Genomic DNA, 57,671 nt, shown 5'->3' on the forward strand with positions numbered 1-57,671 from the left:
GGCGTTCATCCATCCATAGGTCCATCTCCACTGTCAGGTCGTGCTCTTTGGCGATCGCTTGAATGATCTGTTCTGCTTCAGCAGTAAAGGCATCCAATAGCTGCCCATCAGTATGGCGACAATCCATCGTAAACAACACTTCACCAGGAACCACGTTGACCGTATTCGGCTTTGGCTCAACTTTACCGAATGTCACAACTAATGGATCCCCAAGATCTAAGCCACGGTCGATCACTGCGGCACACATTTTGGCAAAACCATACACAGCATCTTGACGATAGCCCATCGGTGTGGTGCCTGCATGATTGGCTTGTCCTTTTAAGACAAAGGTGTAGCGCTTTTGACCAGCGATACTATTGACGACACCGATCTGCAAGTTTTCTTTTTCTAAAACACTGCCTTGTTCGATATGGATTTCCACGAAGGCTTTGATGTCTGATCGAACCGGTTCTTGTGGGTCGCGAAAGTCAAAGCCTTGGCGTTGCATCTCTGCCACGAAGCTATTGCCTTCAAAATCTGCGATCGCTTCAACATCGGCTTTTTTGGCCTCTCCGACAAAGTTTTTACTTCCCCAAAAAACGGTTGGAAAACGACTGCCTTCTTCTTCTGCCATTGAGATGACTTCCAAGGAGCGTAAAGGTTGCCCATAGGTCTCTTTTAAATACTTGATCGCTAAAGCAGCAGCAACGACCCCGTATTGACCGTCTAATGTGCCCCCGTTGACGACGGTATCGATATGTGACCCTGAAAGAATCGTTTCTTCTGGATACTGGCTGCCTTCCATTCTGCCGAAGAGATTGCCGACTGCATCATAGGACGTCGTTAAGCCAGTTTTTTTTAATTGTTTTTCTACAAATGATTGCGCTTCTTTCCATGAATCGGTATAAAGCAGTCTAGTCATTCCTCCAGTTGGATCATTCCCAATCTGAGATAATGCATCGATCATTGCCGCTACTTCTTTTTTCAACTCCATTGTTCTGCCTCCTTTGATTTATACGGTTATTGTAAGCGTGTTACTGAAGGACATCATTGTTCACTTTCGACAAAACCGTTTCTATTTTTAGTCATAACGCTGTTTTCTAAACCGCTTCCTTCTCCTATACTCTTCCTTATACTATCGAAGAAGAGAAAGGAAGAAAACAATGGTTTATCCTAAAAATGCCTTTGCGCAAACAGAAAAAATCCAATTTGACACCTACGGCATTTTGCCGTTAGAAGTGACGATCCTAAAAGCAGCGCAGCCTCGGATCAGCCTTTTGTATTTTCATGGTGGTGGCTTCCTCTATGGTCAGCGGGAAGACCTTCCGCAGGATTATGTCCACCAATTGCTGGCTGCCGGTGTTAGCCTTTATCTCTTTGATTATCCACTGGCTCCCGAAGTAGCGCTGAACGACATTTACCTTCATACAAAAAAGGCAGTGGAATGGTTTTTGACAGAGGGCTGGCACTTCAGCGGCGTTGGTGCAAATGAGTACATTCTATTCGGTCGCTCCGCCGGCGGTTTTTTAGCGACCTTACTGACCGCACGCACAAAGCATCCGGAGCAAAAAGGCTTGATCCGATTTTACGGATACCAAGAGTTGTTTTATAAAGAATTTTTGCAGCCGGCACGCTTTTACACGCAATTTCCGAAAGTCCCGCCACTCGACGCCGAAGCTATGATCGAAAGCCAACCAATCACCCACGGCACGTTAGAAAAACGATTCCCTTTGTACCTTTCCGCCCGTCAATATGGCAACTGGCAGCGTTATTTAGGCAATCGGGAACAGCTGGCAGCCTTGGCGATTCCTGCTGCCGCTTACAAAGACTTTCCTCCTTGCTTTGTCGTTCATTGCAAAAAAGATCCAGACGTTCCCTTCAGCGCCTCCGAAGCTTTCGCAGCACAAGTCCCCCGTGCCAAAACACTTTGGCTCGATTTAGATCAGCATGACTTTGATCGGACACCAAATGCGATCGCTGATGAGTGCTATCGAGAGATGATTTCATGGCTCCTTTTAACAATAGAGAAAAATTAAGCGCAGATTTGGCCATGCTTCTTTAGTAAACAAAAACAGGCGATCTTCAAAGGAATGTTCCCTCTAAAGATCGCCTGTTTTTTGATTATAGTGAGTTGAAGGTATTCACGACATTCTCAACACTGAAGCCGAATTCCGCTAAGACTTTGTCGCCAGGTGCTGATGCACCGAAGTGATCGATCGCGATCACTTTTCCATGGAAACCGGTGTAACGTTCCCAACCAAATGGGGAAGCCGCTTCGATCGCTACCCGTTTCTTCACTGCTTTTGGCAAGACGCTTTCTTTGTATTCTGAACTTTGTGCTTCAAACAAATCAAAGCTTGGTAAGGAGACCACCGATACATCGATGCCTTCTTCTGCCAATTTAGCTTGTGCTTGGACCGCAAGATTCACTTCAGAACCTGTGGCGATCAAAATCCCCGCTGGTGTTTCACCAGCTTGTTTTGAAATCACGTAGCCACCTTTTGCGACATTTTCATCCGCACCGGTTTGCGTGCCTTCGATCACTGGTAGATTTTGTCGGCTTAAGACTAAGACCGTTGGTTTATCCGTTGTCGTCATGGCCAATTTCCAGGCAGCACGGGTTTCATTGCCGTCTGCTGGACGAATCACTTGGACATTTGGCATGCACCGGACGCTGGCTAATTGCTCGATTGGCTCATGCGTCGGTCCATCTTCTCCCACCGCCACGGAGTCATGCATCAAGACATAGATCACAGGTGCATGCTGGATCGCAGACAAGCGCACCGCTGGACGCAAGTAATCAACGAAGACGAAGAAGGTTCCGCCATAGATTCGCGTACCGCCATGCAATTGGATTCCGTTCATCGCTGCCGCCATCGCAAATTCTCGGACACCAAACCAAATGTTGCGGCCTTCGTATTGGCCAGGTTCAAAGTCTTTTTCTGCTGCCACCATCGTGTTGTTGGAACCAGAAAGGTCAGCCGATCCACCCCAGAGACTAGGGACGGCTTGGGATAAGGCTTGGATCATCTCTTTGCTGGAAACCCGACTAACTTGTGAGCTGCCAACTTCGTAGCTTGGTAATGTTGCATCCCAATCTGCTGGCAATTCACCCGCAAAGGCTTGTTTGAATTGCGCCGCAAGTTCTGGGTAGGCTGCTTCATAAGCATGGAAAGTTTCGTTCCAAGCTGCTTCAGCTTTTTGTCCTTCATCGACCATGGTTTCTTTGAAGCGCGCGGCAACTTCTTCAGGTACAGTAAATTCTGGGTATTCCCAACCATAAATCGCTTTAGCTGCAGAAATGCCTTCGGCACCGATCGGCGCACCATGAACGGCAGAGGTGCCTTGATTTGGCGCACCGTATCCGATCACAGTCTTGATTTCGATCAAGGTTGGTTTGTCGCTTTCAGCTTTTGCTTCGTCGATCGCTTTTGAGATCGCTTCTAAATCATTGCCGTCTTCAACGAGAATGTGTTGCCAGCCATACGCTTCAAAACGCGCACCGACATTTTCTGTAAAGGCTTTTGAAGTTGGGCCATCTAGGGAGATGTCATTTGAATCGTACAAGACGATCAGTTTGTCTAATTTCATGTGACCCGCCATGGATGCAGCTTCTTGCGAAACACCTTCCATCAAATCCCCATCGCCACATAAAGCGTAGGTATAGTGATCGATGACTTGATACTTGTCGCGATTGTAGGTTGCAGCCAAGTGGGCTTCGGCCATCGCCATACCGACTGCCATAGCGATCCCTTGTCCTAAAGGTCCAGTGGTTGCTTCCACGCCGTCTGTGTGATCGACTTCTGGATGTCCTGGCGTGCGGCTATCCCATTGACGGAAGTTTTTTAGATCCTCAATGGTCACATCGTAACCAGACACGTGCAACAAGCTGTACAATAGAGCCGAACCATGTCCAGCAGACAAAACAAAGCGGTCACGATCCACCCAGTTGCGAGAAGTCGTTGGATTGACTTTCAAGTGTTTGGTCCACAAGGCATAGGCCGTGGGTGCTGCCCCCATCGGTAATCCTGGATGTCCTGAATTGGCTTTTTGTACGGCTTCGATACTTAATGTACGAAGGGTGTTCACTCCTAATTGATCGATTTTATCAAATAATTTTTTCAATTAAATTGCCTCCTTCACTTTCTTCAGCCAGCATGTTTCTATTCACTGCCTTTTCACAATAGAAAAGAACCAGACACCCAAAGTTTACAGGCTAGGAGGCATCTAATGCTCCTCTTTTTAACAGTCCGCAACTTGAGTCGTCCGGTTATTTTGCTTTCGGCTTTGCTTAGCTACTCAAAACTTTTCCAGTCATTTCTTGATAATCTGCGACCATGATCGACCATGCTTTGGCAATGTCATCATCTAAACCAAACAATCCACTGCGTCCGACAATATAGATGTCTGGATTGGCTTCATCGATCCGTTTGAAGGATTTCCGATTGGAGGAACCATCCATTTCAATGACATAGTGATAGTCGTATTCTTCCCGTAATTCCCGCAGTTCAACAATTTTATCTAACGCCCCTTCAATAAAGCGTTGGCCAGCAAACCCTGGATCAACCGTCATGATCGTGACTTTATCCAAACGATCGATATAAGGCAAAATGACCGATACTGGCGTTTCAGGATTTAAGACGATCCCGGCTTTTAATCCGGCATCATGGATTTGATCGATCAGACGAAATGCTAACCCATCCAAAACTTCAGCGTGCATGCAAATCCATTCACAGTTGATATCGATCAGCTGCTGCACCCAAAAGGCAGGTTCAGTGACCATCAAATGAGCGGACAAAGGCAAAGTACTGATTTTGCGGACCTCTTGAATAAACCATGGGGATAGGGAAATATTGGGTACGTAATGACCATCCATAATATCAATATGATAGGAGTCCACTTGGTCATTCAAAAAAGTGATTTGCTCTTTAAATTTATCTAGATCCATCGTCATCAGTGACGGTGAAAATTCAACTTTGTTCATAGACTTATCCTTTCTCCTCGATCAGTCTTGTACTGAGAGGAACGATTCTTCTTTCAATTGAATCGCTTTTCTTAGAAAATTTGAATATCATCTAAATCGATTTCTTCTTCTTCCACTTCTGCTTGCGCGGCTACTTGTTCTTCAGTGACATTTTTCTTGATCAAAGCCAAGGTGATCCCAGTCACTACTATATTTACCAACAAAGCTACTGCCCCAGCCCATGGACGAGTCATAGTCGGCAGCATCAGCACACCACCAAACGGTACCGTTGCATCTGCCCCTAAGACCATTGAAACAGCACCTCCAGCAGCGCCACCGATAGCTGTTGCGATCAGCCCTCGGACGATATCGTTCATAACGATTGGGATCACCCCTTCAACGATATTGATCACACCCATTGGTACGGCAGATTTTAACGTTTCCACTTCTACAGGCGTATAGATGTTTTTGCCGAACAATTTTGCAATAAAGAATGCTAAACCAAAACCGATTGGTGTTGCAGTATTGACTAATTGCAACGCAGTGATCGGTCCATTGATCCCTTCTGCTTGCATCGTCAGAACAAAAGCAAAGACCGTTTTATTGATTGGTCCGCCATAATCAACGCCACTCAACAAGCCGATGACCGCACCAAAAACCAATAATGAAGAGGAGCCTAAGCTATTTAATGCGTTCGTTAGTAAGTTCGTAAAGGCAGTGATCGGTGTACCGATAATATAGACCATGATCAGACCACCGATCAAAGAGGTCAAAAAGGGAATGATCAATGTCGGCATCAAGCCTTTCGCCCAATTTGGTACTTTAATATATCGTAAAATAGCAATTACTAGATATCCAGCTAAGTAGCCGCCCAAGATTCCCCCAATAAAACCTGCACCAATGGCATTGGCTGTCAAACCAATAATAAACCCTGGCGCGATCCCCGGTTTTTCGGCAATCGCATAAGAAATTCCTGTCGCAATGACCACCGGAAGCAACCCGAGTCCTGCACCTCCCATCGTAGCTAAAGCATCCCAAATCGTAAATTCACCTGGCACCAGTTGTCCCTGACTGGTGCCGCCGAAAGCCATGCCAATGGCAATCAAGAATCCGGCACCGCAGACGATCGGAATCAAATAGGAGATGGCTGTCAATAAATGTCCTTTTAAATTCAATGCTTTGATTTTTTCCATAGTTTCCTTCCTCCTTCGGTTTGCTTAGACCGCCTGCTGTTGGACGACCTCTTTGGCTTTTTCCAACAATTTGCTTGGGGACTTGATGGCAACTTCGGTCGGCACTTGAATGATCCGTTTCCCTTCAAATCGTTCACGTCCTGCTACTTTGACGTCAACTGCTAAAATCACGACATCTGCAGCCGCAATCGCTTCAGGTGACAATTCATTTTCACGGCCGATCGTTCCTTGTGTTTCCACATGGATCTCGTAACCTGCCTTTTTAGCCGCATTTTCTAACTTTTCTTGCGCAATATAAGTGTGAGCGATCCCTACTGTACATGCACATACTCCGACAATTTTCATAATAATTCCTCCTTAAATTTTCTGTTATCCTTGAAATGCTTCAATCACTTGCTGCGGCTCTTTTGCTTTCAACAAGGCAGCCGTCACCTCGTCATTTCCTAATTTCCGAGCGAACAAAGAGAGTAGTTTCAAATGCTTTTGCGCCCCTTCCGTGTCATCACCGACGGCAAATAAGATAATTCCTTTCACTCCCTTGCCATCCAACGTTTCCCAAGGGATCTCTTCTTTTAAAACCCCGATTGCTACGCCGATCTCCTTCACATGAGCACTTTTTCCATGGGGAATGGCAATGTAATTGCCAATCCCTGTTTGACCGACTGCTTCCCGCTCATAGACATCTTTTAAAAATGCTGCCTGATCCGTCAAGTACTCATTGGTATATAAAAGCTGACTCAATTGCTGCAGGGCTTCTTCTTTAGAAGCTGCCTCCATGTTGGTTTTGATTATTTTTGGATCAATCACTGTTGAAATATCCATTCGTTTTCCTCCTCTAGTTGATTACCTTTTACCTTACTGAATTGACCATTCATTCCTATCAGCCACGTTGGTTGAGAAGGAAGGCTTCGATTTCTTCTTTTGATTTTTCTGCAATGAAGTGCAGATTTTCTTCATAGGCGAAACATTTCATTAAACGGATGACTGCTTGTTTCACCGCGGTTGTTTCGTTAGTCTTCATCAGGATCGCAAAAATCGTTTTTGCTTGCAGCGTTCCCTGCCAAAGGACTTCTTCACCTCTGACGAGGACGATTCCGCTTTTTTTCACCACAGCACTTTCAATGTGCGGTAGCGCAAAATCTTCAGCAATCATCGTATTGCCGCTCGCTTCTCGGGCTTGCAGAGCTTCAAATAGCAAGGTTTTGCTCTCCGTCAGCCCGATTGTTTGGCTAACTGCTGCAATCTTCCTTAAAACATCGACTTTCGTCTCTCCAGCTTCTGTTGAAACTAAAGTAAGGGACAAAGGGAATTTAGTCATTTCTCACCCTCCCAATCATCGCTTCAAGGCGTTTTTGGTCTTCCATCGTCAGCATGGCACTCACGATCACGACCGGAATCGGACTATCGATCGTTAATTGAACGGTTGAGATGATCATCTCCGTATCCGGGTGCTGCTTTAAAGCCGATTCCACATCACGAGAAGGTAGGACAGCCGTGATTGCCAACTCACGAAACTTCTTATGCACTTTTACTTTTAATAATTCGGAGGTCCCGATTCCCGTAGTACAGACGATCATGACCTTGAGTTGTTGGGGATGTTCTTCGATCGCTTGAGCAAAGTAAAGGGTGACAAAGCCGATTTCATCTTCTGTGAGCACTGGCAAATCATACACTTGACAGATTTCTCTTGCAGTCTCTTCGGTAGCAAAAAACAAATCTGTGTATTCTAATTTGATTTGCTCCAAAAGATTGTTTTTGACTTCGATCCCATGTCGCAACCGATTGATCATTGGTTTGATATGGCGAGCCAATTTACCGAATAACTCCTCGTCTTCAAATGACCGCTGCAGCTGAGTGCTCATTTTTTCTATAAATGCATTAGAAATTAGTTTTACTTGTTCTGACAGATCCTCTAATTCATCCGTGGCCTTTTGCATCCGTGAGGAGACGAGGTATTGATACATATAATAGCTTTCGTTTTCCGGTAATTTCGTATGCAAGTACTGTTCGCTATTGCCAATGATCTCTTTGGCGATGGTGGCTAATTCTGGGTTTTCTTGCATTTGCTGTTTCTCTTTCTCATCTAAAATATCCTCGTTAAACGAATTCCCTACTTTGCGAAACCGCCGCAATAAGATATACAGGTGAGAAAAAAGATTGATGTTGTATGGATGAGGAATTACTAAGCCTAGGTGATTTTCAATCAAATTCAGCTGTCGCAAAACAAACTCCGCATCATAGCGGTTGAACGCCTCATTCGTCACATGCAGATCATCCAAGCGGATATTGCGGGTTTGTTGGATATACTCCTGCAATGCACGACGGATATTTTTTTCTGCACCGTTCACCCCGATCATTTTATTTTTGCGGGAAACCGTCAGCTCAAAACGCTGCAAAGCTTCAGAAATTAATTTCTCATCACTGTTGATAACCGTTTCACTCACATAAAAAGGCTGATACAGGGAAAAAATATTCTTTCTTTTTGGGGAAATAAGCAATAGCTCCTCCATCACCTTGTTCCGGCGTTCCACTGGTGTCAGCGCATTCGGCATTTCCGCTTTCTGACTCTGGGACTTTTCTTGATGATGGAAACTTAAGCGGTAGCCTTTCCCTTTTTCTGAGAGAATCACATAGTCAATCGCGGCATCCTCATTGATTGCTTTTACGATGCGATAAATCGACTTTGTAGAAAGTCGAAGCGCTGCGGATAGTTCATCGGCCGTGACAAATTCTCTCGTATTGGAAAGAATATGGATGATTTTTCTCTTTCGTTGTTCCATAACAGTCATGTAACCGTTCTCCTTTCTACACACTTATCATAGCACTAGGAAATGTAAGCGTTCTATCATTCTTTGTCCCCTTCATGGGACAAAGATGATCAATAATAAGAATTACAATACAACGTTAAGGACAAAAAAAACAGCCATTTTTCAAAATGGCTGTAACAAAGTCAGTGTTATCATCAATGTTCATTATTCAACTGTTGGAATAAGAAAAGCTGCTAGTTCCCATGAAACGAGAAGGAAAACGCCGTTTATCGAAACCATTCAACCTTCGTTAAGGAGCAATCCAGGTTTGAGCGCCTATACAGCAAGCGAAATAAGCACGCTCATTGAAAGGAACGATTTGAGCTTTTACATCAACGAACGATAAAGCTCAATAATCTCTTCTAAAGTCGTTTCCCGCGGGTTGCCTGGTGTGCAGACATCGTTCAAGGCATCTTTGGCGATGGCTGGGATATCTTCTTCTTTGACGCCTAATTCAGAAATGGTCGCTGGAATGCCCACATCTTTGCTTAACTGATCGATTGCTTGGCAAGCAGCATCTCGGACGTCTTCAAGTGACATCGTTTCTGCCCCTTCAATGCCTAAAACGATCGCGATCTCACGGTATTTTTCACCCGTAAAGTCTTTGTTGTATTTCATGATGGTTGGCAACAAAGACGCGCACGCTACTCCGTGAGGAATGTTGTACCAAGCGGACAATGGATGTGCCATGCCGTGGACTAAGCCCAAGCCGACGTTTGAAAAGCCCATACCGGCAATGTATTGCCCTAGTGCCATCGCTTCTCGTCCTGCTTGATCGCCATTCACGGAATCTCTCAATGAGCGCCCGATGATCTCGATTGCTTTGATGTGCAGCATGTCAGTCATTTCCCAAGCGCCTTTGGTGATGAAGCCTTCGATGGCGTGGGTCATGGCATCCATCCCCGTTGCAGCTGCCAGGCTCTTCGGCATCCCCATCATCATATCGCTGTCCACAAAGGCTACTAGAGGAATATCGTGAGGATCTACACAAACAAATTTCCGATGATTTTCTTCATCTGTAATCACATAGTTAATCGTTACTTCGGCTGCAGTCCCAGAAGTTGTCGGTACCGCTAAAATCGGCAAGCATGGATGTTTCGTGTCTGCCACGCCTTCCAAACTAATCACATCTGAAAATTCAGGATTCGTAGCAATGATTGCGATCGCTTTTGCCGTATCGATCGGTGAACCACCGCCAATCGCAATGATACAATCGGCTTGGGCTTCTTTGACAAAGGCTAAGCCGTCTTTGACATTTTGGATCGTTGGGTTGGGCACGATCCCATCATATAACGCATAGTCGACACCTGCTTCATCCAATAATTTCGTCACTTTGGTTGCTACTTCAAATTCCACCAAATCTTTGTCGGTGATCACAGCCGCTTTTTTGAACCCTCGTGCTTTGAATTCGGTCGGTACGTTCTCGATCGCTCCTTTTCCAAAATACGATGTTTCATTCAAAATCATTCTATTTGCCATTCTTCCTACCTCCATTTGTTTGTTTATTCACAATATAGTTTAAATAGAAAAGACTGAGAGCCTTTTCTATTCTTCTACCATTACTTATACCTCAAGATAGCCTGCTCGGGGAGTGACTTTGAAAGCGTCAGCCAATTTTTTCAGATTTTCATCTGTAATGGTTTGTAAGATTGGGCCTTGCGCTTTAACATATGTGTACACTTCCGCAGCTTTCTCTGCCGTTTCAATCAAGCCAAAGACTTCATCCATATCTTTGCCAGCACCGTAGATGCCATGTTGCGGCCAAAGTACCAAACGGGTTTCTTTCATTTTAGCAGCTGTTGCTTCGCCGATCTCGTTCGTTCCTGGAACCATCCAAGGAATGATGGAAACACCTTCTGGGAAGACCACCAAGCACTCCGTACACATCTGCCACAGGGTCCTCGTGAAACTGCGTTCATCCAACTCATGGGTAAAACTCATGGCCAAAAGATGCGATGCGTGGTTATGCATGATGATTCGGTTTTCTGGATCGACCGACAAGCGAGCGATATGACTCATGAAATGACTTGGCAATTCACTCGTTGGCACCGCACCATTTTCCAAGCCCCAAAGCAATTCCAATGTTTGCCCATCTTCTTTGACCCGAATCACACCAAGGTTTTCCGCTGGATGTGCGGCTACATTTTTAAAGTATTTTCCTGAACCTGTCACAATAAAGTACTTGCCGGCTAGTGCCGTAGCATCAAAAATCATGGGAATTTCCCGCAAGACGCTTTGCGGATCGATGAAAGGCAAGATCTCTTCTTCTGTTAATAAGTAAGAAATATTGCCACCGTTGCGCTCATCCCACCCTAAACGGTAAAGATTTGCTGTCGTTTCCATCATTTCTTGTACAAAATTCGCTTGTAAAATATCAATTTTTTTCATCGTTCTCCTACTTTCTGGCTTTTAAGACGGTTTCTTCATAGGCTTTCACTTCTGATAGCCAATCCAGACCTGCTGGTACCCCTTGGCTTTCACAGAAGTAATTCCAAACATCTGCATACGGATAGTCTTTTAATTCTTCCGTCATGGCTAAACGAGTGGTGAAATCACCTGACAATTCGATTGCTTTTAGTTCTTCGATCGGTTCTAGCATCGCTTTTAGCAACGCTTTTTGAGTATTGCGCGTCCCGATCACCCACGCAGCGACCCGATTGATCGTTGCATCAAAGAAATCTAACCCAATGTTGGTTTTTGGCAATAAGTCATTGCGAACCAATTCGCGGCCAATCTCTTGCAATTCATCGTCCATGATCACGACATGATCACTATCCCAGCGTACAGGACGGCTGACATGCAGCAAAATGCCTTTGCTGAATAGTGCCAATGAAGACAATTTATTGGAGATCACTTCGGTTGGATGGAAATGTCCAGCATCCAAACAAATCAATTTATCGCGCGTCAAGCCATAGCCCATATAAAATTCATGAGAGCCGACGGTGTAGGCTTCGGCACCAAGACCAAACAGCTTGCTTTCCACGGCATCCACTGTGTATTCCGCTGGCAATTCTTCAGCAAAAATCTCATCTAATGCTGTCATCAAGCGTTCCCGTGGTGTAAAACGATCGATCGGGTTGTCTTTGTAGCCATCTGGCACCCAGAAATTATTGACACAGACTTGCCCAGTTTCTTTCCCCATATAGGCAGCGATTTGACGCGAACGTTTGCCGTGTTCGATCCAAAACTGACGAACTTCTTCATCTGGTGAAGCAAGGGTAAAGCCATCTTTGAACATGGGATGTGAGAAAAAGGTTGGATTGAAGTCTAAACCTAAGCCTTGTTCTTTCGCCCAAGCGACCCATTTTTCAAAATGCTTCGGCTCCAATTCATTTAGATCCACTGCTTCCTCGGTGTCTAAATAGATAGCGTGAAGGTTCAATTTGTGTTTTCCAGGAATCAAAGAGTAGGCTTTTTCTAAATCTTGGCGCAACTCCTCTGGGGTATGGGCAGCACCAGGATAATTCCCCGTTACAGAGATCCCACCAGATAATGCTTCATCACTCAAAAATCCTTGGACATCGTCCCCTTGCCAAACATGCATCGAGATTTTCACATTGGCTAATTTTTTCAAAACCGTATCCGTGTCGACGCCCAATTTGGCATATGCTGTCTTAGCTTCTTCATAACGCTGTTGAATCGTTGTCATTTTTTCCTTCTCCTTCTATAAAACGTTGATAGTCGCTTAAAATCTTGTGATCAAAAGGCTGTGGTTCATGAACACTGCAAGGAAATGAGTGTTTGACCGCGCGGCGTGCTTCAACCAGCGACGTGAAGATGCTAGCACTCATCATCTGCATTAAAAGATTGCCGATCGCCGTTGCTTCACTTGGGCCAGCTTCGATCGTCAGCTGCGCAGCATCAGCCGTCAGTTGATTTAAAAAGCGATTGTTGGAACCGCCCCCCACGATATGCAGTTTTTGCAGCTTGTTCGTCGTACCTGTCAGCTGTTCCAGCTTTTGCAATTCGCTGGCATAACAAAGCGCTAAGTTATCATACACACAGCGAGCCAGCTCCCCTGCGGTTTCTGGAACTTTCTGCTGGGTTTCTCGACAATACGCTTGCAGTTCAGTAATCATATTTTCTGGATTCAAAAAACGAGGATCATTGACATCGACAAACTGTTGAAAAGCAGGCGTTGCTTGCGCCAATTCCGCCAATTCTGCATAGGAATACTGATAATCTTGCTGCCGAGCCACTTCTTGGATCAGCCACATGCCCATGATATTTTTTAAAAAGCGAATCGTGTTGTGGGCACCCCATTCGTTCGTATAATTTTCATCGAAGGCGGCAAGGGAAACGTTGGGTACTTTGGTTTCGATCCCCAGCAATGACCATGTCCCGCTGCTGATGTAGCCCCACTCTGACCCTTCTCCGGGTGTACCGATGATCGCCGACGCCGTATCATGACTAGCGACAGTGACAAAGGTCGCTTGTGGCAAATCATAGGCTGGAAACTTCTGAGTTTGCAGTGTGCCTAAAACCGTTCCAGCATCAACCAATGGTGGGAACAGTCCTTCTGTTACGCCAATCTCAGCTAATAATTCTACATCCCATGTTTGGGTATTGGCATTTAGAAGCTGCATCGTCGAGGCATTGGTTTTTTCCGTGACCATCTTGCCGGTAAAAACGTAGCCCAAATAATCTGGAATCAACAGCAGTTTGTCGGCTTTTTGCAACAGTTGCGCTTCTTCTGTAGCTAATTGAAAAATCGTGTTGAAGGGCTGCAGCTGAATGCCTGTTTTCTCATACAGTTTTTGCAAAGAATAGCGCTGGCCAAAAGCCGCGATCGCATCATTGGTGCGACTATCTCGATAAGCGACTGGGTCGCCTAAACGTTCGCCTGCTTGATCGATCAAACAGTAGTCCACTGCCCAGGTGTCGATTCCGACGAAGCAGTCATTGATACCGGCTTGTTTCACTTTTTGCAGTCCTACTAAAATCTCTTGGATCAAATAATCGATCGCCCAGCGGTCAAAGCCTTCAAGGGGACGAAAGCCGTTTTTAAAGCGATGGATCTCTTCTAAAGTGATCTGCTCATTTTCCCAACGGCTCAACATCAGACGACCGCTTGATGCGCCGATATCGATTGCGATAAATGTGTTCACTGGTCTCCACCTTTCATTATCTTGGTTAAAAATAAATCGATTACAATTTACTGATTCATTCTTGTTGCCTCAATTTTAGCTTGACAATCAACGAGTTTCATCACACAATTTTGATAAAGACTTGCACAATCTTGGTAAAAAGGAGGATCCGATGGATTACTGGGAAAAAGCCAACCACTCATGGTCAACCGATTCACTGCGTTACATCAATACTTCAACCCAAAAGCAGCGTGAACTTTTCTATTACATTCAAGAAATCGGCTATTTCAAAGCCAGCAAACCTTACTTTACAGAACGAGAGAACCTGCCTTCTTATTTGATCAAATATACATTGTCCGGTTGCGGTGAATTGCGCTACAAAGGAAAAAGCTATCAATTAAAAGCAGGTGATGTGTTTTTTATCGACTGCCTAGACTATCAGTACTACCGCACCGTTAGTCAAGAGCCCTGGGAAATGGACTGGATCCATCTATATGGCGCCAACGTCACAGCGTTTTATGATGAATTTCTCAAAAATGGCAGTCCAGTTTTTCACACAAATCCTGCCAGCAGCCGCCAAAATCCGATCCATTTGGTCTTACAAGATTTATTGATGTTACAGCCAGAACCAAATGCGAAAACTGCCTTCCAAAGCTCTGTTTTGATCCATCAGCTACTCAATGAACTGCTCCTGCAAAAATATCATCTCGATTTTTCGGATAGTGAGATCCCGCCTTATATTTTGCAGATTCGTGACCAGCTAGAAGAGGATTTCCGTCAAGGGATCACCTTGGAATCTTTGGAGGAAAGGTACCATATCAATAAGTATCAAATCGTCAAGGAGTTTTCCAAATACATGGGCTTGCCCCCCATCGAGTACCAGATCAGCAAACGCATCTCTTACTCGAAAGACCTTTTGCGCTATTCTCGTCTTTCCATCAAAGAGATCTCATTGGCGATCGGCATCGAAAACACCGCCTATTTCAGCCGTTTATTCAAGAGAAAAGTCGGCATTTCACCTAGTGATTATCGACAAACGGAGAATGGACGGTAAAAAAGAAACATGAAATCATTCACTGATTTCATGTTTCTTTTCATTGAATCTAAGGTTTTAGTTGGCAACAATAAGTGACTCTTTTTCATTCATGATCTTCTCAAATGCTGACGCATTCGTTACCACAACTGGCGTAATGGTCGCATATCCCTCTGCTTGGATAGCTGCGAGATCGGCTTTTATCAGCGGCTGGCCCTTTTTGATTGCTTGATTTGCTTCAATAAGGGTCGTAAAGTGCCTTCCCTCTAGCTCTACTGTGTCAACACCGATATGGATCAAAAGTTCAACGCCTTGATCACTGGTCAAGCCGATCGCATGCTTTGTTGGAAATAAAGCAGTGACCACGCCATCAAAAGGGGCATAAAAGGTGTTTGATTGTGGTTTGATTGCTTTCCCTTGCCCCATCAAGCCTTCTGAAAAAACTTTGTCAGGAACCTCTGTTAAGGGAACGACTTCTCCTTGAACGACTTCTTGAAAATTGATTTTTGTATTCACTGGCTCTTTTGAATTGACTGCTTTCCTTTTTTCAGGTTCTACAATTCCCCAAAAATAGGTGATTAGAAATGCCGCAACAAGCCCTACTACCTGCGAAGCAATCCCACCATAAAATCCACCATCGATTCCTGCTGGATTGATAATCAAAGGAATACCCAACAATCCTGAACCACCAAAAGAATACTGCACTGTCTGCATAAATCCTGCAATAACACCACCTAAACTTCCACCGATGACAGCAGCGATCAACGGACGTTTATAAGGAAGTAATACTCCGTACAATGCTGGTTCACTGACACCAATCAGGGTTGTCAGACCTGTTGAGTATGCGAGTGCTTTCGTTTTATCGTTTTTCGTTCGTAGACCAACCGCCACGACAGCTCCAGCCATTGCCATTTGGTTCGCTAAGAGCAGACCCATCACAGGATCGAATCCTTGCATCGCCATGTTGTTAAGAAAAATTGGAATGAATGCCCAATGCAATCCGAACATGACCATCAAGATCCATGGTCCCCCAATCACCAGCCCGCCCAAAACCGGACTGAAGTGATAAACATTATTAACAAGCGTTGCCAGTAGACTTGATAAGTTGGATATAATTGGACCAACGACCAGCAAGGCAAGAGGGACAGAAACTAGTAACACGATAAGAGGCTGTACCATGAATCGCAAATCTTTCAACGGCCAATTCTGAACGAAGCCATTGATTTTGGCTGCCACCCAGACAGCAATGATTGCCGGAAAAACGGAAGAAGTATAGTCCATCATATTCACGGGAATCGACAAAAAGGTCAAACTACCTTCTGTCGCATACGGCAGCAAAGTAGGATAGATCAATGATGCCCCAATCAACATTCCGACATAGCTGTTTAATTTAAAATAATTTGCCGCCGAAGCACCTAATAAGATTGGCATGAAGTAAAAGAAAGCATTAGACAATGCATACAAAACGATATAGGTTCCCGAAGTTTCTGACAAAATACCTGCTACTGATAAAATCGTCAAGATCCCTTTGATCGTTCCTGACGCAGCCATAGCGCCTAAAGCTGGCGTGAAAACCCCTGAAATCGTGGAGGTAAACTGATCAAAAAGAGATTTTTTTGTTTTTTCATGGGTAGTGTCTTCTATTAATTCGCCGACTTGTTGCAGGACCGCTTCATAGACATCGTTTACACGATTTCCTAAAACGATCTGGTACTGTCCGCCCTGTTCAACGACTGAAATCACTCCGTCAAGACTAGCAATGGTCTCCTTACTTGGGGTATCTGTATCATGTAATACAAAACGCAGACGTGTGACGCAATGGGTCACCGATTCGATATTGGCTTTTCCACCAATTTCCTTTAAAACCTCTGTTGCCAACTGCTGGTTGTTCATTTTTGCTCCTCCTCAATAAAAAGTTTGATTTCGCCAGTGATCCCCAAAGGCTCGAACAGGACAAACTGTGAAAGATAATCCCGCATACTGCGACCTAAATTATTGATCACTTCAATCTGGATGGAATTATTCGTTTCTTGAAGCAGGTCCGTCAACTCAAATGTATACGGTGTACTGATTCTTGTGCCTACACAATGACCGTTCACTGAAACAGTCACAACTTCTGAAGCATCTTCAATACTTAATAAAACCTCTCCTGCTGCTTTAGGGAAGTCCACGGTATAAGTGATTTTCCCGCTAAACCGACTGAAGTCATCACCGACTCCCAGTAAAGGCAATGACGAATATTGTTTTTGACAGGCAACTACCGCTTGCTCTTTCCCGATTCCTTCGAAAGTGACTTGCCATGGCTGATCGTTTAGATGAACTTCTTTCACTGGTTTGCTTCTATCAATACGCAATGGTTGTTCCGAGGTAGCTTCAAAAAGAATCATACTCTCTGCTGGTGCTAAATGAATCTCATAGCTGCCATTTTTATATGACACAGGTTTCAGTTTATTTTCTACTGGATCATATTGAACTAAAGGCTTCTTAGCAGGAAAAACAGCCTGAAACTGCAGCGATTCACTGTCATTTTCATTGAAAAGCATGAATATTTCATCTGTCTGCTGCTGATAATGATAGTAGCGCAAATACGGCAGAGCTTTTGATGTTTCTAAACGATCCCGTACCTTCAAGCCAACGTTATCAGTGAGTGCTGTGAGCGGTGTTACTTCCGTAAGGCGAGCGAGAAGCCGCAGTTCATGGGTAAGCAGAGTTTGTTCAAGGGCTTCTTTCACCATTTCCTCAACAAAAATAATTTGAATTCCAGATTCTGCGAGAGCTGTCAGCTTTTTGATCAATGGACCAGACATTCGCTCAGTATATGGAATGACTAGTGTTTGAAAGGCATACTCATTGATGACAAACGTTTGATCCGTAAATTGCGCATCAAGCATCATCTCAACCGAAACGATTTCAAATTCGTATTGATGTTCCATCAGTTCACGAGCAACTTTTTGAATCGGCATATAAGCGCCTGCCCACTCCGCTTCAGCATGGTACAGCACAGCAATATCCGCTTGATGTTTCCCGTCGCTAAATAGATAACTCAAACGATTCATATACGTCATCAGCTGTTTGAAGCCCTCAAATTGTGGATTATGGCCTTGCGCATAAAAGTGTGGCGGGCAATCGGCATCAGGAAAGTCATTCATTGAAAAAGCATGAGGGACAAAATGATTGACCCCTCGCACCAGCATGTGATCGGTTAGCCATTTCATCAGTTTGGTTCCTTCTGACCAACCATATGCACCGAATACTTCGCACATCGTTCGACCTTGTTTCACAGGGTCTAAGTTTCCTAAAGATGCCCCCATTTTCCCTAATGCGTAATGGAAAAATTCGCCATCCCAGCCAGTAGATGTCATGGCTTCAAAGTATCCGTCATTTTGTTGCGGCATCAATTGATGCAAAACGACATCGATCCCTGCCATCGATTGTCCTTTCATCGATTGAAAGAAGTGACCTGCCCCATAGCCTAAACGTGCATGGGCATTGTTATCCTCAATCACATGTCCGATATAGTCGACCTTATGTTCCCGACACCAGCGTCCGATCCGCTGAGAAAAGTGTTGACTATATAGCTCAGAAACCAACGACATATAATTGTAACGAATCTTAACCGTCTGTTTTGATTCACCACGATAGAGAGCCGGCAACAGCCCTCGCAGCTCAGTTTCAGATATGGCTAGCTGGTTTGCTAACAAAGTCAACAAATCATACCGCCACGGCAATGGCATATCTACTTTTCCAAGGACTGCATCAGGACCCTTGATATTCCCAAACCGCGGTTCATCTGAGAAAAATCCTTGGATCGTTGTGCCAAATTTCTCTCCAAAGTGTTGATAATGACTTTGATAAACCGTTTCCAGCAAAACATCCGTTGCTTCTGGTACCAAAGGATTCAAGTACCCTTGTGTCGAAGCTTCCCCTCCTTCTTGTGTCGTGTAAAAGACAAAGATACTCCACTCTCCTTCAGGAATAGACCAATACAATGTCTCATCAATCATTGAGTCTGTAAGGTCGATCCACTCCTCCTCGCTGATCTGCTTAAATCCAGTTTTTTTGACCGCAACGGCGCTGATGATTTCAGCAGAAAAAAATGATTTGCCACTCTCGTTAACCGTTTCCCCTTCGGAATTCAAAATATTCGGTCGCTCTGCATTGAAACACCAATCCAACATAATTCCAGCATTCTTTTTTGGGCCTACAAAATCAAATTGTCGAAAATTCAAAAATTCTTTCTGCAAATGTCGATGATTCTTCTCAATTTCTCCTGCGGCGTAGCCTGTTGGAAAGTGCTTGTCATCCAAAATCCAAAGTGTCATTTGTCTTTTTTCACACTCTTCAATGATGATCGCCAACTCGTCCCACCATTGCGCTTTCAAAAATTCTTCATGGGGTCGTGATTCGATGCAGACAGATCGGATGCCGGCTTCGTAAATTTTATTGATGTAAGTTTGAATCGTCTCCTTCTCTTCTCCATGCATCCATAAAAACGGAAAAATATGATTATCATATTTTTCGTTCAATAAATTCGTTATCTTTTTCATACAAATTCCTCTTTCTTTCTCATTCAACTTCATTTAAAATCATAATAAATACGCTTTCAAATGTATCATAAGCAATTCTGCAGATTGAAACAATGTCATCTTCTTTGCAGATAATTATCACATTTTTAGATTTACGAAAGGAGGAGATCATAATGACAACCGAAGAAATGGAAAAAAAGCTTTTTCAGTTATCTGAGCGGGAATGCTATCACAGAGACCATCCAAACCACCTTTCTGACTATTATCAACAGCTGGAAAAAGTGATGATCAATGGCCGACAAGTTTACTTATTCGATAATCTGATGGAAGAACAAGAAAACTTTACTCTGTTAAAGCAAAGCCGCTTCAGTCCAGTTCCTTATCATAACCACAGTTTTATCGAATTAAATTATATCTACTCAGGAACATGCACCCAATTGATCGATGATCAGAAAGTTACGCTGACAAAAGGACAAATTTGTCTGATTGATACCGGAATTCCCCATTCGATTGAAATGACTGGTGAAGACGATGTTTTGATCAATCTTTTGATCAAGCGGGATTATTTCGCTCAATTGATTAGTCGAGAACAGTTTAATGAAGGGGTCGTGCTTGATTTTGTTCTGACTGCATTGTCAGACAAGCACGCGCATGACCAATATATTGTCTTTAAGAACAATAAAGATGATCGGATCCATGCTGTGATTCAAGAAATGCTGAAAGAAACTTATGAAAAAGCCATTGGTAGTAAACGAATCATCAGCAATCTAATAGCCATTCTTTTCACTTTTCTCGTACGTGAGTTCGACTATCAGACCAACAAGCAAGAAGCGGCAAAAAAACAGCACATTCTAGCGATCTTGACCTATATCGAAGAGAACTTCCAAACGGTTACTTTGCCAAAACTCGCCACCCTTTTTAACTATTCTCCTTCCTATTTAAGTGCATTGATCAAACGAGAAACTAGTAAAAATTTGACCGAATTGATTATCGAAAAGAAATTGAATCTCGCCCACAACTTAATTGCTTCCTCCACCAAACCAATCACCCAATGTGCGGCTGAAGCAGGTTTCACCAATATCACTTTTTTCTATAAAAAATACAAATTGTATTATGGGCATACGCCAAAAAAGAAAAAATGATTCTATGTCGCTACTTGCTTAAATAAAAAAATGTGGCATAAGTTAAATATTCATGTTCTAAACAAAAAAAAGAGTGGTTACCCACTCTTTGATTTTTAAGATAAGTTCTTTATTGGTTAAACTGTTATCTGCTACTTTAATGATCACTAACTAAAATTGCTCAGGTGCAAAGTTATTTCAACCAACTCATCCCTAATACACCAACAATATAGAGCAAGCTACCAAGAGCTACAAATTGCTTTTCTCTGCCAACTTTTTGTTCCTTTAAGAGGACAATACTTCCATAAGTAGCAACAAGTAAGCTCATTTGAGAAAATGAATAGGTTACGCCTACACCTAAAGAAGACGATACAGCGAATAACGAAGTATTCGCGATAACCCATGTGCTACCAGTACCTAAATTGTGGATTATTTTGCGGAAACGCAACTGTTGCTTACTTTTCAAGGAAATTACGCTTCCCCCGAGAAACATCCCTACTGCCTGAGGCAAGAAAATCTGTGCGCCACTTATCTGAAACAGACCAGTGACTGTCACATATAGCATCAAAAAAGCTGAAGAACAACATAGATAAAGAAGTACTTGCTGTGTTAAGCCTGTTTGCTGATGAGTTGTCTTAGTTACAAGGAAAACACCAGTTAGAATGACTCCTAATGCCATGATTGAGAAAATTACAGTCGTTAAATCTGTCCATTCTTTGAGAAAGAAGCCAGATGCTAATGTAACAAATAATAATTGGGTCCCGACGGAGACGGGCATTACTTTAGAAACCTCCGCTTTCTCCAAAGCGAGAAATTGGAAGTATTGTCCGCAAGCCCAAAAAAACCCAGATAATAAACTGATGAAAAATGGCACCATGGCATAACTCACTTGATTCAAGAAACCAAATACACTACCGAAAATCAAGGCTGCGATTGTTGTTCCTAGCAGTTGTTCCTCTGATTTTCCTCCCATCAATTTAGCGACGATTGGCATTAAGCCCCATCCTAGTGCAGGCAGTGAGGCAAGCAATAAAAGTTGTACGGACATAAAAACTCCTTCTAAATATTGTAAAAAAGCGAGAACACAAAATCTTGTAGAGGAAAACGTTACAGAAGCAATTCCTTCTCGACAAATTTTGTGTTCTTTATTCCTAGTTTTTAGTTAATAAATAGGTTGCTACTCCATAAGCGTGGATGATATGATCCGCTTCAAGCGGTTCTTCTAAGGCATTGATTCGCTGATATTCGTACCCATTAAATAATCTTTTGGGCTCAAGAGGACGTTCTTTGTTCGTTGAATTGACGAAACGGACAACGATTCCCTCAGAGTAATACGCATTATGGAGCGCACTGACTCCCACACCTGGTTCTAAGCTGCAAGACAACAAAGAAAGAGACATGTCGGTCAGAGATAATGGATCAATGCGCTTTTGAATTTTATTGTCTATACGATAAATAAAGTAATTCAAATCTTGCAATTGATAAGAAATCGATGGCTGTTCTTTAACAGTTTTCCAAGTAGCCAACAACTCTTCAGAAATAGCTGTTGATGCGACCCTTAGGGAAAAATCGAAGACCATCTCATAGTTTTCCATTTGAGCAAGAGGTGTTTCCATCATAATATGTCCCTTTTTGGTTGTATCGCCAGAAGCACGACCTGGTCGATACAACAAATCTGGTTTTCCTAGAGAGTCGGTTGTAGCTAGTACTGTTACATATAAGGAGTCATCGATATATTCATACTCTTTGCTCTGCTCGCTATAAAAAACGAGGGCGTTCTCTTGATCATAAACAACCACTTGTTTTTCAAATGGTTCAATATTGACAGGTTTTTCTGCATATTTTTCTTGCCAATTTTCCAGTGTTTGATTTCTTTTTTCAAGATAGCCAAATTGAATGGCCGCAACCGCTCTTTCTATCGGCTTGTTTAATCGAGCTTTCACTCGAATCCGATGATTTAAAAGCGTATTTTTAAAACGTAGCTTTGCGTTTACCTCACCATTTTTTGTCAGTTGGAGGGTCAATGTATAAGCGAATGTTTTGGTGGCGATTCCTTTCATCCGTTCTTCGATCGTATACGGTAGCTGTAAACTTCCTTCCAAAGCCAATGTTTCTTGCTTCCCTTTGCAGCTGGCAAAACGAAGCGTTATCGGTTGATCATTCAAAATAGGCGAATAGTCATACGTATCACCGGCATTACTATCATCGATGATCGACAAGAAATCCACGATCTGTTGTTTTCCATCTGAATAAATCAGATGGCCGTCTTCAAAGGAAAGCATGTATTTTCCATTTCTAATCCATGTGTTTTGATCTAAAGACGAATCGGGAGTTGTCTCTTGCTCTTCAAATGTAAGGACTTGATAACCAAGGCCTGAAAAGGCACAGGTCACTTGAACGGTTAACAGATAATACCCCTCTTCTTCAATAAAACGGTTGCCAGCCGGAGTTTCTTCCATAATATTTTTCCTGCTTGGGATATACACTGCTTCAAGTACAGATGAATCAGCTCCAATAACCTTGATATTGTTGGTTCTGGATACGATCTTAACTAATTTCTCTCCTTGAAATGGCACTGGTGTTGGATGAAGAATCAGAAATTGGTTGGCTTGTAAAGCGAGTCCTTCACTGATTCTTTTTAAAATCAAATTTTCAATGCTCTCACAAATCTCACTGATTTCTTTTACCCGATGACTGATATCTTGTGCAACACTATCTGATACACAGCCTGCCAAACTATCATGGGCTTGACATTCAAATAACTTTTTCCATGCTTTCATTAGCAAGCGATTGCTTAATTCGATCCCTAAATCTTTCGCAATAACTAACATTGGTTCAATTTCTAAAACTAATTTGTTTTCTAATCGAAAAATCTCACGTTTCAGATCCATTCGTACAGAACCAATCGTTTTGTGAACCCGTGCAAAAACCGGTGCACGAAACTCTCCTTGATAAACTTCCAGTTCTTTTTGACGGACGATCTCCATAAATGCTGGATAGGTGCTCAATTGATACTTGTATTTTCCAAGCTGATTGATTTTCGTTAGTTTTTCTTCTATGGCAGAAACAATGCCTAACTGATCATTTCCAGTTGGAATCAAGATTTCAGGTTCATTCGCGTAGCTCTTAATAAAATCAACACCTCTATCGAGTCTGCCATCTACATAACTGCTCGTTGGCTCCAATTGCTGCTGTGCACCATATCCTTGAGGAAAATTCACCGCATACAGTGAACCTCGCCCACTTAAACTCGTCCATTTAAAGTAAGGGGATTTGACCTGTTCCCCTAAATCGATGCCTCGCCAAAAGATAATGTTATCAAGTCCAACTTCGTTCAATATGGTTGGCATTTGAGCATTAAAACCAAATGTATCTGGCAAATAGCCGATCGGCATATAGCTGCCATATTTTTTGCTATCAAATATACCAATCATGGCATTTCGAATGATGGACTCACCAGAAGCGAAAAAGGCATCTGTTTGGGTGTACCAAGGACCGATGAACAATTGACCATTGGCGATCAACTCTTTGACCTCAGTCAAGCGCTCAGGATAGAGTTCTAAGTAATCGTCCAGAATAGACAGTTGTCCATCTAGCACGAAAGAAGCAGTCGGTTGCCTCTTTAGTTCTTTTAGTACATCACTAAATAATTGGTCACTCAAAACGACACAGTCCATCGAAGTAAAATACCATTCACGATCCCAATGGGTGTGGTTTACTATGTGTACATTTGTCATAGCTATGCTTCCCACTGCTCTTCCCAAGCCGCTTCGTCAAACTCTTCCATCGTGGCATCTGTTTCTTTCCCCGCATCTTTTGAACGTAGGAAGCTTGTACAAATCGCAATGAATAATGAGCCAGTAGCAATCGATAAAACATACAGTGGCCATTTTTCTACGGTGAACCAACCATAAAAACCAGAGATTGGCGCTGTATTGACCGCTCCTAGACCTACAGCCATTGCAGAACCAATCGCTGAACCAATCATATTCACTGGGATCACTTTTAGTGGATTTTCCACCGCAAATGGGATCGCTCCTTCTGAAATACCTACTAGTCCCATAATGATCGACGATTTTCCTGCTTCTTTTAGTTCGTTATTGTATTTATTCTTTGCAAAAACAGTCGCTAATCCTAAACCAATTGGCGGAATGATAATCGCCACTTGTGCTGCAGTGTTTGGTGCATAAACGTTACTTGTCAATAAAGCCATCGCGGTTGTCACAGCTGCCTTATTTACTGGCCCTCCAAGATCAAATCCAACCATTGCCCCTACAACTGCCGCCATCACGACCGCATTTCCGCCACTCAATCCGTTCAACCATGACTCTAAGCCCACATTGATAGCTGCAAATGGTGTACCGATCACATAGTTCACAAGTAGGACAGTGACTAAAGTACCTAAAACAGGAACTAAGAACACTGGAACTACCGATGCCATCGATTTTGGCAGTTTGATATGGTTTTTGATCCACAAGCAGATGTACCCAGCGATCAACCCTGAAACAATTGCGCCTAAGAAGCCTGCGTTAATGTCTTTTACTAACATACCTCCAACAAGACCAGGGGCAATCCCTAGCTTATCGGAAATCGAATAAGCAATAAATGCCGATATTACGGGAAACATCAGTCCTAACGCAATGCCACCGAATCCATCTAAACTATGGAGTAATCGGATAATCGTATTCGCACTTTCTCCATGAGAGGCGTCCCAAATATCAACAATCCCAAATATTGATCCACCTACTCGAGAAATCGCCATGATAACTGCTCCGGCAATCACTAGAGGAATCATATAAGATATTCCTGTTAAAACATGATTTTTCATTTCACTTGCCAACTTTTTCATCTGATTTTCCTCCTCTTTATTGATCAATCAGCTTTAATGCATCTTCAATTACTTTTTCTGCGTTTTTTATAGGGGCTGCTACCGGGACTTTGAGAATCATTTTGCCATTGAAACGCTCCTCATTTCTCACTTTCGTATCAACGGCAAAAATCACGACTTCCCCAATTTGACAATCCCGCTCGTTCAATTCATTTTCGATACCTGTTGCTCCTTGTGTCTCAACCTTGATTAAATCGCCACGTTTCGCTGCTGCTTTTTTTAGCGCCTGTGCCGCCATAAAGGTATGAGCAACTCCTGTGGCACACGCCGTTACTGCAATAATTTTTCTCTTCATTCGTCTTTCCCCTTTTCTCCATTTTATTCGCTTAATAATTTCGCGATAATCTCTTTATCTGTTTCGCTTTTCAGCGCTTCTGTGATGTCTTCATCCATCAATTTCATGGCAATTTCTGATAAAATCCGTAAATGGGTGTCTCCTTGATGTTCTTCAGGAATAGCAAGCATAATCACAACCGTTACCGGTTCATCATCTAAAGATTGCCATTCTAATGGTGCCTTTAACCGAGCAAAAACGATTGCGGGTTCAGAAACTGCACGACTTTTTCCATGAGGGATAGCTATATTATTGCCTATTCCTGTGGTCGAGTGATCTTCTCTTTCCATGACTGATTGAACATACTCATTTTCGGATTGAACGATTCCTTCAATTACTAATATTTTTGCTAATTGACGGACCACTTCTTCTTTAGTGGTTGCCTCTAGACCAAGAACAATATGTTCAAAAGGTAGTAGTGTTTCTATATTCATTTTATGTTCCCCCTTGTAAATACTTTTTTAATTCATCTTTCGTCCCTTTAAGGAGGAAGGTTCGTTCATCTGATTCCATCACATTAAGCATCGTGTCATAGATTTCCTCAAGGTCTTGTACAGTTTCATCCTTGATACAGATGAAAAAGACATATTTCACCTTTGTTTCTCCCCAGTGGATCTCATTATTAAGACGTAAAAATACAATCGCTGATTTTTTCACGTATTCTGGCGTCCCATGAGGCGTTGCGAATCGTCCAAAAGAAGTAAAGGAAAGCTGTTCCCTTTTTAGGGAAGAATCAATCATTTCCTCGATCACATACCCACGAGTAACCAACTGCTCTCCAATAAATGTAATCACCTCTTGATAATTTTCAAAATGATGATCTAAAAAAATCAAGTCCTCGTGAATCAGTTTCGCAAACTGACTGAAAGAACCATTTTGCTTTTCTTCGACATTTTTTAAAAAGGTTTCTATTTTTCGCTGCTCATCTTTATTCAGTACAGGTGAAACATTGATTGTTGGAATCGAATCGATTTTTAAATCCACTGTCGATAAAATCAAGTCCTCATAAATATTGGTCTGAATCAACTCTTGAATAGAAAGAATTCTGGAAATATCGATTTGCTCATAATTTCTCCGAATGCGAGCAGCTAATAGTTGTGAAGTGCCTTTCCCACTGCTACAAACTAATAAGACACTCACTTTCTGCGGTTGTTTTTCTTCTCGCTGTTCTTTCATCACTTGGATGTGTACGGCCAGAAAAGCAACCTCATCTTCGGGGATCGAAATCGAAAACTGCCAATTTAAGGCATGAGCTAATCGAAGCGCTTCCTCAAAAGACAAAGGGAAATTCTTCTTCACATCATTTAGAAACGGGTTATGAATGACTAATCCTTTTTGAATGCGATAAATAGCTTCTTTGATATGTGATACCAATCCTAACAAAAGACTTTCATTGCGTAGGGAGATCGTCTCATGAATCAATTTTCGTATCGTTTCATCAAGCAAATCATCGGAGTCATTCTTCTTCATCAACGAATCCCCATAGATATGAAGCGAAATATAATGAACTTCCGAAACTGGCAACGACAGAGAAAACGTTTCTTCTATTGATGCGATAAATCGATAAAAAGCTCTATTCTCCATCAAAGGATGGCTTCTTTCTTCGAAAGTCAGATAATTCTTCTCTTTGACCCGATCAATCATGATGATTAGATGAAGCAATAGTGAGTGATAGGCAGCATCATTAAGCGTAATTTGTTCTTTTTTCAAATACTCTTGTAAGAGCGTATCAACTAAAGAAATTTTTGTCAGGTCAATAAAATCATTAACAAACTGAGGAATTCCTTGAATCGAATGCAAATAGCGTTGCTGCTCTTGTGTTATTTTCCAATTTCCACCCCAGAAATAGTAGATCAAATCAAATGCTAAACGACGTTTTTCTTGTTCTGACAAATTCAAAAAGGAACCCTTCCCCGGTAAAACTTCAATCGTAACGTTAAAATGACGAAAGATCTCGCTTACCTGCCCCATGTCATTTTCTAAAGTTGATTTACTGATGTAGAGTGCATCTTGCAGTTGTTGACGCGTAAAATACGTTTTTTGTTTCAGTATTTCAAAGCAAAGAAACTGAATACGATCTTTTTTGCTCGTCGGTAAGTTTGATTCCTCGTTCCCATCAAGATACTTTAGAATTTCAGCTGAATCGCCATCAAGAAATACACCTACTCTAGGTTTGCGAACAAGCCTTATTGCTGTTTCCTGCAAAAATTCATCAATTCTCTTTAGCGATTGCGAAACTGTCTTTTGCGAAAGCGACATATGCAACCCAATTTTAGCAACCGTTGTTGGTCCATTCTCTAAGAGATATCGAATAATTGCTTTTTCCCGTTCACTGATCATGAAACTTTCACCTCGTCTACATTTCTAATGGTAGCTTTTTCTCAAAAAAATGAAAACACTTACTTTTACTGCATTGATTACAGTAAATCATAGGCACTGAAAATATTGCGCCGTTTTTTTATTCATGTGTACCCTTTCGTTTAATCCAGATTATTTACATATCTTTTGGTATTTTCATAGTATAGAGGATATTACTCAGTGGGAACAGAAAAAAAATACCAATGAACAAACGATACGTCTGTTTCATTGGTATTTTAACTTTTGATTCTCTAATAACGAGACACGCTTGAGCAATTCCTTCCCTTAACGCCCCAAAATCTCCGCCACCGAATATACGCCTGGGGCAAAGGTCTTGCCTGTTAGCTTCTTCGTCATGGCATTAAAGGTATAGTGCTCTTCTAAGACGACGACTTCATCGTATTGTTTTAGTAGCGTTCGAAAATCTGCATCTGATAAGAGGAAATTCTCTCGGCCATCGACATTGGGTGAAAACAAGTAATATTTGCCGACATAGCCAACTAAGTAGCTATCTACTGCTTCTTTGTTAGTACTGACCACCAAATATTTTTTCTCGTTTAGGTCAAAGTGATCGCCAGTAACGGCTGAAACTTGTGCTGGAATCGAAGCAGCATATTCACGATTGGTATAACGCATGCCATTATTTTCTGAAAGGATCAGCAATGTCGCAAAAAATAACAGAATCAAGGTGCTGTACTGATAGATTTTTTTCGTGGTCAAGCTGGCAAAACTACGGTAGTTTCGCCGGTCGATTGCTTGTTCATGATACAAATGATCAATGCCTCGGACCATGAAAAAGGTCATTAAGCCAAGTGCTAAAATCACGATGCTTGAGGCATAGCGATCGAACCCTGCCAAAGACAGTGCTTCATCAGTGGGCATCGAGAACAAGAACATGGCATAGATTCCTAAATAATATCCCACAATGATACCATCGATCAACAGCAGTTCTTTTAAAAATGGATTGCGTTTTTTCATGATAAATCGGACAAATAGCCAACTGCCCAACAGGATGACCTGGATCAAGAGAATCCCTTGCGTGGAGATCGTCGCAATATCCGTGATGGTTTTGACAAAAACATCCGTAATCTGCTGCAGTATCTGCGAATCCTTTTCACCAAAAATCTGTTTATAAGCGGTCACGCTGACTTCATGCTTCGATTTTGGAAAATTCGCTTTGACATGCAAGTTCCAAAGAATCGCCGGCAGGACAGATAGCCCAATGGTAGCTAACCCTACAATCATCAATCCTAGTCGTTGTCGCCAACGAATCGAAGCTTGCCATAAGCAGACTAGTAAATAGCCGCCTAAAATCAGCAGAAAAAAGACGGCGCTATTTTTGACCAAATCAAGAGAGGCACCAATCAAAAGAAAGTAGCTGATTGAAGGCAGCACTTTGCCTTTTAAGGAAAATAACCCGGCGATGCCTGCCAAAGTTAAAACGGGAAGAATGAAGTCTACCAGCAAATTATTCATTCGAATCGCAATATTAAAATAATTGAATACGGCCATGCTGGTGAAGACCAAGACAAAAGCCAGCTTTCTTTTCGGATCACGAATAATCGCAAAAAAACTATACAGACTACAGAAAATCAAAATCAATTGACCAATCAGCAAGACATTCTCATGATAGCCAACGATGATCGCTGTATAAGTAACAAATAGCGAGCTGCCTAAAGGATAGGAAGTAAAACTGATGATGGCATCGGCTGCCGTTGGCAATTGTCCCTGCGTATAAAGGAATTTAACGATCGTCGCCCAATGGGAGAAGTTGTCATAGTGGGTCAAATGACTGTGAAGCAATGTTAAAACGAACAAAGCAAAATAGCCGTAAAACCACAGCATGATGGGCTCTTGCAAGCCCCAATGCACCTGATAGCGCTCCTGCCAAAAACGCCAAACGCATAATAGTAAGCCAAGACCAAATAAAACCCAGGCCCCCCAGAACAACCATCCTTTGGGACCATATGCGACAAAGGAAAGAACGAGGATCGGCAAACAGCAAGCAGCGATCCAGCTGATGTGTTTAGGAAAATGGCAAACTCGTACAAAAAGATAGGCATAGCCAGCTAATGATAAACCAAATAGACTAAATCGCAGCAGGATCTCGATCATCGTCTGCCTCCTTTCTCAGCAAGCTGTCTACCCATTCTTGGAGGGCTACTGTGGAACGCAGCTCTGAAAGATTGCTTACTTGATATATCACTTGATTTTCTTTTGGCTGAAGCGTCGCTTTTTCAGCGTGAAGCACAAGATTACTGATCGGTAAGTTTAGATGGACCGGCATCTCGACCTCCTCTGTTTTTGCCAACGTGAACTGATCAAAACCAAATATTGTGACCGCATAGGTTCCTTCATCAAAGTGCCATTTTTGATCAATGGTCAGTATGGGCACTCGTTGAGGCGGCAATGGCTTTTGTTTGGCTTGCAGCAGATGCTTACCGAGATTTTCAAAAAGACTGTCAAAGAAGGTCATCCACGGATCCCGCAGAACCGGCAGGCTTTGATTGAAGCCATCATAAATGATCTGCAGATAGGCTAAGTAATCTTTTTCTGTCAACTGGTTTAAAGCAACGCCATAGACCCAACGATCCTTGCCTGAAAAGACGCGGACAATATTTCCAGTCATCTCTGCTTGGTAGCCATTACGGGTGATTTTAAAAGTCAGCGGCGCATCTGGCGGAAAATAAAGAGGAACGTCAGAAACGAAGGACAAGCCATTTTCTGAGATATTTTCTGTCATCAAAGAATAGCTGGCGTCTTGGTCGGAAACTTCAACAGGATAATGGGCTCTGAACCGTTCCGTCGTTCGATAAATCGGACGACCGAGATAAAATAAGACCGCAAAGGTTAAGTTAAAGAAATGGGTCAGCAGCCAAAAGGTCAACACACTGCCGTAGAAAATCTCTGAGCCGAATTTGCCGTAATTAAACTTCACTAAGCCGATAATCGTCAAAATCAACAGCAACAAATGCGGCACCACAAACAACAAGTCTTTTTTAGACTGAGTTGCTGCTTTATTAGTCACCTTGAAGCGGGTCTCTTTGATGCCAATGGCTTGCAAAAAGACAGGAATCACTAGGTAAGGTGCAAAAATCGTTTCCTGGATCTCGCCCCAACGCTGCGTTCGAATATCACTGCTCAAATCCTGCATCGCCAAATGCAAGAACGTATAGCTTGGCAGCCAAAACAGCAGCAAGACCCAAAAGTTTGTCTCTACGACCCTTACATTAAAGACGGTGTACAAAATCGGCGCGAAAATAAATAGTAGCCGTCGTAGAAACGACCACCAATACAAATAGCTGTTTAAGAAAACCATTTTTTGCGCCAAAGACAACGTCTTATTCTTAAAAAGATGGAGATTGTGGACACTTTGGACCACTCCTCTTCCCCAGCGAATCCGCTGCTTTAAGGCACTTGGGATATCAATTGGAGACAGACCGCTGGCCATTGGCTGCAGTGTTGATAAACTGCGATAACCTTGGCAATTGATCAAGGCGCCTAATTCAAAATCTTCCGTGATCGTGTCCGTCGGAAATCCGCCAGCGGCTTCGATCGCTTCTCGTGCAATCACCGTATTAGAACCTGTATAAATAGCGGTATCATGGGCGTTGTTCAAAACATTGACTTCTCTGGAAAAGAAGTCCTGCTCGTTAGGGATCGCCGCTTCTGAAAAAAGATTGTACTGAAAAAGATCCGCGTTGTAAAAACTTTGCGGTGTTTGAACAAAGCCCAACGGTTTGATGGTCTGGTCATTGCGGCGTTCCTGCTGATTTGCCACAAAATATGGCACTGTTTCCAGCAAAAAATCTGAGTAAGGAATCATATCTGCATCAAAGGTCGCCACTAGCGGCGAATTGGTTTTTGATAATGCATGATTGAGATTGCCTGACTTGGCATGCTGATTGCCGATCAATCCGATATAGCCGATGCCAAATTTATCTGCCAGTGCTTTGACCTCTGGACGGTTGGTGTCATCTGACAAATAGATGTGAACTTTTTTGGGATCGGGGTATTTCATATGAACTGCCGCATTGACCGTTTTTAATAAAAGCGGCACTTCTTCATTATGAGTAGCAATCAACACATCGATCGCCGGATAGTCGGCTTCTGGCACGACCGGTTTTTCAAAGGGCTTTGCTTTGTTTTTGTTCCAAATCAACAGCAAGCCCGTAAAGTTCGATACGATCTCACTGCCCCAAAGCAGCAAACCAAACAGCAAGGCAAACCAAGACTCGTGCCATGGCAATGTATACAGCCCCCGCCATGATAAATAGATCAGCGAAAAGACAAACGCCAGAAAGTAAACGACTTTTTTCGCCCAAGGCAAACGTTTTTGTTCCATCTCAATCACTCCTTAAAGATGACATTTTTTTGCACATGGTAACTAAAGAAAAAGAGCAGGCAATCGACGCCTATTTTTAACAACACAGAATCTCCGATCGGTAGGATCAAATAAATCAGGTAGACGAGAAAAGAGGACAGCAAAATCTGTACGATCACCAATAAAAAATACTGCAGCATACTGTTCTTTGTCCGTTGACCAAAAACAAGCTCGCGATTGATGTAGTAATTGACGATCGCCGAAATCAATCGGGCACCCAACGAAGCGATCACGATGGAGGACAGATTGATGACAGACAAGAAATGGATCAATAACGCATAAGCGATCACATCGACAAAAAAGGAGACCACAGATGAAAACAAATACTTCAAAAAGACGCTATAGATAGCGACGGAATCTGCCAAGACCCGAAAATGGGAAGAGGCATTTTCTTCAATATAGATGGTGGCGATCGGTTGCGAGAGAATCGGCCACCCCCGTTTCTGGGCTTCGATCAGCATCCGCGTTTCATATTCAAAGCGCTCACCTGAGATCGCCAACAAATCTGTCATGAATTTCCGAGGGAAAACCCTTAAGCCCGTCTGCGAATCCTCGATGGCAAGACCAGTCGCTAAACGTAGGATATTTCGGGTCAAAATGTTGCCGAACTTACTCCGCAAAGGCACTTCTTTGCCAAAGGATCGGGTCCCTAAAATAATACTGTCCGGATGGGCTTGGGCCTTTGCTAAGCAAGCCATCATATCGGTATACTCATGTTGGCCGTCCGAATCAATGGTCACCATAAATTCAACAGCTGGCTGGTTTGTCAGCACTTCAATGAGAGCGGTTTTGATGGCTGCGCCTTTTCCCTGATTCTTTGGATGGGTCAAAACCTGACAACCAAACTTCTGTTCCAATGCCGAAAAGACGGGCTGATAAGCTGCCCCACTGCCATCATCCACGACCAAAATCGGCAGGTGCTGGTTATGCAAACGAATTTTCTCCACCAGAGCCAGCAGTTTGTGGTCCGGTTCTAGCGAAGGAATCATGATTAAACTATTTTCCATATGCGCCCCTCATTTAAGGTAGTATTTTTGAAAATAAAAAAAGAAAAGAAGCCAACCCCATCAGTAAAGACAGAGTTGGTCGCGACCGCTGCGCTTGGCTCGATACAATGCTTGATCGGCACGTTCTTGCGTTTGCTGTAGCAACTCACCCCTTTGCCGTTGTGCGATCCCAATCGACAACGTGATGCTGACCGAATCACCGGCATCCAAGATGATTTCTTGGTAACGGATGCGCTTTTGAATTTTTTCAAGGAGATAAGCAGCAGCCTGTGCGTCTCCTTGGATCAAGATCGCAAACTCTTCCCCACCGATGCGATAGACCGGATTGCTCGCCGTACAGTAGGTCGAAAAAATACGAGCGATTTCTTGCAAAATCACATCCCCGGCACGGTGTCCGTAACGGTCATTGTAATTTTTGAAATGATCGATATCGATCAAAGCGATCGATAAGTCCACATCGGTCGTATCTAGGCGTTGGCGGTCATCTTGAAACTTACGGAAGTTATTCAACTGCGTAAGATCATCGATTTTGACCAATGCCAAAATGCGCTGCATATCATTTACTATCGAGTAAAGGAAAAACGCCAACGTATAGGCGAGAATGCCATAAACTATATAAATTAGGGTCGTTTTTTGAATATCACCCGTCAAATAAAAACCAAAAAGAAAGGAGATAGCGATCAAGTAGGTTATTGATAGGAACAACTCTTGTTTGTCAGTAAATCGCCGTTTGGCCCAGGCATGCAGAAATGTCAGTGTCACCATCAAAAAAAACGTAAGATATAAGTTCAGCCAAGAAGATTTTGATACTTCAAACAAGAAACGCCCTAACGCTAGATTGACCATCGTCGGTACGGTCACCTTCCACCCCAGATATTTCATGGAAAAAGCGTAAAGTAAAAAGCGCAGGTCAAATCGCGTTTCGTATACGACGTAAGAGAAATTCATCATCAGCATCCCCACCACGGTTTCACAAGCAATCGCCGCTGCGATCTGTTTCGCTTTGAATGTCCCTTGACCTACGAAGCCATCACTGATTTTGAATAACAAATAAATATTGATGATAATTGCGCCTAAATTTGCGAGTGTATTGACAACCAGCGTATTTGCCATTTCCTGTGCTTCCTTTCTAAAAAAAAGAACCCTTACTTGCTGATTCGACGGGACAATTCCAGAGACATTTCATTGGAAAAGCGGACAAAGCATCAAGTAAGGATCACTATTTATTATTGACAGTTTTTATCACTCTTGATTTAGAATAATTTACCAGAAATTATACATAGTTTCAATCTTTTTGTTGATATGCGAAGATTCTCAAGATAAATAAAATAATCAAAATGTATATTTTGTAAATAAATAACATTATTTCTTTATTATTACTAACTTTTTGTGCATAAAAATTTAATTCTTTGTGAATTTGTGTAAATTATTTTTCCATTATTTTTTTACGTCTCAGGCAAGGTGCACACCCGATTTCGGCCACTTTGTTTTGCGAGATAGAGTGCTTGATCGGCTCTTTCGACGGCTGCCAAGATATCCCCATGACAAACGGTGCTCGCTTCAACGCCGCAAGACAAAGACATCGTCCCTTTTTCAAAATTAGCCACAGGAAACATACTGCTGGAAATGGTTTGACACAGCGTCGTCATTGCAGCTACGGTCCGTTCTTTGACATCCCCTTCGATCACGAGACAGAACTCTTCGCCGCCATAACGATAAAAGGAATAGGTCTCGGCAAAATGCGCCTCTAAAAAAGTAGTCGTCCGTGAGGCAAAGGTTCTCAACAACTCATTTCCGGCGATATGACCATAACGGTCGTTGACCTTTTTGAAGTGATCGAGATCAATCATGGCGATCGTCACAGTCTTTTTCTGTGAAACGGCTTGAAGCAGATCCTGGTTATAGGTCCCATAGTTGAAGCAGCCGGTCAACGCATCGATCTTACTATTCGCCAGCTCTGCCAGTACTTGGTATTCTTGCCCCTCAATCAATCGATGCAACCACATAAAACTTCCTAGCAGCACGAAAGAACCAACAAATACTGCCAGCATAGCTTCCCAGTCATAGGTCGTCGTATGATGGACTAGCATCGAAAAACGCGGTGAGAGCAGGCAGGTCAAAAAATACATCATATAAAATTGCTGTTGCGGACGGATCAGCTTGACTTTTGATAAAAGAAAATCAAGGACAAAGATCCCCACTCCGAATAATGGAAGATAAAAAGCTTTACCCACATCAGAAAAACCGACAAACCACAAATAAAAGACGACCATACACGGCGTTATCAAAATCAAGATCTTGCCACGATCACCATAGAAAAAATGACTCGCAATAAAAGCAGTTGTGTATTGATAACAGATAAACCCAACTGAATTCATTGAAAAAGAAAGAATAAAATACAAATGCGTAAACGTCAGAATACCAATAATAAAATACTTAAATGGACGAGAAACCGATATTTTTTGCACACTTCGTACAAAAACATCTGCGGTCACCAGTAAACTGGCAATCATCAGCGGCAAACCAAACGCCAAAAGCACGCCTCGTTCTAACATTCCATCACAATCGCTCTCCTTTAGACCATAAATATCCTTGTTGCAAATGCACCCCCATCTCAAGCAACTGGACCATTTTTTCGCGGTTCTCGATCCCTTCAACGATCAGCTCAAGCTGATATTTTTGGGCAACCTTCAACCAACAAGCCAAAAAGCTGAAGCCAATCTCCTCATCAAGCTGAATAAACGGTAACAACGAAAATTTCAAACAATCAACGCTGGCAAGATTGGCAAAGACCAACGAGAGGGTATTTTGTCCGCAACCGATATCATCGACCGCAATCACATAACCATAAGCTTTAATTTTTGCAATGGCTACAGACAAATCAAATGACTCTTGCTGTATGCGTACGGGGTGTTCCGTCAATTCAATCTGCAACTGCGCCTTATAAACAGCCATCGTTTCAAAAAAGGACCACGTAGACTGCCACAGCAGCTGTTGTGGATGTATATTGACACTAAAGCGGGTTTCCGGCTTTTTTTTGCATAAACGCCGCAATTCCTTGGCATACCATCTCATCAATTGCTGATTGCCACTTTCAGTTTGAATCATTGTGCTGAATTCTTGCTGTGGAAATCGGTTGTTCTTCTCGCTACGTAGCAAGACTTCATAGCCATTCACCTCTTGCTGACTTAGCGATTTTACCTGCATGATTGGTTGACACAACAGATAAAGGCGGTCTGTGTTCTCCCAAGTCGTTTCATTTCCCATCTTCGTTAAGCCCCCATCTAGTAAAGTTATCACTTCCGAAAATCGGCAATATTCCTGTCATCGCTCGTTTCTCATGCTATAAAATGGTTCTCTCAAAGGAACTGATTTGCCTAAGTATACCAAACAGAACCAAAAATGCCCAAATATTTTAAATTCTCTGAAAGAAATTTCTGTGAAAGAATCGACTGTGATTTTCCGTTCCACTCCATACCTGTTTCATAGAAATGCCCCAAAGCAACCATTGCTTTTTTCAATTTCGTAGAAACTAGCTTGTTGAAAGTGGCTTCTTCCATATCAGCCTCCTGTTTCTTTAAGTACTTATAAAAAAACACGATTCTTTTTAAATAACAAAAAAACAGCAAGAGTGCTTGCTGTTTTTTTCTACGTATCTCTTTGACTGGGGTAGCTGGATTCGAACCAACGCATGACGGAGTCAAAGTCCGTTGCCTTACCGCTTGGCTATACCCCAATAATGGTGGAGGAGAGTGGATTCGAACCACTGAACCCTAAGGAACGGATTTACAGTCCGTCGCGTTTAGCCACTTCGCTACTCCTCCAAAAGGTTTTTCTCAAACCTGACAATAGTTATAATACCGAAAAAGATAACAAATTGCAAGAGCAAAAAGTAAATTTTTCTAGAAATTATTCATGTAAATTCCATTGACGAATAATCATCTCGATTGCAGCTTCTAAGCTTCTGCTCGAACCTAGATCTTCATCCCCTAAAAAGCTTTGAAATTCTTTTGGTCCAGTTGTTAAAATCTCACCAATGCGTTTTTTTCCGATGAATAATTCATTGACGGTATAGTCTTTGCCATGAATGGCTTTTGTTGTTTCTTCAATACGTACTTCGATATCTTTATTTTTCTTAGACATGGTTGCACCTCTTTCTTTACAGCACCTTCCTATTTTAACAGAAAAGCAACAAAAGAAAAAGAAAATCTCTTCTGGAAATAAAAAAAGTAGCCAATCTTTACGATCAGCTACTTTTTCTTAGATCACTTCTGGTTCGTCAAGACAGCACTCGTCACGGTATAGCCTGCATCGCTTAAAATTTTCTCGATTGCTGCGACTTGCCGTGATTCTACTTGGATCTCAACAACTGTTTTTAGTGCCATCCGATTTACCACAATCGTCAAAATACTCATCTGATGATCCGCAAGGAGTTTCGTCACGTCTGCTAAAACACCCACATGGTCATCCGTGATCTCAATGGACACTCGTGTTCCACCATCGTGGTACCCAGTGATTTTCAAAAAGGCATCGAAAATATCATTGTTGGTAATGATTCCCACTAAGGCATCATCATCCATGACTGGTAAAACCCCCACGTTCTCACTACGCATGACGGAAATGGCGTCCTCTAATAGTGCATCTGGTTCAATCGTAGTCACTTTTTTCAACATGATATCAGCGACTGTCGTTTTATTTAAGAGATAGTTCATTTCATAAACACTTAAACTTGTCGCTTTTGAGGGGGTTGCTTCAGCGATCGTTCCTTCCGTGATCAACCCTACTAATTTGCCATCATCAACGACAGGTAGACGATGGATATCGTGCTGCTTCATCACATCTATTGCATCAAAGATCGGTGTTTGTGAATCGACGGTGATGACCGTCTTCGTCATAAAATCACTTACGCTCATTGTTTAACCTCCTAGATACGCTTTTCTAACTTCATCACTTGCTAGTAATTCTTCTCCGGTACCTTCTAAAACGATTTTCCCGGTTTCTAATACATAGCCGCGATCGGCAATCGATAAAGCCATTTTCGCATTTTGTTCGATCAGCAGCACAGTCGTTCCTTGCTGCTTGATTTCTTGAATGATGGAAAAAATTTCTTTGATAAAAATTGGCGCCAAGCCCATCGATGGCTCATCCAGCAAAAGCAAGCGCGGTTTTGACATCAATGCCCGCCCCATTGCCAACATCTGCTGCTCACCGCCAGATAATGTCGACGCATCTTGCGAGAGGCGTTCTTTCAATACAGGAAACTTGCGGTAAACTTGTTCATAGTCTTCTTTGACACCACTGTCTTTACGCAAGAAGGCGCCCATCTCTAAGTTTTCTTGAACCGTCAAACCGGAAAAGACGTGCCGCCCTTCTGGCACCTGCGACAAACCGTTTGCGACGATTTTTTGCGGTGCTTCTTTCTCAATTTGCTTTCCTTCAAAAGTGACGGAGCCTTTTGAAGGACGGATCAATCCAGAAATCGTCCGTAAAATCGTGGTTTTTCCGGCACCATTGGCACCAATCAGCGAAACGATCTCTCCTTGATTGACGTGGAAGGAAACATCATGAACTGCTTGGATCATGCCGTAGTGAACACTTAAATTTTGAATTTCCAGCATCAGATTTCCCCTCCTAGATAGGCTTCGATTACCCGTGGATTGTTTTTGATCTCTTCTGGTTCACCGTGGGCGATGACTTGCCCGTATTCCAGTACATAGATCCGTTCGCACACTTCCATGACCAAACTCATATCATGCTCGATCAAGAGGATCGTCAATTGAAAATCTTTTTGGATCTTATAGATCAGCTTTGTCAGTTCTGTTGTTTCCTGAGGATTCATCCCCGCTGCCGGCTCGTCAAGAAACAAAATTTTTGGCTCTGTAGCCAATGCGCGTACAATCTCTAAACGGCGTTGCTCGCCATAAGGCAAATTTTTCGCTAACGTTTGGCTTTTGCCATCCATATCAAAGATCCGTAACAGCTCTAAGGCTTTTTTCTTCATGGATTCTTCGTTTTTGTAATACTTTGGCAAACGCAAGATGCTCGTCAGTAGTCCTTCTTTATGCTTACTGTTCATAGCGATCAAGACGTTATCCATTACGGTCAAGTTTTTAAACAAGCGAATATTTTGGAAGGTTCTTGAAAGGCCTAAATCCGCGATTTTATAAGGCTTCACGCCATTTAAACGTTTTGGCTTACCTTGGGTCTCAAAAAGCACTTCGCCTTCACTAGGCTCATAAACACCTGTCAGGAGGTTAAAGAGCGTTGTCTTGCCGGCACCGTTTGGTCCAATCAACCCGACCAGCTCATTGGTATCTAGATGGAGGTCTACATGAGAAACAGCAGCTAAACCACCGAAGTTTTTCGTTAAGCTTTTAACTTCTAATAGAGGCATCGTTGTCATCCCCCTTTTTTCTAAATTTGTCCAACAGTCCTTTTACGGAGAATTCCCAGGTCCCTAAAAGTCCGCTTGGTTTAAAGATCATGATGATGATCAAAGCCAATGCATAAATGATCATGCGCAAATCAGAGAAGCCTTGCAAGTACATGTTTAAGATTCCTAGCACTACTGCCGAAACAACCGCTCCTGTGGTACTCCCAAGCCCTCCAAAAACGACGATGATCAACACATCGATCGATTTCATAAAACCGTAATCTCGTGGGAAAACCGACTGCTGATAGCTGGCATAAAGGGTACCAGCAATGCTTGCCATCACTGCCCCCATCACAAATGCAATTACCTTGTATTTCGTTGTGTTGACCCCCATCGATTCTGCAGCGATCTCATCTTCCCGAATCGCTAAAGTCGCTCTGCCTGGTCCGCTATGGATAAAGTTTGAAACGACAAGAATCGATAGAACGGCAAAGAGAAAGACGATCTGCCAATTACTGAATTGGGGCAATCCGAAAATTCCAGCAGGACCATTGGTCAAGCCTCGTAGGTTCACCAACAAGATCCGAATGATCTCTGCCACACCTAGGGTAGCGATCGCTAGATAGTCGCCTTTTAAACGGAGGGTCGGAATCCCAACCACTAATGCGACTGCACCTGAAACCAGCATCCCCACCAGTAAACCAGTTAAAAAGCCGCCAAAGGTTGGATTGCTTGCCGACAGGATCGCGCCAGCATAAGCACCGATTGCCATAAACCCAGCATGTCCTAAGGAGAATTGCCCTGAAAAGCCGATGATTAGATTCAAACTGACTGCCAAGATGATATTGATTCCGATATTGACGATGATCGCATCAGAGAACAAATTAATCATTCCGCCATTGTAGGCTGCAAATAATCCAAAATAAAGAATAGCTGCCAGAGCGAGCCAGATTAAGTTGTAACGTAAATTCTTTTTCATTTCTGCCACCTACACTTTCTCTTTGATATTTTTGCCGAGGATCCCAGCTGGACGAACCAACAATATAATTATTAAAATGACATACACTAAAGCATCCTTGTAATCAGAAAAACCAAGCGCTGTCGCTGCTGTCTCCACTAAACCGATCACAAAGCCGCCTAAAGCTGCACCAGGAATGATCCCGATCCCGCCGAGAACCGCCGCAACAAAAGACTTCAGACCAGGAACGACCCCCATTGATGGATCAATGGAATTATAATACAAACCGATCAGCATCCCGCCAGCTGCAGCTAAAGCCGAGCCTAAGGCAAAGGTAAAGGAAATCGTTCGATTAACATTGATCCCCATCAAACGCGCTGCATCTGCATCAACACTTACTGCACGCATCGCTTTTCCCATACGGGTCTTTTTCACGATCAATTGCAAGAGAATCATTAAGGTAACCGAAACAGCCAAAATCAATAACTGGACATTACTTACTTGAACAAACCCGATGGAATAGGTTTTTCGTTCGATTGCTTGCGGAAACGGGCGCACATTGGCAGAAAAGAAAAAAATCATGACATTTTGCAAAAAATAAGAAACCCCGATTGCCGTAATCAATGCCGAAATTCGCGTGGAATTTCTCAAAGGACGATAGGCTAAAAATTCAATCGTTACCCCAAGTGCTGCACTGGCGATCATCGAAATGAATAACGCTGGGAAAAAGCCCAATTGCCATTGATTGATCAAAAAGTAACCGATAAAACTACCAATCATATAAACTTCTCCGTGGGCGAAGTTGATCAGCTTGATGATGCCATACACCATCGTATAACCCAACGCTAACAAGGCGTAGATACTGCCTAGAAACAAGCCGTTGATCAATTGTTGGATCATCATTTCCATATACTCACTTCCAATATCATTTATTATGGTTCTTCTCATTAGAGAAAAGAAACTGAGACAAACACATCAGGTCTGTCCCAGTTTTCACTGCCAAACAACTACAGGTTTTTAAGGTTCCACAGTGTCTGCTGAGGTTTCCTTCCCGTCAGTCAATCCTAAAACAACTGCTGATTTCTCAGGGTTATGATTTTCATCCATTGTGATTTCACCTGTCACGCCGACAAAGTCTTTCAGTTCAGACAAACCAGCTGCAATTGCCAATGAATCTGCTGAGTTTTGATCTTCGATTGCTTGTTTGATCATGTAAACTGCATCATAGGCTAACGCATTAAAAGCAGAAGGTTCTTTGCCATACTTTTCATTGAAAGCTGCCACAAAGGGCTCAACTTTGTCGTTTGCTGGTGCTTTGGTAGAGAAGTGACCGGTATAGTAAACATTGCTGACATTTTCTGCACCAGCTGTTTGAACCATTTTTTCATCACCGAATCCATCGGCACCAATGATTGCTTGATCAATTCCTAATTCTCGCGCTTGCTTGATGATCAAACCAGCTTCTGTGTAGTAGCCTGGAATGAACAAGACATCGAAGTCGACATCTTTGATTCTTGTAAGAACTGCTTGGAAATCTTTGTCGCCTTCAGTAAAGTTATCTTCTAAGACAATTTCGCCTGGGTAACTTTCTTTAAATGCTTCCGTCAATCCAATTGCGTAATCACTTGAGTTGTCTCCCAAGATCACGGCTTTTGATGCATCCAAATTTTCAGCCGCATATTTCGCTAAGATCGTTCCTTGGAAGCTATCTTGGAAACAAGAACGGAAGGCAAATTCTTGCACTTTCCCACTAGTATAAGTAATCGCATCGTCAGTACCTGAAGGTGTAACCATTGATACTTGTGCTCTGGTCACGTTAGGCAAAGCCGCTTTCGTAGCACCAGAAGTTGCTGGACCAATGATGGCTACAACTTTATCATTTGTAGCTAAGTTGGCTGCTACCGTTGCAGCTTCATTGTTATCTGATTTGTTATCTTTCGAAATAATTTCAATTTGTTTTCCAAGAATACCGCCGGCAGCATTGATTTCTTCTACTGCTAAGTCGATTCCTTCTTTTTCAGCCGTCCCATAAGCAGCTACGGCTCCTGACAACTCTAAGTTGGTTCCGATCTTGATGGTATCTCCCTCTTGTTTATTGCCACCTTCAGCAGCCCCGCTGCCATCCGTTGATCCACCTGTTGGTCCAGCGCTACATGCTGTCAACAAAAACAAACTCGCAAACAAAAACGCAAATTTCTTTTTCATAATTTTCCTCTCCTTCACTTCCCCTGAATATGTTATCCAATATACTGAAAAATCTGGAAAATGTCAACGAATTATCAGAATATTTCATCTATTCAGAATTTATTTTTTTTACTAGGAAAAAATGGTGTTTTTAAAACACTGTTCCATCAATAATGGAATCGCTTTTCATTTTTTTGAACAAAAAGAAAAGCAAGCAAAGTTTTTTTCCTTTGCTTACTTTTTGATCGTTTCGAATTGCTTCATTTTTTGTCAAAAGGACGTTTGAAAACATTACATCAAGATGTTAGCGGCTATTTCGTGGATACAATGCTTGAAAATTGGCTGCCGCCCCAACTAGATTGGCATCGTTGCGATAGTCACATAGCTTGATCAGTGGGACAAAATCATTTAAAGCTTGATCTGCCAACATTTTTTTCAACCGTTGATTCACTTCTTCTAACAAGCCATTTTTGGCACTGACACCGCCACCGATAATGATCACTTCAGGATCAAAAGCAAATTGAATACTGAATAGTCCTTGCGCTAAATAGCGGTAAAATTTATTGACTTCCTCGATCGCAATGGCATCCCCATCTTCTGCACGTTGAAAGACCTCTTCGCCGGTAATTGTGGTTCGATCTACACCAATTCGATCACAATAACGCCAAGCCATCTGAACCGCTGTCCCTAGTTGCGAAAATGTTTTGCCTTGATCCAAAATCATCAACCCAAATTCACCGCCGTATAAATGTGCCCCACGGACTAGCTCACCATTTTGAAACAGGGTACCGCCAACGCCTGTTCCGATCACAACGAAAGCTGCTTGCTGATACTCTTTGCCCGCTCCTTGATAGAATTCAGCCATCCCAGCGCAATTAGCATCATTTTCGATGGTTACTGGTACCCCAAACACTCCTTCGAGTTCAGAGTAGATGTCAAACCCATGGATATAAGGAATCGCACTGATACCGTCGATTCGACGTTCTTGGGCATTGACTGCACCTGGAGCACTGATCCCGACCCCTTCGATCTCTTCGTTTACGCTTGATCTTACTTGCTGCAACTGGGCTTTCATTTCTTGCCACGTGCTTGGTGTAGTAAATTTGCCTTTACTCACCAAAGAATCCTGTGCCCAGACGCCATATTTTACTGCTGAACCACCCATATCAAAGACTAAAATCGCCATTTATTTCCCTCAATCCTTTATTATTCTGATACTATCTATTTTACCGTAAGTCCCCGCTTGAAGAAAGCGATTTCCGAGAACAATAAAAAAAACAGCCTAAAATCGCCATAGACTGTCTCTATGGGATTAGAGCTGCTTTTCCAAAATAACTTGATCGATCAACTGCTGCCCATTTTCGAAAATCGGTTCAGCATAGTGAGTGGTGAAATAATTTTCCATCCGGTCTTTTTCAACATAGCCTTGCGTTTGGTACAAAGTCAGGGCTGCAGAGGGCAGACTACCAGTTTTGATCACTACAATCGGCCGTTTTGCCCCAAGGTGTTGACTGAGGATCGCTTCTTCGGCAGCTTGCAGCAATTGACGACCAATGCCCATTCCTTGCTTTTCTGGAGAAACGGCCACATTCATAATCTCCCAGTTGTTGCCTTGATTTTGATAAACTAGCACACCAATCATTTCTCCAGCTTCTTCATAAACAAGTGTTTGGCTATTATATAGATAGCTTTCTACGACTGCTTTTTCAGGATCTGCATCCAGCAGCAACGCCCAAGGATACGCTTCATTAGAGTCGATTGGACGAATCATGGCTTTTTGGCTCCTTTTTTACATTTTTGTTGATTCCTTTTAACTTTTCCGATAACGGTACGTTGGTTTGACTTTGTCTTGCGTATTTCGTTTTAAAGTAAACGTCTGGGGTACGTAATCTATACCGCCTTTTACAAAGGGATGGCAGCGTAAGATACGAGCTACCCCCATCAAACCTCCTTTGGCTGCGCCATGGACTTGGATCGCTTGGATCATGTATCCTGAGCAAGTCGGATAATAACGACAGCTAGGAGGAAATAATGGGGAAATAAAACGTTGATAGAAACGAACAAAGCCAATCAAAAGTTTACTCATTTCTTGCCAACCTTTCTTTTTATGATCACGATTCAGTGAAGATAGATAGAAAAAACTAGGACTCAGCACGAGGCATAAGTCCTAGTTTGGGGTTACTTCATAAACTCAAAGATATGATTCCAAAGACTTGGAGAGAAGACTTTAAAAGGACTACCGTCGCCAATCACCCCATAGCCAATCATCGTTCCGGCTAAGAACAATAAAATAGCTAATAATATGACGATTAGAATTTTTATCAAGCTAGTTAGAATGTAACGGTTCAACTTCACTTTATTCTCTCCTACTCCTACTATGCGTTTACTGGTACGGTTTCTTCAACTGCTTCAGAAACTCGTTCCACAGAAGCACCTAATTGCTGCAATTTTTCATGGAATTTGTAATAGCCACGATCCAAATATTTTAGATTGCGGACACGTGTCCGACCAGTTGAACGTAGACCTAATAAAATTAACGCTGCTGCTGCACGTAAATCCGTTGCATAGACCAGCGCACCTTGCAATTCATGGCCGCCTTCGATCACTGCTACGTTGCCGTCGATTTTGACATGAGCATTCATCCGACGCATTTCTTCTAAATGTTGGAAACGGTTCTCAAATACAGTTTCGTTCACAACACTCGTTCCAGCTGCTAAAAGTTGAATAGCAGACATTTGCGCTTGCATGTCCGTAGGAAAACCTGGATGAGGCATTGTTTTCACATCTGTTGCCTTCAATTGTTCAGGTCCAACGACACGAATCCCTTCAGCTACTTCAGTCACTTCTGCGCCCATTTCGATCAATTTTGAGATCAATGGACGATTGTGTTCTGAGATCGCATCTTTAATAATGACGTCTCCTTGGGTCATCGCTGCTGCAACCATAAAGGTTCCTGCTTCGATACGGTCTTGGACGATCGAATGTTCCACCGCATGAAGGTGATCGACCCCTTCGATACGCATCGTTTCGGTTCCTGCACCAAAGACTTTGGCACCCATTTTGTTTAAAATGTTTGCTAAATCGACGATTTCAGGTTCACGAGCGACGTTTTCAATGATGGTGATACCTTTAGCTTTTACGGCAGCCATCATGATATTTTGCGTTGCGCCGACACTTGGGAAATCCAAGTAAATGCTATTGCCTTTTAACTCATCGGCGATCGCTTCTATGTATCCATCTTTTTGGATGATTTGAGCGCCTAGTGCTTGAAATCCCTTCAAATGCAAATCAATTGGTCGTTTGCCGATTGCACAGCCGCCAGGCATTGCCACTTTGGCATGACCATTACGGGCTAACAAAGGCCCCATGACTACGATTGAAGCGCGCATTTGGCTTACATACTCATAAGGTGCTTCGATCGCTAACTCTTGTGATGCATCGATCGTCATCGTATTGTTTTCTTCTTCAAAATCGATTGCGACATTTAAATGCCGAATCACTTCTTTCATTGTTAATACATCGGAAAGGATCGGTACATTTGTTAATGTCGTTGTTCCTTCTTCCGCTAATAAGCTTGCCGCTAAGATAGGTAGAACAGCATTTTTTGCCCCTTCGATCTTCACTGTTCCAGTTAATCGATTACCACCTTGAACGATCATCTCTTCCATTTATGTTCCCTCCAAATAATGCAGTGACTCACACAAATCTTGCCAATTATAGCATAATATTCGGTGTTTTTGCATATATTAATGAAATTCTTAAAAACCTGTTAAAAATAAATTACGACATAACGCAATCAACTCAAGGAAAAAAGTACTGGCGGTGTAGCCTAATGCAATCGCAAGAAACACCATGATCATTCGTATCTGAGTCGTTCGTAAGGCTTTAAAAAAAGCATCGATCCGCACAGATTGCAATGCCCAAAATGCTAAATAGATGAACGCTAAATGACTCACGATTCGAATGATTGCATCAATTCCATACACTTGCATACTTCCTGCTCCTTTTTCATAATTGAACATTCCTATCATACCACAAAGATGTCAAGATAAAAAATAATCTTTCTTGAAACCTTCATGAAAAGACTTTAAAAAGTTTTTAAAACGTTTTCTCGAATAAAAAAAAACAAAGGCAAGATGCCCTTGTTTTTTTAGGAATGTTTTGACACGTTGATTCGATTAATGGCGCGGTGCAAAGCAACCGTTGCGCGACGAAGCTGGTCGATATCTTCGACTTGTTTGGCCTCTTCGATTTGACGTTCTGCACGTTGTTTTGCTCTTTCTGCCCGTGAAACGTCGATATCACGATCACGTTCCGCACTATCGGCTACGATGGAGACAACATTGTCCCGCACTTCAAGGATACCGCCATTAACGGCGACCCAGTCGACGTGAGTATCTGAATCGATCCGTTTGACCCGGACTTCATCAATCGTCAAAGGAACGATGATTGGGGCATGATGCGGCAAAATACCGATCTCACCATCTGTCGTACGTGCAACCACGATTTTCGCGTGATGATCGTAAACCAAACCAGCAGGTGTCACCACATTGACTGTTAAAAATTGATCCATGAGGTTCCCCTCTTTCTTCAAGGCTGGTTAATTAATAGCCAATTTTTTTCGCTTTTTCAATGACGTCTTCAATTCGTCCTACACTACGGAAGGCTTCTTCTGGAAGATCATCATATTTTCCTTCAAGAATCTCAGCAAAGCCTTTGATCGTTTCTTCAACTGGTACATAAGAACCAGGTTGTCCAGTAAACTGTTCCGCTACGTGGAAGTTTTGCGACAAGAAGAATTGGATCCGACGCGCACGAGCCACTAACGTTTTTTCTTCATCAGACAACTCATCCATCCCTAAGATAGCGATGATGTCTTGTAGTTCGCGATAACGTTGCAACGCATGCTGTACTTCAGTCGCTACTTCATAGTGTTTTTCACCAACGATTTCAGGTGCTAACGCACTAGAAGAAGAAGCTAGCGGATCAACAGCTGGATAGATCCCTTGTTCAGTCAATTTACGTTCCAAGTTGGTTGTTGCATCTAAATGGGCAAAAGCAGTCGCTGGTGCCGGGTCCGTGTAGTCATCGGCAGGAACATAGATTGCTTGAATAGAAGTAACCGATCCTTTTTTTGTTGAAGTGATCCGTTCTTGCAATTGTCCCATTTCGGTTGCTAGTGTCGGTTGATATCCAACGGCAGAAGGCATCCGACCTAGTAAGGCAGATACTTCAGAACCAGCTTGAGTAAATCGGAAGATATTATCGATAAACAAGAGCACGTCTTGTCCTTCTACATCGCGGAAGTACTCCGCTAAGGTCAACCCAGTCAAGGCAACCCGCATCCGGGCACCTGGTGGTTCGTTCATTTGTCCAAACACCATGGCTGTTTTTTCGATAACGCCAGATTCTTTCATTTCATTATAAAGGTCGTTTCCTTCACGTGTCCGTTCACCAACACCTGTGAAGACAGAGATCCCCCCATGCTCTTGGGCAATGTTGTGGATCAGTTCTTGGATCAAGACAGTTTTACCAACACCGGCACCACCGAAAAGACCAACTTTCCCCCCTTTTAAATAAGGGGCTAATAAGTCGATAACTTTGATCCCAGTCTCAAGGATCTCGGTACTTGTTGACAATTCATCAAAGTCAGGAGCTTTTTTGTGGATCCCACTGCGGGGTGCTTCTTCAGGAAACGGTGCTTCTAAATCGATAGTGTCCCCTAAGACATTAAACACCCGTCCTAAGGTTTCTGTCCCAACTGGAACAGAAATGGAGGCGCCTGTATCGATTACTTCCATTCCTCGTTGTAAGCCATCTGTTGATTCCATGGCAATCGTACGGATAACGCCGTCGCCAAGTTCTAAGGCAGCTTCTAACACAACTTTTGTTTTCTGCTCATCTTTTTTGTAAACAATCAACGCATTGTTGATATCTGGTAATGATTGGTCTAGAGAGAATTCCACGTCAACAACGGGACCAATGACTTGAACAATCTTGCCTGAACTCATTCGTATTCCTCCATTCGTTCTTGAAACTATTCTAACGCGGATGCCCCCGCCACAATTTCAGTAATTTCTTGGGTGATCGCTCCTTGGCGCGCTCGGTTATAAGAGATCGTCAAGTCCCCAATAATATTTTTGGCATTATCTGTTGCTGTTTTCATCGCTGTCATTCCGGCAGCATGCTCGGCTGTTTTTGCGTCAACAATCGCACCATAAATCAAGCTTTCAGCGTATTGAGGCAGTAATTGATTCAAAATTGCTTCTCTGGAAGGTTCAAACAAGTATTCTTGTTCATAACTTTCGGCTTCTTCAGGATCTAGATCGGAAATCGGCAACATTTTCTCCACACGAAATTGGCTAGTCAATGAGTTGATGTGATGGTTATAACACACATATAATTCATCGAAGACTTCGTTTTGGTACATCGTTGTCGCCAATGTTACGATTTTACGCACCTCGTCAAAGCTTGGTTGATCCGAAAGGTTTCTTAGCTCGTACGCCAAATTGATGCCCCGTGCTTTGAAAAAGTCAGCGCCAGTTGCACCAATGGCAATCATGACATACTCTTCTTCTTTTGCATGGTCTTCATCCAGCATGGTCATCATTTGCTTCAAGATGGAACTATTGTAGCCGCCCACTAGACCGCCATCAGAAGTGATGACGATGTAGCCTGTGCGTTTGACCGGACGACTAACCAACATACTGTTATAGTTCACACCATCTTTTGGACCAGAACCTGCAAGATCGGAAAGCTGCTGCGCAGTTAAATGCGTAACGATTTCACGTACTTTGTTGGCATACACTTGAAACTGTTTCGAATGAGCTTCAGATTTTGTTAATTTTGCAGCTGAAACCATTTGCATGGCCTTTGTGATTTGGCTGGTTTTTTTTGTTGAGGCAATTCGTTGCTTGATTTCATTTAATGAAGCAGCCATTTTCTCTCACCTCTTTTTATGCGTTTTGCATTGTCGATATTTTATCTTGGGGTGTCACCCGAGAACCGTTGGATGCCATGAAAATATCTTTGAATGCTTTAATGGTGTCATCTAACAAGCTTTCTTCTGGCAAGTCTTTCGTTGTCCGAATGGTTTCAAAAATCGTCGCTGCATTTGCTTCGATATATTCAAATAATTCTGCTTCAAAGTCCAATAGTTTATTGACTGGTACACTATCAATGAATCCATGCGTCAAGGCATAAAGAATCACGACTTGTTTTTCTACTGCCAGTGGTTCATGCAGTTTTTGCTTCAAGATTTCAACGGTTCGACGACCGCGGTTTAATTTGGCTTGTGTTGCAGCATCTAGATCAGACCCAAACTGCGTAAAGGCCTCTAGTTCGCGATAGCTAGCCAAGTCCAAACGCAAGGTACCGGCAACTTTTTTCATTGCTTTGATCTGCGCAGAACCACCAACCCGTGAAACGGATAATCCAGCCGCTACGGCAGGACGAACACCAGAATAGAAAAGGTCGTTTTCTAAGAAAATTTGTCCATCTGTGATAGAAATCACGTTGGTTGGGATATAGGCTGAAATATCCCCTGCTTGTGTTTCAACAAACGGCAATGCCGTCATCGATCCACCACCTAGTTCATCACTTAATTTCGCTGCACGTTCCAATAAACGAGAATGCAAGTAGAAGACATCCCCTGGGTATGCTTCACGACCTGGCGGACGACGTAGAAGTAGAGAAAGTTCACGATAAGCGACCGCTTGTTTTGATAAGTCATCAAAGACGATCAAAACATGTTTGCCGTTATACATGAATTCTTCCCCCATCGCAGCCCCCGCATAAGGTGCGATATAAAGCAGTGGTGCTGGTTGTGAAGCACCTGCTGAGACCACGATCGTGTAATCAAGGGCCCCGTAACGACGCAATGTTTCCACTTGTGCACGAACAGTTGAATCTTTTTGGCCAATTGCGACATAAATACAGATCATGTCTTGCCCTTTTTGGTTGATGATCGCATCAATAGCGATCGTTGTTTTTCCGGTTTTCCGGTCACCGATGACTAATTCCCGTTGGCCACGACCGATTGGTACTAAAGCATCAATAGCTTTCAACCCTGTTTGCATTGGTTCCGAAACGGATTTCCGTTGCATAACACCTGGTGCAGCTGCTTCGACTGGGCGTGATTTATCTGTTTCGATCGGACCTAAACCATCGATTGGTTGCCCTAATGGATTTACTACCCGGCCAATTAATGCATCGCCGACAGGAACTTCCATGATTTTACCGGTTCGTTTTACTTTGTCCCCTTCACGAATGGTTTCAAAATCACCTAGGATGATGATTCCGACATCGTTTGACTCTAAGTTTTGTGCCATCCCATAAGAACCGTTTGAAAACTCAAGCAGTTCTCCACTCATGGCATTTTCTAAACCGTGGGCGCGGGCGATCCCGTCCCCAACATATGTGACAGTACCGATTTCTTCTACAGAAAGTTCGTTCTGATAATTTTTAATTTGCTCTTTGATCAAGGCACTAATTTCTTCTGCTTTGATGGCCATCCGATTCACCTCTTATCTCTTGTTTATCTGCCGATTTTTTGTCGCAGATAATCCAGTTGACTCTTAATACTACCGTCGATCACTTGATGATTTGCTTCAACGATGACACCGCCTAAAATCGTTGGATCGATCGTTTCTTTCAATTGTGCCTGCTTGTACCCAAGCTTATCGGCGATTTGCTTTTCGATTTTGCTTTTTTGTTCTGCTGACAAAGCAACAGCCGTTGTGATCGTTCCGAGAACAAGACCTTGATATTCATCGTAACGACGTTCGTATTCATCAATGATCAGCAATAAATCATCCATGCGATCATATTCGTAAACGATCTCCAAGAAATTTCTGACTAAACCTTCAAAGCCCTTCAGCAATTGATCGACTAATTGTCTTTTCTCATGAAGATCCAAACGGTTATCGGTCACGATTTGGCCGAATGTTGGAATTTCCTGATAAATCTGACGCAAGGTCAATAATTCTTGGTAAACTTCTGTCAAGCGCTGTTCTTCCATCGCCAATTCGAACAACGCTTTTCCATAACGTTTTCCCACTGTGAATTTATCGAGTTTCATTAACTGAACCCAATCCTTCGATATATTGATTGATTAGGGATTCATGATTTTCGGGAGTCAATTCGCGGCCTAAGATTTTTTCTGCGATTTGAAGCGAAAGTTCTGCAACATCATCTTTCACTTCTTTTAACGCAGTTTCTTTTTCAAGGGTGATATCTGAGTTTGCTTTTTCTTTCAAACGAGCCACTTCTTCTTTGGTCTCGCTCAAAATATTTTGCCGACTCAATTCCCCGCTATCTTTGGCGCTCTTGATGATCTCCGCAGCTTCAGAATGAGAACGTGCCAATTTTTCTTGGCGTTCTTTTTCTAATTTTGCTGCATTCAAGCGTGATTGTTCCGCTGAATCCAAATCATTGGCGATTTTATCTTCCCGTTTTTGCATCATGCTGCTGATGGCATCCCATGCAAAATGTTTCAATAAGAATAGCAAAAGAAGAATTGATCCGCTGACAACGATAATATTGCCAAGCATTGGATTTTGAACTTCCGCTATAACCAACTGATTTAGCATAACGATTCTTCCTTTCTGAAAGTCATTGTTTCATTAGAAAAAAGCAAAAACGAGTGCAATTGTTCGTTTCTGCCTTTTCGTGCTTGTCTTATCGGAAGACTAATAACAGCGCGATAACTACCCCTAGAATCGGTACAGCTTCGACTAACGCTACCCCGATAAACATTGTTGAACGTAGTTGACCTGACATTTCAGGTTGGCGTGCCATTGATTCGATCGTTTTTGCGATTACTTGTCCGTTACCATACCCTGCACCAATTGCTGCTCCGATAATTGCTAATCCTGCTCCAATAAAGTTCATTCTTTTTTCCTCCTAATTGTATGTCGATTCGATTAATGTTCTGCCACGATTTTGTGGCTCATAAATACCATGGTCAATGTAACAAATACATAAGCTTGGATCGCTCCAATAAAGAGCGAGAAGCCAATCCAGATCATTTCTAGCGGCATCACGATCGGCAATGACCACCAACCAAGACTAATAAACATGTTGGCAATCAATCCTAATAACACTTCTCCCGCGAATATATTCCCATATAAACGTAAGCCTAACGTGATGACATTCGTAAATTCTTCGATGATTTTTAGCGGCAATAAGAACCCCACCGGTTTTAAGTACGAATTGATCAAGTAATTTTTGAAGCCCAACGACTTGATCCCAAAGAAATGTGTCAAGGAAATAACCATAAGTGCAAGTGTCAATGTAACAAACGGGTCTGCTGTCGGACTTTTCCACAAGGTAATGTCATCTGTCGTCACAATTTTTGTGACTAACCCGATCTCATTTGCCACAAACACAAAAAGAAACATTGTTACACCGAGCAAATGAAAGTTGTTCACTTGAGATCCTGGTAGATTGTCCGCTACGATACCACGAACAAAGTCAATGACCCATTCAATGAAGTTCTGCTTCCCTTTCGGTTTCATTTGCAGATTACGTGTACAAATAAAGACCACCAAAAAAACAATAATACAAGAAATGATTGTCATCATAGCTACAGTTCCATCAAACCATATAGGACCGATATGAAACATAAGCGATTTATCTTCCAATCTTTCTCACCTCTTTTCCTGTCATCTCCAGAAAAAAATCTGGTGTTACAATGCGTTTCCTCTCATAACAATCGGTATCATACCACCACGAATGGAAAATTTCAAAGCATTTTCAAGAAAATTAGACAAAAAACTCACAATGCCAAAAATCCTAAATTAAATGAAAAATCCCCGTGTCGCTATGTGGAAGAAAAAGCCTGTTATATCAACAGCTTTCCCTTAAATGCTACCAAATTTAGCGTGATTTTCAAAGCAATAACCTCTATCGGATTCTAAAAGAAGTTCTTAGAAAATTAGAAATTTCTAAGAACTCGGTCAATTTGTCTTTCTTGATCTTTGCGTTTCAAGGATTCCCGCTTGTCATATTCGCGTTTTCCTTTCGCTAAACCAATCAAAACTTTGGCATAACCATCCTTGATATACACCTTTAACGGAACGATCGTCATGCCGGTATTTTTTGTTTCGCCAATCAGACGAGCAATCTGCTTTTTATGCAGTAACAGTTTTCTTGTCCGTAGTGGATCATGATTAAAAATGTTTCCTTGCTCGTAAGGGCTGATATGCACATTGACTAAGAATGCCTCACCGTTACGAATACGTACAAAGCCGTCTTTCAAATTGATCCGACTGTTACGGATCGCCTTGATCTCGGTTCCCTGTAAGACGATCCCCGCTTCGATCGTATCGAGGATCGTGTAATCATGGCGGGCCTTTTTGTTTTGGGCGATTAATTTCCCTTCTCCTTTAGGCACGGGCCATCCCTCCAATTATTTTTTCTTGATTCCTTTGTAAAAAGGTTTTTTCTTTTTCACTTTGCCAGCTTTTTTCGGCTTGCCTTTGCCTGATTGCTCAAAGCGTTTCCCTTGGTTTTTCTCAGGGTTTCGTTGTTTTTTTCCACGGCGGCTAGCTTCATTTTTTTGATTGTTGTTACGTTTGTTGGCTTTTGGTGCTTGCAGTTTTTCAACTTCTTCTGCTGCTACCAGTTCGAAATCGATCTCTCTTGTTTCTGGATCAGCCTTTACGACTTTGATGCGAACTTTCTGACCAATTTTAAAGGTCAGGCCTGTCCGTTCACCCACAAGTGCCAGATGGTTTTCCAAATAATGGAAGTAATCTTGCTTCAGATTATTGATATGGATCAACCCTTCAATCGTGTTAGGCAATTCAATAAACAAACCAAACTTAACGACGGAACTGATGATACCGTCAAACTCTTCTCCTACTTTATCGGCCATATACTCAGCTTTTTTAAGCGCATCGACTTCTCTTTCTGCATCGACTGCTCGTCGTTCCATTTGGGAGCTGTGCAGCGCGATGTCCGGCAAGATTTCAGCCCATTTGTTTTGGTTGGCTTCTGAGACATCTTCACTGTAAGATCGAATCAAACGATGCACGATCAAGTCGGGATAACGACGGATCGGTGACGTGAAGTGGGTATAATCTTCCGCTGCCAAACCATAGTGACCGACGTTTTCTTCAGAATACTTCGCTTGTTGCATACTTCTTAGTAGCATCGTATTGACAACCATTGCCTCTGGCTTATCTGCGACATCTTCAACAACTTTTTGCAATTGTTTTGGTGAGATCGAGCCATTGGTCTGCTTGACTACGATCCCTAAAGCAGATGCAAAATCAAAGAAGCGGCGCATTTTCTCTTCTTTTGGTTCCTCATGGATCCGGTAAATAAATGGTAAATGCTTCTGATTGAAATGACGCGCCACGGTTTCATTGGCTGCCAACATGAATGATTCGATCAATCGTTCGCCGACGCCCCGTGCTCGTAGAACGATTTCTTGCGGGTGTCCTTCTCCATCGACCAAGACTTTTGCTTCTCGGTCTTCAAAAGAAACTGCCCCACGTTTGATGCGCATCGCTTCTAACACGTGATGCAAGGCGCCCATATCATGAAACATCGGTACTAGTTCCGCATACTCTTTGGTGGTTTTCGGATCATTCTCTTCAATAATTTGATTGACTGCCTGATAGGTCATACGGGCACTTGTTTGAATAATACTTTGGAAAATATTGTAATCCGTGACGATCCCCTCTTGGTTGATCCACATTTCACAGCTCATAGTCAACCTTGGGACATTCGGATTCAACGAACAGATCCCGTTTGATAAACGCTGTGGGATCATCGGAATCACACGATCCGTAAGATAGACACTCGTTCCCCGATCAAACGCTTCTTTATCCAATGCGCTGTTTTCGGTCACATAATAAGAAACATCGGCGATATGCACGCCCAAATAGAAGCTACCGTCAGGCAATGCTTTTACGGTCACCGCATCATCCAAATCTTTGGCATCCGCTCCATCGATTGTTACAATCTGTTGATCTCGTAAATCCCGCCGTTCCGGAAAGTCGGCAGGATCGATCGTATCTGGTACTGCATCTGCCGCTGCTAAGGTTTCTTCCTCGAATTTTGTTGGAATCCCGTTCGCCACGACGATCGATAATATATCCATTCCAGGATCGTTTTTATGTCCTACAACTTTCGTGATCAACCCCTCTAAGCTTTTCGAATAACCTTTTTCTGGGTAATGGCTGATTTCAACGATCACAATGCTCCCATCTACAGGTCGAATCCCTTGAGCACCAATAAACACCTTTAATTCACTTAGTTTTTTATCTTTAGGCTGAACAACGCCATATAGATCCGACTCTTCGATCTCTTTTTCATCAAATAATGTAAACTCGCCGACCAACTGACTGATGGCCCGTTGTTTGATCTCAACGACTTTCCCCTCTGCACCACGATCTGAGAAAGGATCCGCAACGTGCACGATGTCCACAGCAACGGTATCGCCGTCCATGGCATAGCCTGTTGCTTCTTTAGGGATATAAATATCGTCTTCTTCTTCATCCAACGTGACAAAGCCGAAGCCCCGCTCGTTGGCACGGAAGGTTCCTTCCACAAACACTCGTTTCATCGGTAATTTCACTTTGCCTTTTTTGTTAAAAATCACGCTGCCTTCTCGTTCCATCGCCGCTACTGTCTGGACAAGATTCTTAAAGTCTGTACTTTTTTGAAGTCCTAGACCTTCAGCAATTTCTTCCATTGAAAAACTTTTTTTGCGGCTTTCTTCGAGAAACTGAATAATTTTTGTTTTAATCGTTTCTGTCATAACTCACTCTTTCCAAGCAAGTGTTTCTAAGAAAGCAAACACATCCTGCTCTAATTTTTTCCGTTCTGGTCCAACGGTCACCACATGACCGCTTTCGGGATACCATTGAAGCGTATAGGGAACATGGGACAGTGCCCCTGCTGTTTTGAAAACCGTCTGTGGATCGATCATTTGATCCTTTCCTGCTTGTGCTAGAAAGACTGGGCGCTCGATTTTCCCTAAATGCCCAGCTGTGGTTTGTCCGACTGTTTCGATCCCTTGCAGTTGCTCTCTGACCTTACGAGGGACTTCTGCCAATATTTCTTTTTGGGTCGCCTCGTCTAAATCAGCATAGGGTATGACCATTTCAGCATACTTTTCAAAATTGACTGGCACTTCATTCTTGGTTTCAAATAGTGGCGAACAAAACAGTCCGCCCCCCATCAATGTTGGATCTTGTGTCAAACGATCCATCGCTAAAATCCCGCCCATCGAAAGTCCAAGAACGGCAACTTCTTCATAGCCTTTTTCTCTTACATAAGTAACTGCATCTGCAGCATCCTGCTGCCAAACAGCCATCCCTTGATTTAAGATATCATCTGGATTGGGCGTACCATGTCCAGTAAACATCGGCGTATAAACCGTGTAGTCTTTTTGTTCTAACGAACGACAAAGCATACGCACATCGTTAGGACTACCTGAATAGGCATGGAACAAAATGACTGC

General features: G+C 42.7%; 54 protein-coding genes and 2 tRNA genes (2 of these 56 running past the window's edge). 3 read left to right on the top strand and 53 right to left on the bottom strand.

What is annotated here, in order from left to right:
* Nucleotides 1-973, bottom strand: partial view of an allantoate deiminase gene (gene allC / locus ACIPK1_RS01255; protein WP_086316448.1) — the 5' portion only. Its footprint begins 257 nt before the window's first position; only the first 973 of its 1,230 coding nucleotides appear in the window; its start codon is at nt 971-973; the stop codon falls past the left edge of the window.
* Between the two features lie 169 nt (nt 974-1,142).
* Between allC and ACIPK1_RS01260 the strand changes: the two genes are divergently transcribed.
* A complete protein-coding gene (locus ACIPK1_RS01260) occupies nt 1,143-2,015 on the top strand; it encodes an alpha/beta hydrolase (protein WP_086316449.1) in 873 nt (290 codons plus the stop codon).
* Nucleotides 2,016-2,100: 85 nt separating this feature from the next.
* Here the strand turns inward: ACIPK1_RS01260 and tkt are convergent, their stop codons facing one another.
* The 11 genes from tkt to rhaB all read right to left on the bottom strand — a co-directional run bounded on the left by tkt (nt 2,101) and on the right by rhaB (nt 14,050).
* Nucleotides 2,101-4,104, bottom strand: a complete 2,004-nt coding sequence (gene tkt / locus ACIPK1_RS01265) for a transketolase (RefSeq protein WP_400449746.1) — start codon at nt 4,102-4,104, stop codon at nt 2,101-2,103.
* Nucleotides 4,105-4,270: 166 nt separating this feature from the next.
* Complete coding sequence (gene alsE / locus ACIPK1_RS01270) at nt 4,271-4,963, bottom strand: D-allulose 6-phosphate 3-epimerase (protein ID WP_008380955.1); 693 nt, start codon at nt 4,961-4,963, stop codon at nt 4,271-4,273.
* A 71-nt stretch (nt 4,964-5,034) separates the two neighbouring features.
* A complete protein-coding gene (locus ACIPK1_RS01275; protein WP_194193172.1) occupies nt 5,035-6,135 on the bottom strand; it encodes a PTS fructose transporter subunit IIC in 1,101 nt (366 codons plus the stop codon).
* Between the two features lie 24 nt (nt 6,136-6,159).
* Entirely contained in the window at nt 6,160-6,480 is a 321-nt protein-coding gene (locus tag ACIPK1_RS01280; protein WP_008380953.1) for a PTS fructose transporter subunit IIB, read from the bottom strand.
* Nucleotides 6,481-6,504: 24 nt separating this feature from the next.
* Complete coding sequence (locus ACIPK1_RS01285) at nt 6,505-6,957, bottom strand: PTS sugar transporter subunit IIA (protein ID WP_074536500.1); 453 nt, start codon at nt 6,955-6,957, stop codon at nt 6,505-6,507.
* Between the two features lie 58 nt (nt 6,958-7,015).
* Complete coding sequence (locus ACIPK1_RS01290; RefSeq protein WP_275626554.1) at nt 7,016-7,453, bottom strand: PTS sugar transporter subunit IIA; 438 nt, start codon at nt 7,451-7,453, stop codon at nt 7,016-7,018.
* Nucleotides 7,446-8,924, bottom strand: a complete 1,479-nt coding sequence (locus ACIPK1_RS01295) for a PRD domain-containing protein (protein ID WP_275626553.1) — start codon at nt 8,922-8,924, stop codon at nt 7,446-7,448. The genes ACIPK1_RS01290 and ACIPK1_RS01295 overlap by 8 nt, the downstream gene beginning before the upstream one ends.
* 345 nt (nt 8,925-9,269) lie before the next feature.
* On the bottom strand, nt 9,270-10,421 hold the full coding sequence (gene fucO, locus ACIPK1_RS01300; protein ID WP_061053118.1) for a lactaldehyde reductase: 1,152 nt from the start codon (nt 10,419-10,421) through the stop codon (nt 9,270-9,272).
* A gap of 84 nt (nt 10,422-10,505) precedes the next feature.
* On the bottom strand, nt 10,506-11,330 hold the full coding sequence (gene rhaD, locus ACIPK1_RS01305; protein ID WP_005234418.1) for a rhamnulose-1-phosphate aldolase: 825 nt from the start codon (nt 11,328-11,330) through the stop codon (nt 10,506-10,508).
* Nucleotides 11,331-11,337: 7 nt separating this feature from the next.
* Nucleotides 11,338-12,591 (bottom strand): L-rhamnose isomerase, encoded by a 1,254-nt coding sequence (rhaA, locus tag ACIPK1_RS01310; RefSeq protein WP_061053119.1) that lies wholly within the window; start codon nt 12,589-12,591, stop codon nt 11,338-11,340.
* On the bottom strand, nt 12,566-14,050 hold the full coding sequence (gene rhaB, locus ACIPK1_RS01315) for a rhamnulokinase (protein WP_061053120.1): 1,485 nt from the start codon (nt 14,048-14,050) through the stop codon (nt 12,566-12,568). Before rhaB ends, rhaA begins: the two co-directional genes overlap by 26 nt.
* 151 nt (nt 14,051-14,201) lie before the next feature.
* Between rhaB and ACIPK1_RS01320 the strand changes: the two genes are divergently transcribed.
* Nucleotides 14,202-15,083, top strand: a complete 882-nt coding sequence (locus ACIPK1_RS01320; protein WP_301389216.1) for an AraC family transcriptional regulator — start codon at nt 14,202-14,204, stop codon at nt 15,081-15,083.
* Nucleotides 15,084-15,140: 57 nt separating this feature from the next.
* On the opposite strand, the gene ACIPK1_RS01325 is transcribed toward ACIPK1_RS01320, so the two are convergent.
* On the bottom strand, nt 15,141-16,955 hold the full coding sequence (locus ACIPK1_RS01325) for a beta-glucoside-specific PTS transporter subunit IIABC (RefSeq protein ID WP_301389215.1): 1,815 nt from the start codon (nt 16,953-16,955) through the stop codon (nt 15,141-15,143).
* Nucleotides 16,952-19,609: a glycosyl hydrolase gene (locus ACIPK1_RS01330; RefSeq protein ID WP_223347110.1), complete on the bottom strand. Its 2,658-nt coding sequence runs from the start codon at nt 19,607-19,609 to the stop codon at nt 16,952-16,954. The genes ACIPK1_RS01325 and ACIPK1_RS01330 overlap by 4 nt, the downstream gene beginning before the upstream one ends.
* Nucleotides 19,610-19,761: 152 nt before the next feature.
* Here ACIPK1_RS01330 and ACIPK1_RS01335 point away from each other — a divergent pair, with 152 nt between their 5' ends.
* Nucleotides 19,762-20,730, top strand: coding sequence for an AraC family transcriptional regulator (locus ACIPK1_RS01335; RefSeq protein ID WP_008380931.1), 969 nt, complete (start codon nt 19,762-19,764; stop codon nt 20,728-20,730).
* Between the two features lie 172 nt (nt 20,731-20,902).
* Here the strand turns inward: ACIPK1_RS01335 and ACIPK1_RS01340 are convergent, their stop codons facing one another.
* From ACIPK1_RS01340 to ACIPK1_RS01530, 39 genes are all read right to left on the bottom strand, one after another.
* The gene (locus ACIPK1_RS01340; protein ID WP_301389214.1) at nt 20,903-21,757 is read right to left on the bottom strand and encodes a GRP family sugar transporter; all 855 of its coding nucleotides are present in this window, start codon (nt 21,755-21,757) and stop codon (nt 20,903-20,905) included.
* Between the two features lie 103 nt (nt 21,758-21,860).
* On the bottom strand, nt 21,861-24,446 hold the full coding sequence (locus ACIPK1_RS01345) for a glycoside hydrolase family 38 C-terminal domain-containing protein (protein WP_139960534.1): 2,586 nt from the start codon (nt 24,444-24,446) through the stop codon (nt 21,861-21,863).
* Nucleotides 24,447-24,448: 2 nt separating this feature from the next.
* Nucleotides 24,449-25,585 carry a PTS fructose transporter subunit IIC gene (locus tag ACIPK1_RS01350; RefSeq protein ID WP_082741519.1) on the bottom strand — a complete coding sequence of 379 codons (1,137 nt, stop codon included), beginning with the start codon at nt 25,583-25,585 and terminating at the stop codon, nt 24,449-24,451.
* Nucleotides 25,575-25,892 carry a PTS fructose transporter subunit IIB gene (locus tag ACIPK1_RS01355; protein ID WP_005234408.1) on the bottom strand — a complete coding sequence of 106 codons (318 nt, stop codon included), beginning with the start codon at nt 25,890-25,892 and terminating at the stop codon, nt 25,575-25,577. Before ACIPK1_RS01355 ends, ACIPK1_RS01350 begins: the two co-directional genes overlap by 11 nt.
* Before the next feature lie 23 nt (nt 25,893-25,915).
* A complete protein-coding gene (locus ACIPK1_RS01360) occupies nt 25,916-26,365 on the bottom strand; it encodes a PTS sugar transporter subunit IIA (protein ID WP_005234407.1) in 450 nt (149 codons plus the stop codon).
* 1 nt (nt 26,366) lies between these two features.
* Nucleotides 26,367-28,271, bottom strand: a complete 1,905-nt coding sequence (locus ACIPK1_RS01365) for a BglG family transcription antiterminator (protein WP_061053126.1) — start codon at nt 28,269-28,271, stop codon at nt 26,367-26,369.
* A 303-nt stretch (nt 28,272-28,574) separates the two neighbouring features.
* On the bottom strand, nt 28,575-30,404 hold the full coding sequence (locus ACIPK1_RS01370; protein ID WP_301389213.1) for a lantibiotic ABC transporter permease: 1,830 nt from the start codon (nt 30,402-30,404) through the stop codon (nt 28,575-28,577).
* Nucleotides 30,379-32,634 (bottom strand): glycosyltransferase family 2 protein, encoded by a 2,256-nt coding sequence (locus ACIPK1_RS01375; protein WP_301389212.1) that lies wholly within the window; start codon nt 32,632-32,634, stop codon nt 30,379-30,381. The genes ACIPK1_RS01370 and ACIPK1_RS01375 overlap by 26 nt, the downstream gene beginning before the upstream one ends.
* 5 nt (nt 32,635-32,639) lie before the next feature.
* Nucleotides 32,640-33,680, bottom strand: coding sequence for a bifunctional glycosyltransferase family 2/GtrA family protein (locus tag ACIPK1_RS01380; RefSeq protein ID WP_086332616.1), 1,041 nt, complete (start codon nt 33,678-33,680; stop codon nt 32,640-32,642).
* A 60-nt stretch (nt 33,681-33,740) separates the two neighbouring features.
* Nucleotides 33,741-34,793, bottom strand: coding sequence for a GGDEF domain-containing protein (locus ACIPK1_RS01385; protein ID WP_016612596.1), 1,053 nt, complete (start codon nt 34,791-34,793; stop codon nt 33,741-33,743).
* A 332-nt stretch (nt 34,794-35,125) separates the two neighbouring features.
* Nucleotides 35,126-36,235 (bottom strand): GGDEF domain-containing protein, encoded by a 1,110-nt coding sequence (locus tag ACIPK1_RS01390; RefSeq protein ID WP_086332617.1) that lies wholly within the window; start codon nt 36,233-36,235, stop codon nt 35,126-35,128.
* A gap of 4 nt (nt 36,236-36,239) precedes the next feature.
* On the bottom strand, nt 36,240-36,947 hold the full coding sequence (locus ACIPK1_RS01395) for an EAL domain-containing protein (protein WP_005234399.1): 708 nt from the start codon (nt 36,945-36,947) through the stop codon (nt 36,240-36,242).
* 110 nt (nt 36,948-37,057) lie between these two features.
* A complete protein-coding gene (locus ACIPK1_RS01400; RefSeq protein ID WP_086297747.1) occupies nt 37,058-37,240 on the bottom strand; it encodes a hypothetical protein in 183 nt (60 codons plus the stop codon).
* A 104-nt stretch (nt 37,241-37,344) separates the two neighbouring features.
* Nucleotides 37,345-37,416, bottom strand: a tRNA-Gln gene (locus tag ACIPK1_RS01405).
* Nucleotides 37,417-37,420: 4 nt separating this feature from the next.
* Nucleotides 37,421-37,504, bottom strand: a tRNA-Tyr gene (locus ACIPK1_RS01410).
* Between the two features lie 85 nt (nt 37,505-37,589).
* A complete protein-coding gene (locus ACIPK1_RS01415; RefSeq protein WP_005228752.1) occupies nt 37,590-37,823 on the bottom strand; it encodes a DUF2969 domain-containing protein in 234 nt (77 codons plus the stop codon).
* A gap of 122 nt (nt 37,824-37,945) precedes the next feature.
* Complete coding sequence (locus ACIPK1_RS01420) at nt 37,946-38,593, bottom strand: CBS and ACT domain-containing protein (protein WP_008380901.1); 648 nt, start codon at nt 38,591-38,593, stop codon at nt 37,946-37,948.
* 3 nt (nt 38,594-38,596) lie between these two features.
* Nucleotides 38,597-39,298 (bottom strand): ABC transporter ATP-binding protein, encoded by a 702-nt coding sequence (locus ACIPK1_RS01425; protein WP_005234392.1) that lies wholly within the window; start codon nt 39,296-39,298, stop codon nt 38,597-38,599.
* Nucleotides 39,298-40,074 carry an ABC transporter ATP-binding protein gene (locus tag ACIPK1_RS01430; RefSeq protein ID WP_008380898.1) on the bottom strand — a complete coding sequence of 259 codons (777 nt, stop codon included), beginning with the start codon at nt 40,072-40,074 and terminating at the stop codon, nt 39,298-39,300. Before ACIPK1_RS01430 ends, ACIPK1_RS01425 begins: the two co-directional genes overlap by 1 nt.
* Nucleotides 40,055-41,032, bottom strand: a complete 978-nt coding sequence (locus ACIPK1_RS01435; RefSeq protein ID WP_005228744.1) for a branched-chain amino acid ABC transporter permease — start codon at nt 41,030-41,032, stop codon at nt 40,055-40,057. The genes ACIPK1_RS01430 and ACIPK1_RS01435 overlap by 20 nt, the downstream gene beginning before the upstream one ends.
* A gap of 9 nt (nt 41,033-41,041) precedes the next feature.
* Nucleotides 41,042-41,920, bottom strand: coding sequence for a branched-chain amino acid ABC transporter permease (locus ACIPK1_RS01440; RefSeq protein ID WP_008380893.1), 879 nt, complete (start codon nt 41,918-41,920; stop codon nt 41,042-41,044).
* Between the two features lie 108 nt (nt 41,921-42,028).
* Nucleotides 42,029-43,216: an ABC transporter substrate-binding protein gene (locus ACIPK1_RS01445; protein WP_400449758.1), complete on the bottom strand. Its 1,188-nt coding sequence runs from the start codon at nt 43,214-43,216 to the stop codon at nt 42,029-42,031.
* A gap of 283 nt (nt 43,217-43,499) precedes the next feature.
* Complete coding sequence (locus ACIPK1_RS01450; RefSeq protein WP_400449761.1) at nt 43,500-44,381, bottom strand: ROK family protein; 882 nt, start codon at nt 44,379-44,381, stop codon at nt 43,500-43,502.
* A 126-nt stretch (nt 44,382-44,507) separates the two neighbouring features.
* Nucleotides 44,508-44,966 carry an N-acetyltransferase gene (locus ACIPK1_RS01455; RefSeq protein ID WP_005234382.1) on the bottom strand — a complete coding sequence of 153 codons (459 nt, stop codon included), beginning with the start codon at nt 44,964-44,966 and terminating at the stop codon, nt 44,508-44,510.
* Between the two features lie 39 nt (nt 44,967-45,005).
* Nucleotides 45,006-45,281, bottom strand: coding sequence for a membrane protein insertion efficiency factor YidD (gene yidD / locus ACIPK1_RS01460; RefSeq protein WP_008380886.1), 276 nt, complete (start codon nt 45,279-45,281; stop codon nt 45,006-45,008).
* Nucleotides 45,282-45,373: 92 nt separating this feature from the next.
* A complete protein-coding gene (locus ACIPK1_RS01465; protein WP_005228723.1) occupies nt 45,374-45,550 on the bottom strand; it encodes a DNA-directed RNA polymerase subunit beta in 177 nt (58 codons plus the stop codon).
* Nucleotides 45,551-45,570: 20 nt separating this feature from the next.
* Nucleotides 45,571-46,863, bottom strand: coding sequence for a UDP-N-acetylglucosamine 1-carboxyvinyltransferase (gene murA, locus ACIPK1_RS01470; RefSeq protein WP_008380882.1), 1,293 nt, complete (start codon nt 46,861-46,863; stop codon nt 45,571-45,573).
* 90 nt (nt 46,864-46,953) lie between these two features.
* Nucleotides 46,954-47,187 (bottom strand): DUF1146 family protein, encoded by a 234-nt coding sequence (locus ACIPK1_RS01475; RefSeq protein ID WP_034878399.1) that lies wholly within the window; start codon nt 47,185-47,187, stop codon nt 46,954-46,956.
* A gap of 158 nt (nt 47,188-47,345) precedes the next feature.
* Complete coding sequence (locus tag ACIPK1_RS01480; RefSeq protein ID WP_005228716.1) at nt 47,346-47,768, bottom strand: F0F1 ATP synthase subunit epsilon; 423 nt, start codon at nt 47,766-47,768, stop codon at nt 47,346-47,348.
* A gap of 31 nt (nt 47,769-47,799) precedes the next feature.
* Nucleotides 47,800-49,206 carry a F0F1 ATP synthase subunit beta gene (gene atpD / locus ACIPK1_RS01485; RefSeq protein ID WP_005234377.1) on the bottom strand — a complete coding sequence of 469 codons (1,407 nt, stop codon included), beginning with the start codon at nt 49,204-49,206 and terminating at the stop codon, nt 47,800-47,802.
* A gap of 26 nt (nt 49,207-49,232) precedes the next feature.
* Nucleotides 49,233-50,135, bottom strand: coding sequence for a F0F1 ATP synthase subunit gamma (locus tag ACIPK1_RS01490; protein WP_005228710.1), 903 nt, complete (start codon nt 50,133-50,135; stop codon nt 49,233-49,235).
* A gap of 16 nt (nt 50,136-50,151) precedes the next feature.
* Nucleotides 50,152-51,708, bottom strand: coding sequence for a F0F1 ATP synthase subunit alpha (gene atpA, locus ACIPK1_RS01495; protein ID WP_008380876.1), 1,557 nt, complete (start codon nt 51,706-51,708; stop codon nt 50,152-50,154).
* Nucleotides 51,709-51,731: 23 nt separating this feature from the next.
* Nucleotides 51,732-52,274 (bottom strand): F0F1 ATP synthase subunit delta, encoded by a 543-nt coding sequence (locus tag ACIPK1_RS01500; protein ID WP_005234375.1) that lies wholly within the window; start codon nt 52,272-52,274, stop codon nt 51,732-51,734.
* Entirely contained in the window at nt 52,261-52,785 is a 525-nt protein-coding gene (atpF, locus tag ACIPK1_RS01505) for a F0F1 ATP synthase subunit B (protein ID WP_005228706.1), read from the bottom strand. The genes ACIPK1_RS01500 and atpF overlap by 14 nt, the downstream gene beginning before the upstream one ends.
* An 88-nt stretch (nt 52,786-52,873) precedes the next feature.
* The gene (atpE, locus tag ACIPK1_RS01510; RefSeq protein ID WP_005228705.1) at nt 52,874-53,086 is read right to left on the bottom strand and encodes an ATP synthase F0 subunit C; all 213 of its coding nucleotides are present in this window, start codon (nt 53,084-53,086) and stop codon (nt 52,874-52,876) included.
* Between the two features lie 32 nt (nt 53,087-53,118).
* The gene (atpB, locus tag ACIPK1_RS01515; RefSeq protein WP_008380872.1) at nt 53,119-53,838 is read right to left on the bottom strand and encodes a F0F1 ATP synthase subunit A; all 720 of its coding nucleotides are present in this window, start codon (nt 53,836-53,838) and stop codon (nt 53,119-53,121) included.
* 293 nt (nt 53,839-54,131) lie between these two features.
* Complete coding sequence (gene smpB, locus ACIPK1_RS01520) at nt 54,132-54,590, bottom strand: SsrA-binding protein SmpB (protein ID WP_008380870.1); 459 nt, start codon at nt 54,588-54,590, stop codon at nt 54,132-54,134.
* A 15-nt stretch (nt 54,591-54,605) separates the two neighbouring features.
* Complete coding sequence (gene rnr / locus ACIPK1_RS01525) at nt 54,606-56,966, bottom strand: ribonuclease R (protein WP_301389211.1); 2,361 nt, start codon at nt 56,964-56,966, stop codon at nt 54,606-54,608.
* A gap of 3 nt (nt 56,967-56,969) precedes the next feature.
* Nucleotides 56,970-57,671 carry the 3' portion of a carboxylesterase gene (locus ACIPK1_RS01530; protein WP_005234371.1) on the bottom strand. It continues 51 nt past the right edge of the window, so 702 of the gene's 753 nt are visible here — the last part of the coding sequence; its start codon lies off the right edge, out of view — the gene reads right to left on this strand; the stop codon is at nt 56,970-56,972.

The sequence above is a fragment of the Enterococcus sp. NPDC086594 genome, assembly GCF_044746145.1.
Classification (GTDB): Bacteria; Bacillota; Bacilli; order Lactobacillales; family Enterococcaceae; genus Enterococcus_D; species Enterococcus_D entomosocium.

Bases quoted from the DNA above. Each gene is read 5' to 3' on its own strand.
- ACIPK1_RS01375 (WP_301389212.1), bottom strand. From the start codon at position 32,634: ATGGAACAAAAACGTTTGCCTTGGGCGAAAAAAGTCGTTTACTTTCTG.
- atpE (WP_005228705.1), bottom strand. From the start codon at position 53,086: ATGAACTTTATTGGAGCAGGATTAGCAATTATCGGAGCAGCAATTGGT.
- ACIPK1_RS01385 (WP_016612596.1), bottom strand. From the start codon at position 34,793: ATGGCAAATACGCTGGTTGTCAATACACTCGCAAATTTAGGCGCAATT.
- ACIPK1_RS01430 (WP_008380898.1), bottom strand. From the start codon at position 40,074: ATGCCTCTATTAGAAGTTAAAAGCTTAACGAAAAACTTCGGTGGTTTA.
- ACIPK1_RS01285 (WP_074536500.1), bottom strand. From the start codon at position 6,957: ATGGATATTTCAACAGTGATTGATCCAAAAATAATCAAAACCAACATG.
- ACIPK1_RS01370 (WP_301389213.1), bottom strand. From the start codon at position 30,404: ATGATCGAGATCCTGCTGCGATTTAGTCTATTTGGTTTATCATTAGCT.
- ACIPK1_RS01365 (WP_061053126.1), bottom strand. From the start codon at position 28,271: ATGATCAGTGAACGGGAAAAAGCAATTATTCGATATCTCTTAGAGAAT.
- ACIPK1_RS01435 (WP_005228744.1), bottom strand. From the start codon at position 41,032: ATGAAAAAGAATTTACGTTACAACTTAATCTGGCTCGCTCTGGCAGCT.
- ACIPK1_RS01340 (WP_301389214.1), bottom strand. From the start codon at position 21,757: ATGTCCGTACAACTTTTATTGCTTGCCTCACTGCCTGCACTAGGATGG.
- ACIPK1_RS01395 (WP_005234399.1), bottom strand. From the start codon at position 36,947: ATGGGAAATGAAACGACTTGGGAGAACACAGACCGCCTTTATCTGTTG.
- ACIPK1_RS01290 (WP_275626554.1), bottom strand. From the start codon at position 7,453: ATGACTAAATTCCCTTTGTCCCTTACTTTAGTTTCAACAGAAGCTGGA.
- ACIPK1_RS01320 (WP_301389216.1), top strand. From the start codon at position 14,202: ATGGATTACTGGGAAAAAGCCAACCACTCATGGTCAACCGATTCACTG.
- alsE (WP_008380955.1), bottom strand. From the start codon at position 4,963: ATGAACAAAGTTGAATTTTCACCGTCACTGATGACGATGGATCTAGAT.
- ACIPK1_RS01425 (WP_005234392.1), bottom strand. From the start codon at position 39,298: ATGCTGGAAATTCAAAATTTAAGTGTTCACTACGGCATGATCCAAGCA.
- ACIPK1_RS01455 (WP_005234382.1), bottom strand. From the start codon at position 44,966: ATGATTCGTCCAATCGACTCTAATGAAGCGTATCCTTGGGCGTTGCTG.
- murA (WP_008380882.1), bottom strand. From the start codon at position 46,863: ATGGAAGAGATGATCGTTCAAGGTGGTAATCGATTAACTGGAACAGTG.
- ACIPK1_RS01420 (WP_008380901.1), bottom strand. From the start codon at position 38,593: ATGAGCGTAAGTGATTTTATGACGAAGACGGTCATCACCGTCGATTCA.
- rhaA (WP_061053119.1), bottom strand. From the start codon at position 12,591: ATGACAACGATTCAACAGCGTTATGAAGAAGCTAAGACAGCATATGCC.
- ACIPK1_RS01325 (WP_301389215.1), bottom strand. From the start codon at position 16,955: ATGAACAACCAGCAGTTGGCAACAGAGGTTTTAAAGGAAATTGGTGGA.
- atpF (WP_005228706.1), bottom strand. From the start codon at position 52,785: ATGCTAAATCAGTTGGTTATAGCGGAAGTTCAAAATCCAATGCTTGGC.
- ACIPK1_RS01450 (WP_400449761.1), bottom strand. From the start codon at position 44,381: ATGGCGATTTTAGTCTTTGATATGGGTGGTTCAGCAGTAAAATATGGC.
- ACIPK1_RS01360 (WP_005234407.1), bottom strand. From the start codon at position 26,365: ATGAATATAGAAACACTACTACCTTTTGAACATATTGTTCTTGGTCTA.
- ACIPK1_RS01445 (WP_400449758.1), bottom strand. From the start codon at position 43,216: ATGAAAAAGAAATTTGCGTTTTTGTTTGCGAGTTTGTTTTTGTTGACA.
- ACIPK1_RS01440 (WP_008380893.1), bottom strand. From the start codon at position 41,920: ATGGAAATGATGATCCAACAATTGATCAACGGCTTGTTTCTAGGCAGT.
- yidD (WP_008380886.1), bottom strand. From the start codon at position 45,281: ATGAGTAAACTTTTGATTGGCTTTGTTCGTTTCTATCAACGTTTTATT.
- fucO (WP_061053118.1), bottom strand. From the start codon at position 10,421: ATGGCAAATAGAATGATTTTGAATGAAACATCGTATTTTGGAAAAGGA.
- rhaD (WP_005234418.1), bottom strand. From the start codon at position 11,330: ATGAAAAAAATTGATATTTTACAAGCGAATTTTGTACAAGAAATGATG.
- ACIPK1_RS01335 (WP_008380931.1), top strand. From the start codon at position 19,762: ATGACAACCGAAGAAATGGAAAAAAAGCTTTTTCAGTTATCTGAGCGG.
- ACIPK1_RS01475 (WP_034878399.1), bottom strand. From the start codon at position 47,187: ATGCAAGTGTATGGAATTGATGCAATCATTCGAATCGTGAGTCATTTA.
- ACIPK1_RS01355 (WP_005234408.1), bottom strand. From the start codon at position 25,892: ATGAAGAGAAAAATTATTGCAGTAACGGCGTGTGCCACAGGAGTTGCT.
- ACIPK1_RS01380 (WP_086332616.1), bottom strand. From the start codon at position 33,680: ATGGAAAATAGTTTAATCATGATTCCTTCGCTAGAACCGGACCACAAA.
- rnr (WP_301389211.1), bottom strand. From the start codon at position 56,966: ATGACAGAAACGATTAAAACAAAAATTATTCAGTTTCTCGAAGAAAGC.
- ACIPK1_RS01280 (WP_008380953.1), bottom strand. From the start codon at position 6,480: ATGAAAATTGTCGGAGTATGTGCATGTACAGTAGGGATCGCTCACACT.
- ACIPK1_RS01295 (WP_275626553.1), bottom strand. From the start codon at position 8,924: ATGACTGTTATGGAACAACGAAAGAGAAAAATCATCCATATTCTTTCC.
- ACIPK1_RS01275 (WP_194193172.1), bottom strand. From the start codon at position 6,135: ATGGAAAAAATCAAAGCATTGAATTTAAAAGGACATTTATTGACAGCC.
- ACIPK1_RS01415 (WP_005228752.1), bottom strand. From the start codon at position 37,823: ATGTCTAAGAAAAATAAAGATATCGAAGTACGTATTGAAGAAACAACA.
- ACIPK1_RS01330 (WP_223347110.1), bottom strand. From the start codon at position 19,609: ATGAAAAAGATAACGAATTTATTGAACGAAAAATATGATAATCATATT.
- atpD (WP_005234377.1), bottom strand. From the start codon at position 49,206: ATGAGTTCAGGCAAGATTGTTCAAGTCATTGGTCCCGTTGTTGACGTG.
- atpA (WP_008380876.1), bottom strand. From the start codon at position 51,708: ATGGCCATCAAAGCAGAAGAAATTAGTGCCTTGATCAAAGAGCAAATT.
- ACIPK1_RS01390 (WP_086332617.1), bottom strand. From the start codon at position 36,235: ATGTTAGAACGAGGCGTGCTTTTGGCGTTTGGTTTGCCGCTGATGATT.
- ACIPK1_RS01260 (WP_086316449.1), top strand. From the start codon at position 1,143: ATGGTTTATCCTAAAAATGCCTTTGCGCAAACAGAAAAAATCCAATTT.
- ACIPK1_RS01490 (WP_005228710.1), bottom strand. From the start codon at position 50,135: ATGGCTGCTTCATTAAATGAAATCAAGCAACGAATTGCCTCAACAAAA.
- ACIPK1_RS01345 (WP_139960534.1), bottom strand. From the start codon at position 24,446: ATGACAAATGTACACATAGTAAACCACACCCATTGGGATCGTGAATGG.
- ACIPK1_RS01500 (WP_005234375.1), bottom strand. From the start codon at position 52,274: ATGAAACTCGATAAATTCACAGTGGGAAAACGTTATGGAAAAGCGTTG.
- ACIPK1_RS01400 (WP_086297747.1), bottom strand. From the start codon at position 37,240: ATGGAAGAAGCCACTTTCAACAAGCTAGTTTCTACGAAATTGAAAAAA.
- ACIPK1_RS01480 (WP_005228716.1), bottom strand. From the start codon at position 47,768: ATGGATCAATTTTTAACAGTCAATGTGGTGACACCTGCTGGTTTGGTT.